This window comes from Acetobacterium sp. (assembly GCF_030652775.1).
In the GTDB taxonomy this organism is placed as follows: Bacteria; Bacillota; Clostridia; order Eubacteriales; family Eubacteriaceae; genus Acetobacterium.
Genome location: NZ_JAUSPS010000095.1, coordinates 1 through 57,671, shown reverse-complemented (window position 1 = coordinate 57,671; position 57,671 = coordinate 1). Strand labels below are relative to the sequence as shown.

The 57,671-nt window shown below is 43.7% G+C and carries 57 protein-coding genes, 1 pseudogene and 4 other annotated features (1 of these 62 running past the window's edge); of the genes and pseudogenes, 46 read left to right on the top strand and 12 right to left on the bottom strand.

The features are described from left to right. Positions 1–234: the final stretch of a V4R domain-containing protein gene (locus tag Q7J41_RS16735; protein ID WP_304889579.1), read on the top strand. It extends 285 nt beyond the left edge of the window; only the last 234 of its 519 coding nucleotides appear in the window; the start codon falls outside the window, past its left edge; the stop codon is at positions 232–234. 87 nt (positions 235–321) lie between these two features. Continuing rightward, positions 322–1,943 (top strand): annotated as a pseudogene (locus Q7J41_RS16730) (diguanylate cyclase). Positions 1,944–2,065: 122 nt separating this feature from the next. Here Q7J41_RS16730 and Q7J41_RS16720 read toward each other — a convergent pair. After that, positions 2,066–3,547: a carbon starvation protein A gene (locus tag Q7J41_RS16720; protein WP_304889576.1), complete on the bottom strand. Its 1,482-nt coding sequence runs from the start codon at positions 3,545–3,547 to the stop codon at positions 2,066–2,068. A gap of 294 nt (positions 3,548–3,841) precedes the next feature. Between Q7J41_RS16720 and yqeC the strand changes: the two genes are divergently transcribed. Both yqeC and budA read left to right on the top strand, forming a co-directional pair. Beyond that, the gene (gene yqeC, locus Q7J41_RS16715; RefSeq protein WP_304889575.1) at positions 3,842–4,600 is read left to right on the top strand and encodes a selenium cofactor biosynthesis protein YqeC; all 759 of its coding nucleotides are present in this window, start codon (positions 3,842–3,844) and stop codon (positions 4,598–4,600) included. A 94-nt stretch (positions 4,601–4,694) separates the two neighbouring features. Next, the gene (gene budA / locus Q7J41_RS16710) at positions 4,695–5,495 is read left to right on the top strand and encodes an acetolactate decarboxylase (protein ID WP_304889574.1); all 801 of its coding nucleotides are present in this window, start codon (positions 4,695–4,697) and stop codon (positions 5,493–5,495) included. A gap of 216 nt (positions 5,496–5,711) precedes the next feature. Here the strand turns inward: budA and Q7J41_RS16705 are convergent, their stop codons facing one another. Then, entirely contained in the window at positions 5,712–7,127 is a 1,416-nt protein-coding gene (locus Q7J41_RS16705; RefSeq protein ID WP_304889573.1) for a PLP-dependent aminotransferase family protein, read from the bottom strand. 112 nt (positions 7,128–7,239) lie between these two features. Between Q7J41_RS16705 and Q7J41_RS16700 the strand changes: the two genes are divergently transcribed. Further along, the gene (locus Q7J41_RS16700; RefSeq protein WP_304889572.1) at positions 7,240–8,193 is read left to right on the top strand and encodes a DMT family transporter; all 954 of its coding nucleotides are present in this window, start codon (positions 7,240–7,242) and stop codon (positions 8,191–8,193) included. Positions 8,194–8,221: 28 nt separating this feature from the next. Here the strand turns inward: Q7J41_RS16700 and Q7J41_RS16695 are convergent, their stop codons facing one another. Next, positions 8,222–8,689, bottom strand: coding sequence for a pyridoxamine 5'-phosphate oxidase family protein (locus tag Q7J41_RS16695; protein WP_304889571.1), 468 nt, complete (start codon positions 8,687–8,689; stop codon positions 8,222–8,224). 185 nt (positions 8,690–8,874) lie between these two features. Between Q7J41_RS16695 and Q7J41_RS16690 the strand changes: the two genes are divergently transcribed. From Q7J41_RS16690 to Q7J41_RS16670, 5 genes are all read left to right on the top strand, one after another. Then, a complete protein-coding gene (locus tag Q7J41_RS16690) occupies positions 8,875–9,945 on the top strand; it encodes a 4Fe-4S binding protein (protein WP_304889570.1) in 1,071 nt (356 codons plus the stop codon). Positions 9,946–10,120: 175 nt separating this feature from the next. Beyond that, the gene (locus Q7J41_RS16685; protein ID WP_304889569.1) at positions 10,121–10,342 is read left to right on the top strand and encodes a sulfurtransferase TusA family protein; all 222 of its coding nucleotides are present in this window, start codon (positions 10,121–10,123) and stop codon (positions 10,340–10,342) included. 13 nt (positions 10,343–10,355) lie between these two features. Continuing rightward, the gene (locus tag Q7J41_RS16680; protein WP_304889568.1) at positions 10,356–10,775 is read left to right on the top strand and encodes a DsrE/DsrF/DrsH-like family protein; all 420 of its coding nucleotides are present in this window, start codon (positions 10,356–10,358) and stop codon (positions 10,773–10,775) included. Between the two features lie 10 nt (positions 10,776–10,785). Further along, entirely contained in the window at positions 10,786–11,949 is a 1,164-nt protein-coding gene (locus Q7J41_RS16675; RefSeq protein WP_304889567.1) for a cysteine desulfurase family protein, read from the top strand. Between the two features lie 12 nt (positions 11,950–11,961). Further along, entirely contained in the window at positions 11,962–12,597 is a 636-nt protein-coding gene (locus tag Q7J41_RS16670; RefSeq protein ID WP_304889566.1) for an iron-sulfur cluster assembly scaffold protein, read from the top strand. A 205-nt stretch (positions 12,598–12,802) separates the two neighbouring features. On the opposite strand, the gene Q7J41_RS16665 is transcribed toward Q7J41_RS16670, so the two are convergent. Beyond that, positions 12,803–12,985, bottom strand: coding sequence for a hypothetical protein (locus Q7J41_RS16665; RefSeq protein WP_026393241.1), 183 nt, complete (start codon positions 12,983–12,985; stop codon positions 12,803–12,805). Between the two features lie 190 nt (positions 12,986–13,175). On the opposite strand from Q7J41_RS16665, the gene Q7J41_RS16660 reads away from it, so the two are divergent. Then, entirely contained in the window at positions 13,176–13,766 is a 591-nt protein-coding gene (locus Q7J41_RS16660; RefSeq protein ID WP_304889565.1) for a flavin reductase family protein, read from the top strand. 62 nt (positions 13,767–13,828) lie between these two features. On the opposite strand, the gene Q7J41_RS16655 is transcribed toward Q7J41_RS16660, so the two are convergent. Beyond that, positions 13,829–14,875 (bottom strand): branched-chain amino acid aminotransferase, encoded by a 1,047-nt coding sequence (locus tag Q7J41_RS16655; RefSeq protein ID WP_304889587.1) that lies wholly within the window; start codon positions 14,873–14,875, stop codon positions 13,829–13,831. Positions 14,876–14,885: 10 nt separating this feature from the next. Beyond that, positions 14,886–15,782 carry a DUF445 domain-containing protein gene (locus Q7J41_RS16650; RefSeq protein ID WP_304889564.1) on the bottom strand — a complete coding sequence of 299 codons (897 nt, stop codon included), beginning with the start codon at positions 15,780–15,782 and terminating at the stop codon, positions 14,886–14,888. A gap of 181 nt (positions 15,783–15,963) precedes the next feature. Between Q7J41_RS16650 and Q7J41_RS16645 the strand changes: the two genes are divergently transcribed. The 6 genes from Q7J41_RS16645 (at position 15,964) to Q7J41_RS16620 (ending at position 20,645) form a co-directional block, all read left to right on the top strand. Beyond that, positions 15,964–17,217, top strand: coding sequence for an MFS transporter (locus Q7J41_RS16645; RefSeq protein ID WP_304889563.1), 1,254 nt, complete (start codon positions 15,964–15,966; stop codon positions 17,215–17,217). 96 nt (positions 17,218–17,313) lie between these two features. Then, positions 17,314–17,496 (top strand): transcriptional regulator, encoded by a 183-nt coding sequence (locus tag Q7J41_RS16640; RefSeq protein ID WP_304889562.1) that lies wholly within the window; start codon positions 17,314–17,316, stop codon positions 17,494–17,496. Between the two features lie 379 nt (positions 17,497–17,875). Next, positions 17,876–18,580, top strand: coding sequence for an ABC transporter ATP-binding protein (locus tag Q7J41_RS16635; RefSeq protein WP_304889561.1), 705 nt, complete (start codon positions 17,876–17,878; stop codon positions 18,578–18,580). After that, the gene (locus Q7J41_RS16630) at positions 18,570–19,289 is read left to right on the top strand and encodes a protein kinase family protein (RefSeq protein WP_304889560.1); all 720 of its coding nucleotides are present in this window, start codon (positions 18,570–18,572) and stop codon (positions 19,287–19,289) included. The genes Q7J41_RS16635 and Q7J41_RS16630 overlap by 11 nt, the downstream gene beginning before the upstream one ends. An 86-nt stretch (positions 19,290–19,375) precedes the next feature. Then, entirely contained in the window at positions 19,376–19,807 is a 432-nt protein-coding gene (locus Q7J41_RS16625; RefSeq protein ID WP_304889559.1) for an EamA family transporter, read from the top strand. 34 nt (positions 19,808–19,841) lie between these two features. After that, positions 19,842–20,645 (top strand): class I SAM-dependent methyltransferase, encoded by an 804-nt coding sequence (locus Q7J41_RS16620; RefSeq protein WP_304889558.1) that lies wholly within the window; start codon positions 19,842–19,844, stop codon positions 20,643–20,645. A gap of 63 nt (positions 20,646–20,708) precedes the next feature. Here the strand turns inward: Q7J41_RS16620 and Q7J41_RS16615 are convergent, their stop codons facing one another. Next, positions 20,709–22,274 carry a Na+/H+ antiporter NhaC family protein gene (locus Q7J41_RS16615; RefSeq protein ID WP_304889557.1) on the bottom strand — a complete coding sequence of 522 codons (1,566 nt, stop codon included), beginning with the start codon at positions 22,272–22,274 and terminating at the stop codon, positions 20,709–20,711. Positions 22,275–22,558: 284 nt separating this feature from the next. Here Q7J41_RS16615 and Q7J41_RS16610 point away from each other — a divergent pair, with 284 nt between their 5' ends. From Q7J41_RS16610 to Q7J41_RS16595, 4 genes are all read left to right on the top strand, one after another. Beyond that, positions 22,559–24,406: a TIGR03960 family B12-binding radical SAM protein gene (locus tag Q7J41_RS16610; RefSeq protein ID WP_304889556.1), complete on the top strand. Its 1,848-nt coding sequence runs from the start codon at positions 22,559–22,561 to the stop codon at positions 24,404–24,406. After that, positions 24,399–25,082, top strand: a complete 684-nt coding sequence (locus tag Q7J41_RS16605) for a TIGR03936 family radical SAM-associated protein (RefSeq protein WP_304889555.1) — start codon at positions 24,399–24,401, stop codon at positions 25,080–25,082. Before Q7J41_RS16610 ends, Q7J41_RS16605 begins: the two co-directional genes overlap by 8 nt. 759 nt (positions 25,083–25,841) lie before the next feature. Next, a complete protein-coding gene (locus Q7J41_RS16600; protein WP_304889554.1) occupies positions 25,842–26,336 on the top strand; it encodes a nucleoside-diphosphate kinase in 495 nt (164 codons plus the stop codon). 207 nt (positions 26,337–26,543) lie between these two features. Then, positions 26,544–27,980: a sodium:alanine symporter family protein gene (locus Q7J41_RS16595; RefSeq protein WP_304889553.1), complete on the top strand. Its 1,437-nt coding sequence runs from the start codon at positions 26,544–26,546 to the stop codon at positions 27,978–27,980. An 85-nt stretch (positions 27,981–28,065) separates the two neighbouring features. Here Q7J41_RS16595 and srtB read toward each other — a convergent pair whose 3' ends face one another. Further along, entirely contained in the window at positions 28,066–28,782 is a 717-nt protein-coding gene (gene srtB, locus Q7J41_RS16590) for a class B sortase (protein ID WP_304889552.1), read from the bottom strand. 232 nt (positions 28,783–29,014) lie between these two features. On the opposite strand from srtB, the gene rplU reads away from it, so the two are divergent. The 24 genes from rplU to zapA all read left to right on the top strand — a co-directional run bounded on the left by rplU (position 29,015) and on the right by zapA (position 51,832). After that, positions 29,015–29,332 (top strand): 50S ribosomal protein L21, encoded by a 318-nt coding sequence (gene rplU, locus Q7J41_RS16585; protein WP_026393229.1) that lies wholly within the window; start codon positions 29,015–29,017, stop codon positions 29,330–29,332. Positions 29,333–29,340: 8 nt separating this feature from the next. Further along, the gene (locus Q7J41_RS16580; RefSeq protein ID WP_304889550.1) at positions 29,341–29,673 is read left to right on the top strand and encodes a ribosomal-processing cysteine protease Prp; all 333 of its coding nucleotides are present in this window, start codon (positions 29,341–29,343) and stop codon (positions 29,671–29,673) included. A gap of 12 nt (positions 29,674–29,685) precedes the next feature. Further along, positions 29,686–29,973: a 50S ribosomal protein L27 gene (gene rpmA, locus Q7J41_RS16575; protein ID WP_014356380.1), complete on the top strand. Its 288-nt coding sequence runs from the start codon at positions 29,686–29,688 to the stop codon at positions 29,971–29,973. A 112-nt stretch (positions 29,974–30,085) separates the two neighbouring features. Beyond that, positions 30,086–31,369, top strand: a complete 1,284-nt coding sequence (gene obgE / locus Q7J41_RS16570) for a GTPase ObgE (RefSeq protein WP_304889549.1) — start codon at positions 30,086–30,088, stop codon at positions 31,367–31,369. 51 nt (positions 31,370–31,420) lie between these two features. Continuing rightward, positions 31,421–31,783 carry a YhbY family RNA-binding protein gene (locus Q7J41_RS16565; RefSeq protein ID WP_304889548.1) on the top strand — a complete coding sequence of 121 codons (363 nt, stop codon included), beginning with the start codon at positions 31,421–31,423 and terminating at the stop codon, positions 31,781–31,783. 16 nt (positions 31,784–31,799) lie between these two features. Beyond that, positions 31,800–32,441 carry a nicotinate-nucleotide adenylyltransferase gene (gene nadD / locus Q7J41_RS16560; RefSeq protein ID WP_304889547.1) on the top strand — a complete coding sequence of 214 codons (642 nt, stop codon included), beginning with the start codon at positions 31,800–31,802 and terminating at the stop codon, positions 32,439–32,441. Beyond that, complete coding sequence (gene yqeK / locus Q7J41_RS16555) at positions 32,428–32,994, top strand: bis(5'-nucleosyl)-tetraphosphatase (symmetrical) YqeK (protein ID WP_304889546.1); 567 nt, start codon at positions 32,428–32,430, stop codon at positions 32,992–32,994. Before nadD ends, yqeK begins: the two co-directional genes overlap by 14 nt. A gap of 28 nt (positions 32,995–33,022) precedes the next feature. Next, on the top strand, positions 33,023–33,367 hold the full coding sequence (gene rsfS / locus Q7J41_RS16550; protein WP_304889545.1) for a ribosome silencing factor: 345 nt from the start codon (positions 33,023–33,025) through the stop codon (positions 33,365–33,367). Positions 33,368–33,624: 257 nt separating this feature from the next. After that, a complete protein-coding gene (ychF, locus tag Q7J41_RS16545; RefSeq protein ID WP_304889544.1) occupies positions 33,625–34,722 on the top strand; it encodes a redox-regulated ATPase YchF in 1,098 nt (365 codons plus the stop codon). A gap of 100 nt (positions 34,723–34,822) precedes the next feature. After that, positions 34,823–36,529 carry a B12-binding domain-containing radical SAM protein gene (locus tag Q7J41_RS16540; protein WP_304889543.1) on the top strand — a complete coding sequence of 569 codons (1,707 nt, stop codon included), beginning with the start codon at positions 34,823–34,825 and terminating at the stop codon, positions 36,527–36,529. A 70-nt stretch (positions 36,530–36,599) separates the two neighbouring features. Next, positions 36,600–36,854, top strand: a binding site (T-box leader). A 103-nt stretch (positions 36,855–36,957) separates the two neighbouring features. Next, entirely contained in the window at positions 36,958–38,874 is a 1,917-nt protein-coding gene (gene thrS / locus Q7J41_RS16535; protein ID WP_304889542.1) for a threonine--tRNA ligase, read from the top strand. A gap of 71 nt (positions 38,875–38,945) precedes the next feature. Beyond that, positions 38,946–39,188, top strand: a binding site (T-box leader). Positions 39,189–39,296: 108 nt separating this feature from the next. Further along, on the top strand, positions 39,297–40,289 hold the full coding sequence (locus tag Q7J41_RS16530; protein ID WP_304889541.1) for an ABC transporter substrate-binding protein: 993 nt from the start codon (positions 39,297–39,299) through the stop codon (positions 40,287–40,289). Positions 40,290–40,391: 102 nt separating this feature from the next. Then, a complete protein-coding gene (locus tag Q7J41_RS16525; RefSeq protein WP_304889540.1) occupies positions 40,392–41,288 on the top strand; it encodes an ABC transporter permease in 897 nt (298 codons plus the stop codon). Next, positions 41,289–42,083, top strand: a complete 795-nt coding sequence (locus tag Q7J41_RS16520; protein ID WP_304889539.1) for an ABC transporter ATP-binding protein — start codon at positions 41,289–41,291, stop codon at positions 42,081–42,083. It begins immediately after the preceding gene. Between the two features lie 44 nt (positions 42,084–42,127). After that, positions 42,128–42,259: a sequence feature (ribosomal protein L20 leader region), on the top strand. Positions 42,260–42,266: 7 nt separating this feature from the next. Beyond that, on the top strand, positions 42,267–42,791 hold the full coding sequence (gene infC / locus Q7J41_RS16515; protein WP_304889586.1) for a translation initiation factor IF-3: 525 nt from the start codon (positions 42,267–42,269) through the stop codon (positions 42,789–42,791). 114 nt (positions 42,792–42,905) lie between these two features. After that, entirely contained in the window at positions 42,906–43,109 is a 204-nt protein-coding gene (rpmI, locus tag Q7J41_RS16510; protein ID WP_026393216.1) for a 50S ribosomal protein L35, read from the top strand. A gap of 26 nt (positions 43,110–43,135) precedes the next feature. Then, a complete protein-coding gene (gene rplT, locus Q7J41_RS16505; protein ID WP_370651032.1) occupies positions 43,136–43,489 on the top strand; it encodes a 50S ribosomal protein L20 in 354 nt (117 codons plus the stop codon). A gap of 132 nt (positions 43,490–43,621) precedes the next feature. Beyond that, a complete protein-coding gene (locus Q7J41_RS16500) occupies positions 43,622–44,998 on the top strand; it encodes a TrkH family potassium uptake protein (protein ID WP_304889538.1) in 1,377 nt (458 codons plus the stop codon). 14 nt (positions 44,999–45,012) lie between these two features. Next, positions 45,013–45,681: a TrkA family potassium uptake protein gene (locus Q7J41_RS16495; protein WP_304889537.1), complete on the top strand. Its 669-nt coding sequence runs from the start codon at positions 45,013–45,015 to the stop codon at positions 45,679–45,681. Between the two features lie 2 nt (positions 45,682–45,683). Then, complete coding sequence (locus Q7J41_RS16490) at positions 45,684–46,475, top strand: RNA methyltransferase (RefSeq protein ID WP_304889536.1); 792 nt, start codon at positions 45,684–45,686, stop codon at positions 46,473–46,475. Between the two features lie 37 nt (positions 46,476–46,512). After that, positions 46,513–46,744: a binding site (T-box leader), on the top strand. A 95-nt stretch (positions 46,745–46,839) separates the two neighbouring features. After that, on the top strand, positions 46,840–47,862 hold the full coding sequence (gene pheS, locus Q7J41_RS16485; RefSeq protein WP_304889535.1) for a phenylalanine--tRNA ligase subunit alpha: 1,023 nt from the start codon (positions 46,840–46,842) through the stop codon (positions 47,860–47,862). Between the two features lie 13 nt (positions 47,863–47,875). After that, complete coding sequence (gene pheT, locus Q7J41_RS16480) at positions 47,876–50,254, top strand: phenylalanine--tRNA ligase subunit beta (RefSeq protein WP_304889534.1); 2,379 nt, start codon at positions 47,876–47,878, stop codon at positions 50,252–50,254. A 15-nt stretch (positions 50,255–50,269) separates the two neighbouring features. Next, positions 50,270–51,148 (top strand): DNA-processing protein DprA, encoded by an 879-nt coding sequence (locus Q7J41_RS16475; protein ID WP_304889533.1) that lies wholly within the window; start codon positions 50,270–50,272, stop codon positions 51,146–51,148. 123 nt (positions 51,149–51,271) lie between these two features. Then, positions 51,272–51,832, top strand: a complete 561-nt coding sequence (gene zapA, locus Q7J41_RS16470; RefSeq protein ID WP_304889532.1) for a cell division protein ZapA — start codon at positions 51,272–51,274, stop codon at positions 51,830–51,832. A 65-nt stretch (positions 51,833–51,897) separates the two neighbouring features. Here zapA and lexA read toward each other — a convergent pair whose 3' ends face one another. From lexA to istA, 4 genes are all read right to left on the bottom strand, one after another. Beyond that, positions 51,898–52,542 carry a transcriptional repressor LexA gene (gene lexA / locus Q7J41_RS16465; RefSeq protein ID WP_304889531.1) on the bottom strand — a complete coding sequence of 215 codons (645 nt, stop codon included), beginning with the start codon at positions 52,540–52,542 and terminating at the stop codon, positions 51,898–51,900. A 493-nt stretch (positions 52,543–53,035) separates the two neighbouring features. Then, positions 53,036–53,350, bottom strand: coding sequence for a potassium channel protein (locus Q7J41_RS16460; protein WP_304889530.1), 315 nt, complete (start codon positions 53,348–53,350; stop codon positions 53,036–53,038). Then, complete coding sequence (istB, locus tag Q7J41_RS16455; protein WP_304889529.1) at positions 53,343–54,125, bottom strand: IS21-like element helper ATPase IstB; 783 nt, start codon at positions 54,123–54,125, stop codon at positions 53,343–53,345. Before istB ends, Q7J41_RS16460 begins: the two co-directional genes overlap by 8 nt. Then, on the bottom strand, positions 54,118–55,659 hold the full coding sequence (gene istA / locus Q7J41_RS16450; protein ID WP_304889528.1) for an IS21 family transposase: 1,542 nt from the start codon (positions 55,657–55,659) through the stop codon (positions 54,118–54,120). Before istA ends, istB begins: the two co-directional genes overlap by 8 nt. 556 nt (positions 55,660–56,215) lie before the next feature. On the opposite strand from istA, the gene Q7J41_RS16445 reads away from it, so the two are divergent. Next, positions 56,216–56,692, top strand: coding sequence for a hypothetical protein (locus Q7J41_RS16445; protein ID WP_304889527.1), 477 nt, complete (start codon positions 56,216–56,218; stop codon positions 56,690–56,692). Positions 56,693–57,671 lie beyond the last annotated feature (979 nt).

The window sequence follows — 57,671 nt, the reverse complement described above, 5'->3', positions numbered from 1 at the left end:
CTTAGGGTCGAACAAGCAGACATGGAAAAAGGTGAATTAACTCTGACTGTCTCAGAAGATCTGGATTGTTCGGGATTGCCGGAGCAAGGCTATGAAATCTGTACCTATGATGAAGGTTTTATTTCGGCACTGCTAGAAAATTTTTCCGGAAAACCCTTTATTGTCAAAGAGATTGATTGCTGGTGTACCGGGGATCGAACCTGCCGTTTCAGTGCCAAAGCAGTCAATCCGTAGTGGGAAACAAGCCCTAATTAATAATAGAAGAAGATTAAAAATGAAATAACTAGACAGCCTTAATGGAAGGGAGCGGACAAAACGGATATGATCAATAAAGATGCACAGTCAATTTTAGAGTATTTTAAATCCTTACTTAATGACCTTCGAGTCAGAGCGGTTCCCCCTGAAAATATCAGTGATGATGACACCTTTTTAGAGGTTGAGCAAACCATTAAGACCATCAGAGCGGCATCGGCAGCATTGGGAAACGGTAATCTGTCTCATGATATAAAAGGTAAGGGCTATGTACTGGGAGCCATGAAAAGTCTGCAGGCTTCCCTTCGGAACCTGACTTGGATAACAAAAACCATTGCTTCTGGGGATTTTTCCCAGCGGGTTCATTTTCTCGGCGATTTTTCGGATGCCTTTAACAGTATGGCAGAAAAACTGGAATCTTCAATCCATGAATTAGAGGAAGCCCGCTCCCATTTTGAAATGGTATTTCAGACCATCCCGGACGCAACCGTGATTACAAAAATCGCCGACGGCACCTTGATGGCCTATAATCGAGCTTTTATGGAAGCCACCAAATTCTCCGATGACGATTTAACAGTCGGTTCATTTAATATCTGTGATCTTTATATTGAGCGCAGCCAACGGGAAACCTTTATTAAAAAACTTGAAACGGATGGTTTTGTCGAGAATCTGGAGTTTTCTTTTTATGGAAAAGAGAATGATAAGCATATTGGTCTGGTTTCATCAAAAATAATTATCATTGAAGGCATTCCCCATACCCTCAGCGTGATTCGGGATATCACCGAACTCAAAGTTATTGAAGCGAAACTTAAGCAGAGTGAAGAACGACATCGCCTGCTGGCCGACAATGCTGAGGATGTCATCTGGACCATGGATCTTGAAGGACGTTTCTCTTATATCAGCCCGTCAGTAGAAAAGCTCCGGGGGTATACGGTGGAAGAAGTCATGGTTCAGTCTCAGGAAGAGGTCTTGTGTCCGGAATCTCTGATTCATATGCAGGAGGGTCTGGCTCGAGCGATCCGGTCGGTTCAGAACGATCTGCCTTTTCAGGTTTTTCGGGGAGAGCTCGAACAACCCTGTAAAGATGGCACCACCGTCTGGACCGAAGCTACGGTTTCCGGCATTTACAGCGAAGATGGCCGTTTTATTGGGATGCTGGGAGTAAGTCGGGATATTAGCGAACGCAAGCTGATGGAGGAAGAAATCCGGCGACTGTCAATAACTGACAAACTGACCCAGAGCTTCAATCGCTTGAAACTGGACGAAACCCTGGAACAGCAATTTGAATGGTCAAAAACCAACTTATCGTCATTTTCCATTATCATTCTGGATATTGATCATTTCAAGCTGGTCAATGATACCTACGGTCATCAGGTGGGGGATAGGGTTCTGATTGAATTGGTCGCTGTCCTCAATGAAAATGTCCGCAGCCTGGATGTAGTGGGGCGTTGGGGGGGGAAGAGTTTCTGATTATTCTGCCCGATACCCGTTTGGAGGAAGCTACAGTGATGGCTGAGCGCTTGCGAAAGGCGGTTGAAATGAATCCTTTTACAAAGGCCGGTCAGGTGACCATCAGCCTCGGAGTTTCAGCGTTCAAAACCGACAGTTCTCCGGAAACCATTGTTTCCCGGGCTGATACAGCGCTATATCAGGCCAAGGAAAAGGGTCGTAATCGGGTTGCAGTGATGTAATTAGGGTTAGTGATTTGGCAGACCTTTGAAATTTGGATAACTCAGCTAAAAAAGTACTATAAAAACGCCGTCATCATTGGAATTGATGATGACGGCGTTTTTATAAATATGTTATTCTGAAATTACAGTTTAATCTTATCCAGACTGCGCCGGCTCTGCTTTATGACCAGCACTAGATAGAGAATGGCCGCAGCGGCACCTATCAGATAGGAGAGGATATAACTGTTGGGGTCGATGCCCACCAAGGGACCCAGACGGGGTTCGAGACCCAGACCAATCGGCGCATGGCAGATATAACTGATTACGATAAAGGTGTAAAACATCCCTGGGAGCAGCGCCAGCCAGATTGTTTTTTGCTCAGTTTTTAAATAAACCGCCGCCATCGCCAGGGCGAAGATCGCCACAAACTGGTTGGTAAAACCAAAATACTGCCACAGCAGGTTAAAACCATTGGGTGCGGTCTTAGCAAAAATAAGAATCACAATCGCCGGGATAAAGATCCCCAGAGTCGTCAGCAGCCGTTTTTGGATGACGGTCTGATCAATATTAAAGGCTTCGCCCACCATCAGCCGCAACGATCGAAAAGCGGTGTCGCCGGAAGTAATCGGTAGCACAATGACCCCGAGAATAGCAAAGAAGGCGCCAATCGGTCCCAGGAATTCCCGGGAGATCAGGCCCACCATGGCAGTGGCGCCAGTGCTTAAATCGACGCCGCGATTAAAGAGAACCATCGCTCCGGCAGCCCAACACATGGCAATAAAGCCTTCCAGGATCATCATGTTGTAAAAGGTCGCACGACCCTCTTTTTCTGAGGTAACAGTTCGGGAAATCAGGGTCGACTGACTGCCGTGGAAGCCGGAAAGAATCCCGCAGGCGACGGTAATAAAGAAGACCGGAATAAATTGCTGACCCAGGGGATGCTGGGGCAGGGTTGACCAGGACAGGTTCTGGAGATTGACTCCGCCATCCATCAAGATGCCGGCAAAAACTCCCAGCGCCGAGAGAATCAGAATGGCCCCGAAAATCGGATAGACCCGACCGATTATTTTATCGATAGGGAAAAAGGTGGCGATTAAATAATAACCAAATATAACCGCATAGACGATCCAGATGGTGGCGTTCTGGGCGCCGGCATCCTTATTCAGGATATCCTTGGTGATCAGATCGCCGGGAGTATAGATAAAAACAACCCCCACCAGAAAAAGCAGCAACCACAACACCAGGGTATAAAAACGTTTGACCTTTGGCCCCAGATACTTGCCAACCATCCGGGGCATCTGGGCGCCGCCGTTTCGGATCGAGATCATACCGTTGAGGTAATCATGAACGGCCCCGGCCAGAACACAGCCAATCGGGATCGTGATAAACGCCAGCGGGCCGAACAGAATCCCCTGGATTGGTCCCAGCACCGGTCCGGTCCCGGCAATGTTAAGCAACTCTATTAACTGGTTTTTCCATTTGGGCATGGCCACAAAATCAACCCCGTCGGCCTGGCTGATGGCCGGCGTTTGGCGGTCATCCGGGGCAAATACCTTTTCCACCAGCTTGCCGTAGATAAAACCGCCCAAAATTAAAATAAATAGTCCGACAATAAATGTAATCATAATGCCTCCTCTGTGGCAGCAAGGCTTTTACCGTAGAAAAAAAGCCTTAAGCTCAACCACAGCTTCATTTTATCATTGCTTAAAACCGCCGTCAATGCCGCTGAACCATTGGCGTGGTTGATTTATTAGCGGCAGTAAAAAAACAGCATCATTATAATCAAAACAACTGATAATTACCATTGTATCCGGGCGAATTGCGGTGTAAAATTTAATCGAGTGGGATACGTCGGGAGGCGGATTGTTAAGCTCATGAACTTTCCAATGACTAATTAAATAATGAGATGGAGTATTGCGATGAAACTTATAGATAATCTGAACATCACCGAAAATGATGTTATTACTATCACTGGCGGCGGCGGGAAAACCTCGCTGATGTTTGCGCTCAGCAAGGAACTAGCAACCCGAAAGCTTAACCATGTGATGACGACAACCGCAAAAATCTGCATCGCCGATGTGCCAGAACAGCAGTGCCTGATCTGCGACAATATGACGGAAGTGATCGAAGCGATTGCCAAAGACCCCCAACGAGAATGGCTGATTGGCAAAGAAAGAGTAAATGGACAGAAAATATCCGGGTTTTCCGAAGCCGAGCTGATCACTTTAAAAGGGTCGATCGTGCCCTTGGTCATCATTAACGAAGGCGACGGGTCAAAACGAAAACCGTATAAATTTTATCTCGACTATGAGCCATCCATTCCGCCAATCACCACCAAACTGATTCACGTCATGGGAGCCGAGATCCTGTTTCGGATAATTGACGAGGAAACCTTTCATCGCTCTGAACTATATAACAATGAACTATCTAACTCCGAATTATCGGACAATGATCAAGCGATTTTTGATGAAGATGTTTTACTACAGACCCTTAAGGCTTTTATTGACAATAAATTAAACAATGCCCTGGCTAAAACCGCTACCCGGATTCTTTTTATCAATAAAGCCGATGGCGACAACCTGACAAACGCTCGGATCATGGCAAAAATCGGGGCCCCCTTGTTCGACCATTGTCTGCTGGGATCCCTGCAAGAGGGTTGGCTTGAGCAGATTAAATAAACATTAAACAAAAGAGATTTGCTGTCGCACCTGCAAACCGATGGCGAAGCTCAGGGCAGTTTGTGAATTATTATCAATGAAAGAAGGAACTTATATGAAAATAAAAATTACTGCAATTGTTTTATCGGTCTTGTCTGTGGTTACGATGGGGGGGTGTGCCACTGCAACCACAAACACCAGCAGCGACGTCGCCGCAGCAAAAGAAGACACCCTCTTCCAGGCGTCGACCATTAATTCCCTGCTGGCCGGGAATTACGATGGCTTTATGAGTTTTGGCGAATTAAAGCAGCACGGCGATGTGGGAATTGGCACCTTCAACGCTTTGGACGGCGAGCTGGTGATGATCGACAATACGGTCTACAAGGTCAAAGCCAGCGGGGAAGTGGTGGAAGTCCCGGATGCCGACACCACCCCCTTTGCCGCCGTCACCTATTTTAATGAGGATGCGACCAAGACATTAGGCCCAACCACCAGTCTGGCGGCCCTGGAGCAGGAACTGGATAAACTGATGACCGATCCGAATGCCTTTTATGTGTTCCGGATTGATGGCACCTTTAACACCATCAAAGCCCGTTCGGTCCCCAGTCAGGTAAAACCTTATCCGGTTCTTTCCGAAGCCGTGAAAAACCAGTCCATCTTTGACTACGAAAAGATCAGTGGAACCCTGGTCGGCTTGTGGTGCCCGGAAGATATCGGCGGCTTGAATGTCAAAGGCTACCACTTCCATTTCATCTCCGATAACCGCAGCAAGGGCGGCCATCTCCTCGATGTCAGCTTCGATAGCGCTGCGGCTTTTATGGATCAAACCGATGGTTTTTTCATGACCTTGTCCCCAAACACCCCCACGGAAACCGTTGACGATGCCGAATCGGCCATCGATGCCGTCGAAAAATAGCCAGTTTCGAATCTATCACAAAAAGACACTCGCAAGAGTGTCTTTCAGACTGCCAAAAAAGCTAACCCAGTACCGACAATTGTTACATCATGTTGTACGCATCGGAGCGGACACGGCAGAGCCTGTCCGATTCCGCGGCGAACAACAGATTAACAATTGGTCGGTACGGTAGTTTAGCGACAACCTCGGACACTCGCGTGAGTGTCTTTTTTGTGTTCAAGATTCCGGTTGTCGAAGGGCCGTACAGAGCCGGGTGATGCCGGTGGTGATTTCGGCAAAGGTTAGATGGGCGTAGCCGAGGAGGATGTCGCTGCAGTAGGGCGTCTTGTTGCCAAAAACGTAGTTGTTGATGGGGTAGACTCGGACCTGTCGGGAGTTGATGCGATTGATCTGCGGGGCGTCAAAAACAATGCCGTTAAAATGGACAACCATGTGAAGCCCGGCGGCGTGGCCTTTAATTTCAAATTTATCCGGATAGCAGCGGGATAACTCATCGATCAGGTGCTGGCGTTTTTTAGCATAGATTTTTTTCATCTTCCAGATATGCTTTTCCAGCCCGCCGCTGTCAATAAATTCAGCCAGAGCGTATTGGGTAAGGGCTTCGGTATGGACATCGGAGTATTTTTTAAGCTCCAGATAGGGTGCAATGAGTGGCTTCGGGAGAATCAGATACCCCAGACGAATGGCCGGGGTGAGGATTTTGCTGAAGGTCCCCAGGTAAATGACCCGGTCAGGACTTAGCTCATACAGTGATGATACCGGCTGGCCTTCAAAGCGGAATTCGCTGTCATAGTCATCCTCCAGCAGATAAGCATCGTTGGCAATGGCATATTGAATCAGTTTCTGACGGCGTTGGATCGGCAGGATACCGCCCAGCGGGTATTGATGGGAAGGGGTCGTATAGATAAAGGCCGGGGCCGGCTGCGGGGCGAGTAAATCCGTCACCAGACCCTGATCATCCACCGCAATCCCGATTAAATTGAGTTTTGAACGCTCAATAATCTTACGCAATCCGGGATGGGTGGGGTCTTCAATCAGTACCGCTTGCTGCTGATCATGAAATAAAGCTGAGATCAGCGCCAGACCTTGGGTTGAACCAGAGACGATCATAATCTGGTCAGGATCACAAGCGAGTCCCCTAGTGCGCCGCAAATAGTCGGCAATCGTCTGGCGCAAGCTCAGTACCCCAGCACTGGGATGATAACGAAAAGCCGCTTCGGGAACCTGATCCAGGCTGCGCTGATAGGCTTTTTTCCACTCTGACAGCGGAAACTGGGACGAATCAATGACGCCGGACTGGAAATCAATAACTGCAGTTGCGGGTTGGTTTTTTGCTGCTACAGTGGCCTGGCGTTTTTTTACAGAGATTTCCGGGGGGATGGAAAAAACATCAATCCCGCTGGCGACCACCGTACCGGAACCATGATTTCCTTGCAGGTAGCCCTCGGCAATCAATTGATTGTAGGCATTAAGAATGGTGCTTCGGGATATCCCCAGATCAGCCGCCAGCTGTCTGGTTGAAGGCAGCTTCTCGGTCGGGGCAAGTCGGCCATCTAAAATCAGGTGTTTGATCTGATCATAAAGTTGTCGCATTAAGGGGCGGTCACTCTTTTTATCGATATTAATCCACATTGAGTTCCTCCTAAAGTGGTTTGCTGAAAAAACCGTATAAGTGGTTCTTTACAAACCACATCGATCAGGTAAGATTTTATCATAACCATATCGAGGAGAAAAGAGGATTTTCATGGGAGAAAAATTAAACGCCTATCTGGATTTGACACTGGCGATGGCAATCGCCGGCAGTGCGGTAGTGGTCAGTAAAATGATGGTGGCTAGGATCCCAGTATTTTTGGCCACCGAATTGGGGATCATGATCGGGCTAGTCTTTTTGCTGCTGGTCACCTTTGTCATCAAAAAAGAGCACCACCGGTTGGATAAAAAAACCGTTACGGTGCTGCTGGGTCAGGCTCTGGCCGGGATTGTTCTCTACCGGGTCTTTATTTTCTGGGGTTTGCAGCTGACCTCAGCTGCAAACAGCGGTTTGATTTCCAGCTCGGGGCCGGCGATTGTAGTGATCCTGGCGTTTTTGATATTAAAAGAGAAGATTGCGAAAAACAACGCCATCGGTCTGCTTTTCGTGATCATCGGATTGCTCTGTATTAATCTCTACACCTATTTTTCAGAAGGAACCCTTGACAGCTCAGTGCTGGGGAACTTTCTGATTCTGATTGCCGTTACTGGTGAGGGATTGTTTTCGGTGCTCAGTAAAATAACAGTGATCCCGATGTCCCCGGTGTACCGGACAACCCTGGTGGCGGGGATGGCCTTTATTTGTTTATTGCCCTTTGCCATCAATGATGCCTGGGGCTATCCGTTTGCGGAAATGTCGCTCCAGACGATTTTGTGTATTGGCTATTACGGGGTCTTTGTCTCATTTATTTCTTATGTCCTGTGGTTTCGGGGGATTGAGAAGGTCGCAGCCAGCAATGCGGCGATTTTCACCAGCGTGGTGCCGGTCAGCAGCATTATCCTGGCCGCCATCCTGCTTAATGAAAAAATCCAGCTCAGTCATTTGCTGGGGATGAGCCTGATTATCTGCGGCATTCTCATCGCCACTAAAAATCCGCAGGCAAGCCCCAGTGAAATGGCCGGCCCAGAGATTAAAATCATCACAGCTGAAAATATCGAAAGCGACTGATCCAGGCCGATACCAGACGGCGAAGCGATTAGTGTCGTTTTCCCGAATAACGGATAAGTTCAACCGCAATCACGGTGGTCTGATTGAGGACATGCTGTTCAAAGCTGAAATCGTCCCGGCCGGTCTGTTGTTTCATTATCGCCTTTAAGGCCTGAGCCTTAGCTGCGGCATCGTCAAGAAAAACCGCCTGACCGGTGCCGATAAAACTTTCAAAATAACAGCTGTAATCACAACCCTTTTCGCCGCAGAGCAGTTCTTTCATCTGATCCATCTCAATACAGACCTGGTTGTTTTGTTTCAGGATGTCGATTTTTCGGCCTTCCTTAGCACAGTGCAGAAAGATAGTAATGACTGAATCGTTCAGGCGATAGCCAAAATTCAGGGGCACCACATAGGGCTGGTCATTGTCAACCATGGCCAGCCGGCACACCTTACAGCCGTTTATAATTTCAATAAGCTCCGTTGGTTCTGTTACTTCCCGATTTGCTCGTCGCATTTGCTGCCTCCACTTGTTTTTATTTTATCACTAAATTATAATTATAACTTATCGTACCGATTTTCACCTCAGTAGTCAAGCAGCTTTTATGTCAACACAGAATAGCATTATGACCATTCTTGTGTTTATCGTGAAAGAAGTTTATAATTAAGGAAAAATTGCAGTTTATGAGGGAGAAAAGGGCCATGGCGAATCACAAAAATTCCAGAGAGATAAAAGCACTAAAAACAATCCTGTGGGTGTATATCATCCTCTGCCTGATCATTGCCGGGCTGAATTTTGGCTATGTCAGTCGGGCTACCCCGGAAGTGGCCGCCTTTATCACCTGGCTGTGGGGTTTTTATGAAAACTGGGTCAAGACCAGTTTTATTGTTCTGGGCAGCTTTCTGACCCTGCGGATTATCCGCTCATCCCGACGGACCGTGATGCGCAAGCGCAATCTGATCGGTTTTATCGTGATGGCTTTGGTCGTTCATATCTTCGGGCCGATATTTTTAAATAATCAGGAACTCTACTTTTTTGCGATGCCGCTGCCCTGGACCACCATCCCCTTGCAACTGATGGACCCCAACACCGCCTTTTATCTCAAATACCTGCCGATCTTTGGCTTTACCGGCATCTCGTTGGCGCTGCTCTTTTATCTGCTTGTCACAATTGTTGTCCTGGTCGGAACCCTGCTGCTGGGCCGGCGCTGGCAGTGCTCGACGCTGTGCCTGTTTAATGGTTTTGCCAGCGAGGTTTTTGATCCGGTGATGCCCTTACTGGGTTCCCGAAAAAAGGTCAAGGCCCGCAGTTTAAAACTGTTTGCCATTCTGCGCTGGCTGTTTCTGGCAATCGCCCTGGGTTTTACCGCCTACTGGGTGTTATACCTGCTGGGCCTGCCACTGATCAACAGCGATGCGGTGGCAAAAATCGAAACCTATAAATATCTCTCGGCCGAGTTGTTGATGGCGATGTTTTTCTGGGTCGCCTTTAGCGGTCGCGGCTACTGTCACTATTGTCCCCTGGGAACGGTGGTGGGCCTGCTCGGCAAACTGGTTGGTCAGCAAATAACAACCAATCAGAGCAACTGCATCCAATGCGGCCGCTGCAATGCCTCCTGTCCGATGTTCATCGATTTAAAAACCAGTGCCGCCACCGGCCGCCCGGTTTCCGAGTTGCGCTGCGTCGGCTGCGGTCACTGTGTCGACAGCTGTCCCACCGAGACCCTGGCATATTCAACCCAGTTTATCGAGTATATAAAAAATAAAAATTAATATCAGACAACCTCAGCAGGCCGCCGGACGATCCCTAGGCCTGCTTTTTTATGCTTATTATTATGATTGCTATTAAATACACAAGTAAGTTGATAATAAAAGGGTATGAAAAAAGAAACAACGACGGAAAAAGAGTAGCAGACAGTTAATCAAAATTTGAGTAGGAGGCAAGATAATGGCAGAAATTTATGTTGATGTGAGAGGCGAGACCTGTCCGGTTCCTTTGGTAGAAATGCGTAAAGCCGTCAGAAAGGCGCAACCTGGGGATGTCATTGAGATTACCGGGAACAATGCCGCCTCGAAAAAAGAAATCCCGATGGCCGCCGACGCATTGTCTCTGGCAGTCATCAGCATTGAAGAACTGGACGATATCTGGAAAATAAAAATACAAAAGTAAAGGAGGCTCTTTCATGGCGGACAAAACAACAATTATTGTTCAGAGCGGTGATATGGATAAACTGTATAGTGCTCTGATTGTGTCCAATGGCTCGCTGGCGATGGGGATGGAGGTGTCCCTGTATTTCACCTTCTGGGGATTGCTGCGGCTGAAAAAAGGCGGCCTGGAAAAAGGTCCTTTATCGAAAATGCATTTTCTGGGCCTGGGAAAAAAGATGATGCTGGGACGGATGAAGAAAAACAATGTCGCCTCCCTGGAACGGCTGATGGCAGATTTCAAGGAGCTGGGAGGCAAAATCATCGCCTGTGAAATGACCATGGACATCATGGGTTTAAAACGATCCGATCTGATCGAAGATATCATTGACGACTACGGGGCCGTCGGAACCTATATTCAGGAAGCCCGACATTCTGCCATTACCTTGTTTATCTAAGGGGGGAATCATGGAAAAAGTGTATTATTTGGATAACGCCGCCGCCACCCGGCTGGATGAGCAGGTGCTGGAAGTTATGACACCGCTTTATTTTGATCGTTACTCGGTGGCGACCTCGGAATTTGGTTATTCGCTGGGCGTTGAGGCGAAAGAAGCTTTGGATGATGCCAGAACCCGACTGGCTCAGACCCTGGGCGCCAACAGCCAGGAGTTCATTTTTACCTCGGGCAGTGCCGAGTCCAGCAATTTGGCATTAAAAGGGGTTGCTAAAGCCTTGGGCACAAAAAAAGGCAAACACCTGATCGTTTCCAAAATTGAAGACTTTCCGGTGCTGTACAGCGCCAGAACCCTGGAAAAAGAAGGCTTCACCGTCGATTATCTGGATGTCGATGGCGATGGTCTGGTGGATCTGGAAAAACTCCAGGCGCTGATCAGCCCGGAAACCATTCTGGTCTCAATTCAGCATGGTAATCAGGAAATCGGTACCCTCCAGGATATCAATGCGATCGGCAAAATCTGCCATCAACAGGGGGTGCTCTTTCATACCGATGCCACCCACACCTTTATGCGGGTGCCCCTGGATGTGACCGCCGTCGCCGTTGATCTGATCACCGTATCGGCTCATACGCTGCATGGTCCCAAGGGGATCGGCGGACTTTATGTGCGAAAAGGCACCGCCCTGGCTAAAATAATGGATGGCGGTTTCCAGGAGTTTGACCTCCGCGGTGGGATGGATAATATTCCCGGGGCGGTGGGATTTGCCAAAGCGGCGGAACTGGTGACGGCGGATGAAAACATCCGGCTGGCGGCGATGCGGGATAAAATCACCGAACTGGTGGGTGAGCAAATCCCCGATGTTATCCTAAACGGTCATCCCCGGCAGCGGACGCCCCAGAATGTCAATATCACCTTCCATTATGTGGAGGGGGAATCGATAACCCTGCATCTGGACATGTATGGCATCGCCGTCAGCACCGGCTCGGCCTGTTTCAGCCGCTCCCTGGAAGCCAGTCACGTGATTGCTGCCATCGGCGGTGATCATGAACGAGCCCACGGCTCGATCCGGATGACGGTGGGACGCTTCAATACTATGGAAGAGGTCATTTTTGTGGTGGGAACGCTGAAAAAGGTGGTTGAGAACCTGAGAAAAATCAGCCCCCTGGGAAAGGAATAGGAGGAAATAGCAATGGCAAGTCCTTATAATGATCTGGTCCTGGAACATTTTAAGAATCCCCGAAATACCGGGCGGATTGATGATCCGGATGGCAAAGCAACCGAAGGCAGTCCGGCCTGCGGCGACATGGTGTCGCTCTATTTAAAGGTTGATCCCGAAACCAAGGTGATCAATGATATCAAATTTGAATCCTACGGCTGTGCCTCAAACATTGCCACCGGTTCGATTATTACCGAACTGGCCAAAGGCAAAACCATTGACGAAGCCAAAAATATTACCTGGCAGGAAGCTTCAGAAGCCCTGGGCGGGCTGCCCAAAATCAAGGCTCATTGCTCGGTGTTGGCAGTGGAGGTATTGCGCTCGGCAATTCAGAATTATGAAGAAAAACACGGCCTGGTAACCGAAAAGGTCGTCACTACCGAAGAAATTGTCCGAAAACGCTTAAAGAAGGTCATGAATCCGATCAAAGGTCTGGATATGGTAGCAACCCATCTGGTCAAGGAAATTGATATCACGGGCGGCGTGGTTCGGATCGTCATCGATTTGCCGGCAACCCATCAGTTTGCCAACGCCATCAAAGAAGATGCGGTCGAAAAAATTGAATCACTCTGGGATATCGATCAGGTCATCGTCGAGTTTACTGACTGATAATTGGTCGGTACGATAGTTAATGAGTAACCCAAAAAGAGCAACTCTGTTGAAGAGTTGCTCTTTTGCCGCTAACGGGCAGTTTTTGAAACGGCAATAATGCTTAAGGTCAGAGCTGCGGCGCCCATTACCAGGGCAACCATACTGGATACAAAAGCGGCTACTTTCATCGAACTACCTCCTTATTTGATGTTTTCAGTTTGCTTTAATCTTCGTCATAAAAACCGCTCATGGAATAATCTTCAAGCGCTTCCAATAAAAAGACCAGACTCCCGGTCATGCTTTCGGCGGTGGTTACGACAATTTCTTTTTCTTCTTCAGTCAGCTCCATGAATTCTTCTTCAAGATCACATAGGCGCTTAATTAGAAATAATAATTCTGTTTTCATAGTTCTCCTGTCCACTGTCTGTTCTAATTATAATACTATCGGCTTAGCAAAGAAATTGCAAGAAAAATTGTACTTAAATGGTTTAATCGATTCTTTTCAGCGGTCCCGGGGCTTGGTTGACGACGATTTTCTGCCATAATTATGGCAAAACTGCTATAATAGTACTATCGCAGACAAAGGAGAAAACGCAATGAGTAAAACAAAATGGCCGGGATCGGTATTGCTGGCACCGGTGCCCCCGGTACTGGTAACCTGTGGCGAGGCCGCATCAGAAAATATCTTAACGGTGGGATGGACCGGGGTTCTCAATACCAAACCGCCGATGACCTATATTTCGCTGCGGCCCAGCCGTCTATCCTACGAAATCATCACCGCCACCCGGGAGTTCACCATCAATCTGTCCACCGTGGCGCTGGTCAAAGCCGTTGATTTCTGTGGGGTGCGCTCCGGCCGGGACATGAATAAATTTGAGCTAATGGGTTTAACCACAATTCCCGGCGATACGGTAAAGAGCCCGATGCTGGCCGCTAGTCCCTTAAGTATGGAATGCCGGGTCAAAGAAATCATTCCGCTGGGTACCCATGATCTGTTTATGGCTGAGATTCTGGCCGTTCATGTTGAGGAAGCCCTGATTGATGAAGGTGGCAAACTCCATCTGGATCAGGCCGATCTACTAGCCTACGTCCATGGCGAATACTTTGGGTTGGGCAAAAAAGTCGGCAGCTTCGGTTATTCGGTCCGTAAAAAGAAAAAGAAGAAACGACCAGCTCAGCAAAAATAAAACAAAAACGATGGGGAATAAATCCATCGTTTTTGTTTGAAATATTTAGTGACAAAACCGCTTTATAGCTTAGTAATCCAACCTTCCGGACCGGCCAGATCGCCTAGTTGGATGGCGGTGAGGGTATCGTAGAGCTTTTTGGTCACCGGGCCCACTTCGGTTTGGCTGTAAAAAACGTGTAGCCGGTTGTGATGGAAAATACCGCCGATGGGGGTGATCACGGCGGCGGTGCCGCAGGCGCCGGCTTCGCTAAACTGATCCAGCTCGTCAAGGAAAACATCCTCTTCGGATACAACCATCCCCAAAACATGTTCGGCCAGATAAAGCAGCGAGTATTTGGTGATGCTGGGTAAGATTGAGGGGGAATCCGGGGTGACAAAGCGGTTGTCTTTGGTGATGCCAAAGAAATTGGCAGCCCCGACCTCTTCGATTTTGGTGTGGCTGGTGGGATCCAGATAAATGCAATCCGCATAGCCTTTTTTAACAGCAATTTCATGAGCCAGCATTGAGGCCGCATAGTTACCGCCAACCTTCTGTTGACCGGTGCCGTTACAGGCCGCCCGATCATAGTCCGACACCATAAAGTTAACTGGCGTCAGGCCGCCCTTGAAATAGGCGCCCACCGGCATACAGAAAACCGTGAAGATATATTCCTTGGCCGGTTTGACGGCCATGCTGTTGCCGACCCCAATCATCATCGGGCGGATATACAGCGAGCCGCCGGTACCATAGGGCGGAATGTAGGCTTCGTTGGCCTTAATCACATCGATACAGGCTTTGATAAAGGTTTCATCAGGAATAACCGGCATTAATAGCCGCTGGCAGGAATCCTGGAAGCGTTTGGCATTCTGGTCCACCCGGAACAACTGAATCTCGCCAGCTTTGGTCCGATAGGCCTTCAGTCCTTCAAAGCACTGCTGCCCATAGTGCAGACAGGGAGCCGCTTCGCCCAGATGTAAGACATTGTCTTCAGTCATAACTCCATCATCCCACTGCCCCTCTTTCCAGAACGACAGATACCGATAATCCGTTTTTATATAATCAAAGCCCAATTGGTTCCAATTAATTTCTGCTTTTTTAGTCATTTTTAGCTCCTTTTTAAATTCCAGTTCTGCTGCCCTATACAAAGGACATCACCAGGCCCATAATGCAGCCCAATAATCCGCCCAGCCAGACAATCGCATTGAGTTCTTTGCGCATGATTTCCAGAATCATTTTTTCAAAAGTCAGGACATCGTAACCGTTGATCTGATCTTCAACCAGTTTTGATAAGTCCAGGGCGTGAATTAAGACGCCGATGTTTTTGTCAATCAGCTGATGATAGGTCGAAATAACCCAGGCGACAAATTCCGGAATGCGGTCTTGATACTCAATATAAAGATTACAAAGACGTTTATCGAGCAGATTAGTGCTTTCTTTTTCAAAGATGTTATCGAGAATAGCCTCGCCTTTTTCAACCACCATCCGTTCGATGATTTCAGACATTTTAACCTTGGCGGAACTGATCAGGTTTTCATTGATCAGCATCGCAAACATTGAACCCTGCAGATTGCTGACAATTTCGGTGACGGCGATTTCCGATAAGAGCGGACCCAATTCCATTTTGACCATCCGCTCGTAAGAAAAACCGACCACTTTGGTCGTCACATCAGTGATGATCTGCTCACCCCGTTCTGCGCCGGAAAACGAGTAAAACAGCTCCCGCAGGGTTTCATCGCTGGTACTTTTTTTAGCGATCAGGCCATTGACGGCGACAGTGATCTTATCGTCCATTTCCGGGGACAGCAGACCTTTTTTGATGACATCCTGATTGAGCAGATTGTTGGCCACCACGTCGCCCAGTGATTTGGCGATGCGCGGTTTTTCTTTGGGAATTAAGCCCGGGGTGAAGGGTAAGGTCAATCCCAATACTTTGATGGCTTTTAAGGGGCGAAAGAGCATCCGAATAGCGATGCCGTTGGTGATCAGTCCGATAATGCCCCCTAGTATCGGTCCAATAAAAAATGATAAATCCATGGTTTCCTCCTGTTGTTACTTCTAGTTAGTAGCATTTGCTATATTTTAATCTTTTTAAAACAAGCTGTCCAGTAGAATGATAAAAACTAGTAAGAGACATAACAATTACTGGTAATTGTTATTGTGTTTACTTTAGCAAGCTGATACAATAAAGCAAGAAAATTTTTGGAAGCAGAGGGAAATGATGAAGAATGAGAATTTGAAACGATGGGCCTACCTGGCGGTAGCGACCATTATGCTGTTGTTTCTGGGATTATTGTATGCCTGGTCAATTTTTCGGGCACCACTGAACAAGCTCTTTGAAACATGGACAGTCACGGACTTATCACTTAATTTTACAATTTCAATTATCTTTTTTTGTATTGGCGGTTTTGTCAGCGGGCAATTAACCCGCTTCATTAAAAATCAATACATTGTTTTAATGGCGGCAGCGATGCTGTTTATCGGTTTCTTTGGCGTCTCAAAAATCGATCCAACTCAGCCGGGACAAAGTTTAATCCTGTTGTATGTTTTTTATGGGGTGCTCTGCGGAACTGGAGTTGGGATGGGTTACAATTCCATTATCAGTGCCATCGTGCCCTGGTTTTCCGAAAAAGCCGGTTTAGCTTCAGGGATTTTACTAATGGGTTTTGGTCTGGGGGGACTGATCCTCGGGACCATGATCAGCTCTTTTATTGGTAGTGTCGGAGTATTGGAAACCTTCTTCTATCTAGCCATTATGGGCGCAGTAGTGATGGCGTTAGGTTCCTTCTTTATTAAGAAACCGGAAATTGCACCTAAAAAAGCGGTGGCTGTTGCCGGTCAAAGCAGTCAGAAAAAAGAGTATTCCGCTGGGGAAATGCTAAAAACCGGAGTTTTCTGGATCTATTTCTTCTGGGGGATTATGATTACCGCATCAGGATTACTGATTATCGGCAGTGCCGCAACCATCGCCGTGGCCTTTGGGGCGCCAGCCCAATTAGGGCTGCTGGTTTCAGTATTTAATGGCGGCGGTCGGGTGGTCATTGGTACCTTGTTTGATAAAGTCGGCAGAGGGAAAGCAATGGCAACCAATACCATTCTCCTGCTGGTTGCAGGCGTTTTCTTATTTATGGGTGCAACCATGAATAATGTCATCTTCATATTCATCGGTCTGTTATCGGTTGGGGTTACCTATGGTGGGGTACCGGCCTTATCCTCCGTTGTTATCAATTCAAGCTTTGGTTCTAAGAATTATCCGCTGAATTTCAGCTTATCCAACTTCTTGCTGGTACCGGCGGCCATCATTGGACCAATGATTTCAAGTTATTTACTACAAAGTTCAGGCGGCAGTTATGGCTCAACTTTTATTGTGATCATTGTTTTCGCAGCCATCGCTTTAGTACTGAATCACATTTTAGGGATTCAAAGTAATAAATTGAACCAGTCGGCAATTGTTGCAGTTGTCGAAAATTAAGCCATTTTAATAGAAATTATGGTATCAAATAAAACTCAAATTAAGACTATTTTGCTATAATTGTCCGATAATAATGAGTAAATTTGGAGGGTGATTATGGAACTTAAGGAAAAAATTTTAGCTTGTATGGAACAGCATGGATCACCGATGACTGCTGGTGAAGTCGAAAAAGCCTTGAAGGTTGATCGCAAAGAAGTGGACAAAGCCTTTAAGCAGCTAAAAAAAGAAGAAGCCATTGTTTCCCCGGTGCGTTGCAAATGGGAACCAGCCCAAAAATAACCGAAAAGAAAAGGTGGCCTTTCTTAAAACCATCAAAAAGATAACCCAGTACCGACAATTGTTACATCATGTTGTACGCATCGGAGCGAACAGGTTGATAAACCTGCGTGAAGGCAACGAGCCAATCACAAGCTTGCTTGTAGTTAGTGACTGCCCACGACTAATAAGAAATTTATTTCTTATTAGTGTCCGATTCCGCAGCGAACAACAGATTAACAATTGGTCGGTACGGTAGTTTATCGACAACCTCAAGAAAGGGAAACCTTTCTTTTTTTTCGAGCTAAACTGGCTTTTCTGGGTTTTATTCGCTATACTGATAGCAGTATAAATAACCTGTGTGAGGAGCGATTCCTCTATTAACTTAAAAAGGACTAAAAAGATGAAACATTTTATTGAATTTAAAGATGTCCACAAGCGTTACCATATGGGTGAAGTGACGATCAATGCCGCCAATGGGATCAATTTTTTTATTGATGAAGGCGAATTTGCGGTGGTGGTTGGACCCAGTGGGGCTGGAAAAACAACGGTTCTTAATATTCTGGGGGGGATGGATAACTGCGATGAGGGTCAGGTGATTGTCGGTGAGAAAGATGTGGCGGCTCTGAGTCGGCGCGAGCTGGCGGAATATCGGCGTTATGATACCGGGTTTGTCTTTCAGTTTTATAATCTGATTCAAAATCTGACCGCTGTTGAAAATGTCGAGTTGGCGACCCAAATCTGTCGTGATCCGATGGATGCCGAAACGGTCTTAAAAAGCGTTGGATTGGAAGAACGGCTGGGAAACTTTCCCTCCCAACTTTCCGGGGGCGAGCAGCAGCGGGTGGCCATAGCTAGAGCCTTGGCCAAACGGCCGAAGCTGTTGCTTTGTGACGAGCCCACTGGAGCCCTTGATTATAATACCGGAAAAAATATTTTAAAACTGCTCCAGGAAACCAGCCATAAAGAAAATATGACCGTGATTCTGATCACTCATAATCAGGCCATAACGCCCATGGCTGACAAGGTCATTATCATGAAAAATGGTCAGGTTCAGAAAAGCTATCTCAATGAGAAACCCTTATCGGTTGATGAGATTGAGTGGTAGCCGTGTCGGAACCCTCCGAGGAACACTTGCTCGTGATGGCTTTCGGCTGATTAAGACCTTAGGGCAGGGACGTTTTGGAACTGCTTATCTGGTATCCCGAGATACTGCTCACTATGTCTTAAAAGTTTTTTATCCCAATGATGTCAAGCGCCGCAAAGAAAAACTGGCTCTGGAAAGCAAATATCTAAAAAAAATTGACCATCCGGCCATTCCCCAATTGATCCAAGTGCTTGATCGGGACGGTTTTTATGGACTGGTAATGGAACAAATGCCGGGGCAGTCACTGGAAAATTTATTGGAATGGGATCATGCCTTTAATAAAACCGAAATCACGGCCATCATGGAGCAATTAATTGCGGTACAGGATTATCTATCGGGGCTGCAAATCAGTCATCGCGATATTAAAACCGACAATATTTTATGGACGGGTGAGCAATTGTCGCTCATTGATTTTGGTTCGGCTAGAAATGTTCCGCGATTTCACAGTCGCTTTGACCCGGACTTTTGGGGAAGTGGCGATGTGTTTTTGCGCCTGGCATCAAACTGTGAGGAAATGACAACCGAACCCAAAAGCTTTTGCATTTCCCAGTTGGCTTTAACAAAAGAAGAACGCAACGTTATCGAACGCCTGCTTTATATTGAAAATCCCTATCGGGATTTTCAGACATTAAAAAAGGATTTCAAGCGTGCCTGGATAAAAAAGGGATGATGCTAAGCAGCATGGCAGGCAAACGGAAGCCTGCCATGCTTGTGATCTAAAAACCGTAGAAATCGAAAGGGGAGTGCTTTTCAGCTGTGAATGAAACAACCTACTATCTGCCGATTATCTTGATTGTCACCGCTAATGTGTTTTATAATATCTGCACCAAATCGACCCCGGAAATAGCCAATCCGTTTTTATCTCTGCTGGTCACCTATCTGGTGGCGGCGCTATTGACACTGATTTTGATGCTGACCAATGGTTTAGACGAAGGAATCGTCCAATCATTTAAACGGCTCAACTGGACCAGTTATGCCTTGGGAATATCAGTTGTAGCCTTGGAATTTGGTTATATTACGGCCTACCGAGCCGGCTGGAATATCAGTCTGGGATCACTGGTAGCCAACATTTCCTTGGCAATTCTACTAATCCCGATTGGTATTCTGTTTTACAAAGAGGTGTTGACCACCAATCATCTGGTGGGAATCGCCCTTTGTCTGGCTGGATTGTTTTTTATTAATCGATGATTGAATTTATAATATAAAGGAGTATGTTTATAGAATGGACTTGAATTCACAATATTTTGAGGAACTTTGGTTAAGTGATAACCAGAAAAAAGAGCCAACGGTGGAGTTATGGGACTTTCGGGCAGAAGAATACAACCTTTCATTATCAACCGAAAGCGCCCAGTTAAATCGCAAAGAAAAGGTGCAGACCTTAATCGATAAAGGGATCATCAACAATGAGTCAACCGTATTGGATATCGGTTGTGGTTCTGGACAATTTGCGGTTGAACTGGGGAAAAAAACAAAAAAAGTAGTGGGTCTGGATTTTTCCGAAAACATGCTGAGCCATGCCATCGAAAATGCCGCCGCTGCAGGTCTGAAAAACACGGAGTTTATTCACTCGGATTGGGATAGCTTTCACTGTAATCAATCATTTGATCTGGTCATTGCCAGTATGTCACCAGCCATTAATGGGCCGGATCATCTCTATAAAATGATTGACTGCTCCCGGGGCTTTTGCTATTTGTCTGCCTTTGTAGAACGACATAGCAGCCTCAAAGAAAAGCTGTACAGCCTAACTGACCAAGACTATATCCGTCAGTTTAACAAGCTGAACTATATTTTCAACATTTTATGGACAAAGGGTGTTTTCCCGGAACTGACTTATGAAACGGGTATCCATCACCGGGTGTTTTCACTAGTAAAAGCCAAGGGAATTTACATCCGGGAGCTTCTGGTATCGGAAAGCCCGGATCTGGTCAATCGGATCCATCAATATCTGGAAGAAATAGCCGAAAATGATATGATTAATGAATCATTTCAGCAACGAAAAGGTGAACTGATTTGGAAGCAGTCCTGAAGCAAAAATAAAAATGTCCGCCATTCTGATTCGTAGAATGGCGGACATTTGGAATTAAAGGTATTAATCTAAGTTGGGAAAATTCAGTTGATCGAGTTTGGATTTGGAAATCCGATGGAATACGATCAGGGAGATAATCAGCAGTCCCACCGAGGTAACCCAGGTCAACACAAGATTTCCATAGCTCAAACCAGCCACTAGATAACCGATAAAGCTGCAGGTGGCGACCAGTACAGCATAAAGCATCTGGGTTGAGACGTGCTGAATATGATCGCAGCCGGCTCCCGTGGAGGATAAGATGGTGGTATCCGAAATGGGTGAACAATGATCGCCAAAGACCGAGCCAGCCAGAGTCGCAGATAAGGTTACAACCATCAGTTCCGGTGCGGTATATTGGGAAATCATCACGACAATTGGAATAAAAATCCCAAAGGTACCCCAGGCGGTGCCAATGGAAAAGGATAACAGCGCCGAGACCAGAAAAATCATCGCTGGAATCAGACCCACCGGGATACTGCTGGTTTTGACCAGTTCGCCAATAAAGAGGCCGGTACCGAGCAGATCCTGACACAGCGCCCCGATGGTCCAGGCCAGGGTCAGGATGATGTAAGCAGGGACCATCGTTTTAATTCCTTCCCCGATGCCACCCATAAAGGTTTTGAAGTCAATCAGTTTCCGGGGAACAAAGAGCAGGAAGGTCACTACCAGCGCCCAAAAGGCCCCCATCACTAAAGCCGCAGAGGCATCGCAATTACCAAAAGCTTCCGACAAGGACAAGCCTTCGCCGGACCAGTAGCCACCGTTCTGGAGCATCGATAGAATTGAGAAGGCAATCAGCGAACAGATCGGAATAATCAGATCCCAGATTGTGCCCTTGCCATCCAGCAGAATTTTTTCTTCCAGTTCGGTATCCAGAGCCCCCAGTTCGCTGGTTTCGATGGCCCGCTTTTCAACCCGGGCCATCGGTCCGAAATCGAGGTTGGTTACCGAAAGAATAATGACCATCAAAATACTTAACAACGCATAGAGATTATAGGGGATCGTTGCGATAAAGGCACTCAGTTCGTTTTGAAACGCCCCGGTTTCATAAAGTGTCGAGCCGACCGCCGCCGCCCAGCTGGAAATTGGCGCGATAATGCAAATTGGCGCTGCGGTGGAATCGATGATATAGGCCAGCTTGGCCCGGGATATCTGATATTTGTCGGTAACTGGCTTCATGACCGTGCCCACGGTGAGGCAGTTGAAATAATCATCGACAAAAATTATCATACCCAGAACACTGGTGGCCAGCTGGGCACTGCGTCGGGATTTAAGCTTGGTCGCAGCCCAGTTGCCATAGGCCCGTGAACCGCCGGCAATGGTCACAACATAAACAAGGGCCCCCAGCAGACCCAAAAATAGGATGATATTGAATTTACCCGGTTGACCCACGGTTTCGGCGATTAAACCAAAAGCCACCGTACCCATTTCAATCAGGCCTCCGCCGCCACTGCTAACAACATAAATCAGCGTTCCGGAGAGGATTCCGATCAGCAAAGCAGAAATAACTTCTTTAGTAATCAAAGCCAAAACAATGGCAATAATGGGTGGAATGATGGACAAAAAGCCCACATCTACTGTTTCAAACAATTCTTTCTCCTTTCATGAACATAAAATTTCAGATAAATGCGAAAATTTAAACACAGAACTCGTGGCACCTTCGCAAAACCTGACTCAAAATTTTCAAACAGGGTGTAGTCTATCACAATTGATATCGTTTATCAAATGCGCCTTTTCGAATAATGACCGGAGCTTAGCTGAAACGGTGAATATTTATTCTGGTGCGGGGACTGTACAAGCCGATAAGAATCATGTAAGATAAGGTGTGCCAAAATTAGGCAGACTTTTAAAAAATTATAAATATGAGGAAATGAATGAATAATTATATCGAAAAAAATATTTTACCCCTGGTCACAAAACCAATCACCTATCTTGGCAATGAGGTGAATGCGGTCCATAAGATCCCGAATCTGGAGATGATTCGCTTTGCCTTTGCCTTCCCGGATACCTATGAGGTGGGCATGTCCCATTTGGGCATGAAAATCCTGTATGGATTACTTAACGAAGAAAAAGATATCTGGTGTGAGCGGGTTTTTGCTCCTTGGGTAGATATGGAAGAACAATTGCGGTTACATGATCTGCCCCTGTATGGACTGGAATCGATGATGCCCTTAAACGACTACGATTTTGTAGGATTTACGCTGCAATATGAAATGAGCTTCAGCAATATTTTAAATATGCTGGAACTGGGAAAGATCAGCTTGCGCAGTACCCGGCGAAAAGAAGCTGAGCCCTTTGTGATCGCCGGGGGTCCCTGTGCCTATAATCCCGAACCGCTATCCGACTTTATTGACATTTTTGTCATCGGTGAAGCGGAAGAGGTGATCCTGAAAATCATGGCCGCCCACCGTGAGTGGAAAAAAACCAGTGGTAACCGTCAGGACTTTCTGAAAATGGCGGCCACTATTGAAGGGGTTTATGTCCCAGCTTTTTATGAGGTCAGCTATGATCAAAAGTCCGGGGTGATTACCGCATTCTCACCGATTATCGAAGCAGCACCGGCCACGATCCGCAAACAATTTATTGAAGATCTGGATCAGGCGTACTTCCCGGATAAAATCGTCGTATCTTATACCGAAACCGTCCATGACCGGATCAGCTACGAAATTTTCAGAGGTTGCGGCCGGGGTTGCCGCTTTTGCCAGGCCGGGATGATCTATCGTCCCACCCGGGAAAAAACCGTGCCAACGATTCAGACAAAAATTAAAGCCCTGATCGAATCCACTGGCTATGATGAGGTTTCATTGTCATCCCTGAGCACTGGAGATTACAGTGAAATTGAAGCCCTGATTAAAAACCTGGTCTGTGATGCTGAAGTTGGCAAAGTCAGTATCTCGCTGCCATCGCTGCGGATCGACTCCTTAAGCATTGAGATGCTGGAAGAAATTCAAAAAGTCCGGAAAGCCGGGTTAACTCTAGCGCCAGAAGCCGGAACGCAGCGGATGCGGGACGTCATCAATAAGGGCGTAACCGAGGAAAACCTGATGGATACCGTTAAAACCGCATTTGAAAAGGGTTGGGGACACGTCAAACTCTATTTTATGATTGGTCTGCCGGGCGAAACCCTGGCAGACATCGAAGGGATTGCTGATCTGGGTCAAAAAGTCGTTGATGAGTACTATAAAATTGATCGAGAGTCCCGAAACAAAAGTCTGAAGGTCGTTTTAAGTGCCTCTTCTTTTGTACCGAAACCCTTCACTCCTTTCCAGTGGATGGGACAGAACACTCCGGAAGAATTTAAAAACAAACAGCGCCACTTAAAAGCCAGCATTAAAGATCGCAAGATTTCCTACAGCTGGCACGATAGCGGGGTCAGCTTTCTGGAAGCTGTTTTCGCCCGGGGTGACCGCCGCTTGGGTTTGGTGCTGGAAAAAGCCCATCAAAAGGGTTGCCGCTTTGATGGTTGGGGTGAATATTTTGATCTCCAGAAATGGACCGAAGCTTTTGCCGAAGCGGGGATTGATCCGGAGTTCTATGCCTTGCGAAACCGGGACTACGACGAAATCCTACCCTGGGATTTTATTGATACTGGGGTCACTAAGAAATTTTTAAAAACCGAGGCCGAAAAAGCCGAGGCTGCGGTAACAACGCCCTTCTGCCCGGAAAACTGCTCAAATTGCGGAATTATGGAATTCAAGAAAGGCTGGAAATGCAATGGTTAAAATTCAATATCAGTTTAAGCGCTCGACACCGCTGCGTTTTTTATCCCATTTGGATCAGCAGCGCCTGTTTCAACGGGCTTTTCGCCGGGCTAATATGCCGGTTGAATATTCCCAGGGTTTTAATCCCCATCCGCGAATGTCATTCGCCCTGGCAATGTCCGTGGGCTTGACCAGTGATGGAGAATACGGCGAAGTGATCGTGTCAGAGGACGTCGATGTGGAAACATTTATCAGCCGGATGAATAAGGTGCTGCCCAATGGTCTGGAAATCATCTCTGCCAAAATTTGTGGCGAAGTGGTCGGATCGTTGTCGGCAGCGCTGAGCAAAAGCATCTATCGAATTCGCATCAAAATCGTCCAGGGAACAGATTTAAACGAATTGGCCGAATCCCTCCATTCATATCTGGCACTGCCCCAGATTCTGATGCAGAAAAGAAATAAAAAAGGGAAATATGTGGAAAAAGATATTCGGCCCTTTATCGAATCGATTTCGGTGTTTGCTGACCCGGAAAAAGACAAGGTTAATGTCAAGATGACCCTGGTTTATATTGAGCAACAATGTGTTAAGCCGGAACATGTTTTAGAGAGTATCAATAATCAAAATAGTGCGGTATTTCTAATTGACCCCACCATTGAGATCCACCGGGAGAAACTGCTGATTAATGCCGATGCTTAAGGTTTACATAAGGAATAAAAACGTTTACAAAAAAAGCCTTTACATTTAAAAAAAACGTGCTATAATTTAGCTAAATCAAAGATCAAATCAATCCTTTTCCAGATTGACTGACACGGTCATTGAAAAGTAAATAAACCTTAACTGCTGATAAAGATTAACGGAAGACGGTGATCTGTTAGAAATGAAAATTTGACACGATACCGGATGATTAATTAAGTTTTATCACTTGTCACCTCCTGAGATGCAACAGCTACCAGAGTCAATTGGCTAAATGGTTAGACTGCAGAAAATCATTGTGTGATTGATCAGAGATCGGTATTTTCATTATGGGAAAAGAGCATCAAATATTTAACAGTACAAAATGATGTGGCCATAAATACGAATAATGGATCAAAGATAATAATCCACCTGACAGGAGATTTCAATTAACAAATAAATAGGAAATAGAATGGAAAACAACCCGTAGAAATGGATAAGATTCCAGGCTGTAAAACAGATTTAAATTTCTGAATATAAAGTTTCCCAGGTTAAGTGTTTATTACTTGTGAAAAGTGAAAAGAAGATTTTTGATAAATTGAGAGGGGTGAGTCCAAAAGGAATGATATCAGAAGTTAAAAGCTGAAGCCGGTTCTGCATAGTGATGCGGGATCGGCTTCAGCGTTTTTTGTAATTTTATTTACCTGTGCTTATCTCTTGATAGTTGTTTTATTCACCCGATCGCTGTAAAATAGTTCTAATAAAACCCTGAAAGTGAGGATTATGATGAGAACATACGCTTTAATTATTATGAAACCGGACGCCCTGGAAGCAGAGTTAGTGGAACCGACCATCCGCCGATTTATTGAGAAGGGGTTCCAGATTGAGATGATGGGATTTAAGAGCAGTGATGAAAATTTAATCTTAACCCATTATGCCCACGTGGTTGAGAAACTGGGTGAGTCCTTTAAAAAAATGGCCATTGCCGCTTTTGTCGGTAAAGCGATGATTCCGATTATTCTCAGTCAGGTTGGCGAAAATGCCATTGCTAATGCCCGGGAATTGACCGGCGCCACCGATCCGTCCAAGGCCGAGCCGGGAACAATCAGAGGTGATTTGGGAACAGATTCCTTTGAGAATGCTGACCGGGAAGAACGGTGCTGCTACAACCTGATCCATTGCAGCGATTCAAACGAATCATTATTAGTTGAATTAAAACTGTGGTTTGAACCACAAACCTATGAAGTGTTTGCTTCCCTGATCAGCCCGGTTGTCTAGATCCATCTCAATACAGCTATTAAAGTAAGCTTCATTTTTCCTGGGTTGGTAAAAACATCTTCAAATAATGAGAATATTTACCTCTTGACCCGGAACATGATCTGTTGACGGTAAATACTTGTCATTAATCAGTTTAGGTCAATTTAGTATTGTGAAGTGAGAAAAATAGTGATAAAATGATCCCACTATATTTTTAAGGGGGTTAAGATGAATTTTTCTGAAATTATTGCAGCTGTCAACAATTTTGTTTGGGGACCTGTAATGCTGGCTTTACTAATGGGAACCGGGATCTTTTTGACAATTCGGTTGAAGTTTTTGCCATGGCGAAACTTGGGCTATGCGTTGAAATCGGTTTTTGCCAAACCGGATCCATCAAAAAAAGAATCGAGTGGTGATATTTCACCCTTCCAGTCTTTGATGACGGCGCTGGCGGCAACCATTGGAACAGGCAACATTGTGGGGGTAGCCACAGCCATGGTACTGGGGGGACCCGGGGCGTTAGTGTGGATGTGGATAAGTGCCTTATTTGGTCTTTCGACAAAATACGGTGAAAGTGTTCTGGCGGTTAAGTACCGGGAAACAAACGCCGAAGGCGAAATGGCCGGCGGACCGATGTATGCTATGAAAAATGGCTTCAAGAACAAGACCATCGGATCAGTTCTGGCGGTGCTGTTCTCTGCCTTTGCGGTGGTTGCATCGTTTGGAATCGGTAACATGACCCAGGCAAATTCCATTTCCGGGGCGGTGTTAGGAACCTTTGGGATCCCAACCTGGATTACCGGAGCAGTGATTACGATTCTGGCTATTGTTGTACTGTTAGGCGGGATCAAAAGCATCGGTCGGGTTTGTGGCGTAATTGTGCCATTTATGGCGATATTTTATTTTGTTGCTGGGATATTAGTTATTATTATTAATTTTGAAAATCTACCAGCAGGGATTGCCCAGATCTTTACGATGGCCTTTTCACCGATGGCTGTCGCCGGCGGTGTCGGCGGTACCGTGATTGCCAGCATGCTCAGCGCCATGCGTTGGGGCGTTGCTCGGGGTGTTTTCTCAAATGAAGCGGGTTTAGGTTCGGCACCAATTGCTGCGGCTGCGGCCAAAACCGATCATCCATCACGACAGGGTTATATCAATATGACTGGAACTTTCTTTGACACTCTGGTCGTTTGTACGATTACGGGTTTGGTTATTGCCTCATCTGGAGTGCTGGGTACGATGACTGAAGCAGGAAAACTACTCAGCGGTGCATCTTTGACCATTGCCGCCTTTGAATCAGCGCTTGGACCCATCGGTGGATACATTGTCACCATTGGGATTATGCTGTTTGCCTTCTCGACGATTTTAGGCTGGGAATATTATGGCGAAAAATCACTGGAATATTTAATCAAAGCACCGATCGCAGTAAAAGTGTATCGGTTGTTTTATAGTTTGGTTGCCTTTGTTGGAGCCACCACTGCGTTGCAGATTGTCTGGGATTTCTCAGATACAATGAATGGTTTGATGGCGATTCCAAATCTAATTTCGCTGCTTGTTTTAAGCAATGTCATTGCTAAAGAATGTTTTGATTATGAAGAGAAAGTAATCAAGCCAGAGCGGGAATTAAGAAAACTGGGAAAGAAAGCTGTTGTTGACAACAAATAGTCGATGATAGAGTGAAATCATTAAAAAAAGTGTCCGCAGATAAGCATCACGATAAATGATGTCTAAGTTGCGGACACTTTTACGTTTATTTTATTTTTCGGGCATGAACGGCAAAGCGGGCATCATCAAAGGTGTAAATACAAGTGGAGAGGGTCAGTACTTCATCAGTTGGTGAAACGACCACACCAGTGTCATACAGAGACCGGGCTTTCAGCCGATTCATATAGTTCATAAAATCGGTATCATTGGCGAAGCTGGGCTGGCGATAATCGTATTCGGCTTCGGTGATATAAACCGAGAAGATTTCCCAATCACCGGGATTCCCGGGCTGGTCAAACTGAATCACCGGATGGAGCTTGAAATAGGCCTGATCCTGATAATTCCACAAACTCCCAAACATCGATTCATCGGACATATAATGACCATAGAGGACGTGATTCCGGGTCGTGACGGGATCGCTTAAGTAGTCCTGGAAAATTGCCCCCTCAAAGGATGCTTCCTTTAAAAAATTATGGGACAGATAGAAATCATTGTTATCGGTTTGAGTAACCGGGTACTCTAACGAGGTTCCTTTGATTTGAACCCAGCCGATGGTATCGGGATTGATCGTCAGTAAGGCATTAAAATCGATACGATCGGCAACTTCGGTATGATTTTCTTTGGCAACGGCAATAATTCTATCCTTTTGCATTGTTTGATTAATCTTTGGATAAAAATTATAGATAATAAATCCCATCGCCAGAATAATTAGTAAAACGACGGCCACAATCTTTATTCTAGGCATGCTTTTTTGCAATTTCATTTTCCTCCTAAAGCTCATTTGGTACTATTATACCCAATTATCCTGAAAAACCACCTAAAAATGAAAAGATTTAAGAAATTTAAAAAATCATCGATAGTCTTTGATTATTATTATTTTGGTTGACTTTAAGAGCTGAGCATGTTAATATTTATAAAGTTATGTAGCCGCACACACAAGGTTTTAAGTCGAAAGCACCTTTTGTGGCGAGTCTGGTATGAGGAGGTGTAGAATCATGTATGCAATTATTAAAACAGGTGGTAAACAATACCGCGTTCAAGAAAATGATGTTATTCAAATTGAAAAAATCAATTTCACAGAAGAAGATGTAAAAGAAATTACTTTTACTGAAGTTTTAGCAGTCAACAAAGATGGCGAAATGATCATTGGTACTCCAGTGGTTGAAAATGCTGTTGTTAAAGCTGAAATTTTAGAAGTTGCAAAAGGACCTAAGGTTATTATTTACAAGTATAAATCTAAAAAAGATTATCGTAAAAAACAAGGTCATCGACAACCATTCATGAAAGTTAAAATTACTGGCATCCAAGCCTAGGACATTTTATGATTTCAGTAAAGATTCAAGGAAAGAATAATAAAGCAAATGAAATAATTGTATCTGGTCATGCCGGTTTTGCTGATCATGGCGAGGATATCGTTTGTGCTGCTGTATCGGTTTTAACCATCAGCATCTTAAACGGACTCACTGAAATTCTTGGTCGGAAAGATCTAGGCGAAGTGGTTGAAGAAGGCTATGTCCGCTTTACCATTCCCGAAATCACAGATGATCCAATGAAGATGAAAACAGATACCCTCATTTCAACCTATCTCCTGGGAATCCGGGGGATCAAGGAAGCTTATGGAGACTATATCCAGTTTGAAGAAGTATATAAATAGGAGGTGAACAACATGTTAAAAATGAACCTTCAACTATTCGCCCATAAAAAAGGGGTTGGTAGTTCAAGAAATGGTCGTGACAGTGAAGCCAAACGTCTTGGAGTTAAAAGAGGAGACGGTCAATTCGTACTAGCAGGAAATATTCTTGTTCGTCAAAGAGGAACAAAAATTCACCCAGGTACTAACGTTGGAAAAGGCGGAGATGATACATTATTCGCATTAGAAGATGGTATCGTACGTTTTGAACGAAAAGGCAGAGATAAAAAACAAGTAAGTATTTATCCTCGGGAAGCCATCTAGTTTTCCAGTGACAAAATAATACATCCATAAAACCTCTTATGCTCGTTTTTACAAGATAAGAGGTTTTATTTTTTGTTGTTTGGGTAGATACCATAAAAAAAGCGAGGTAGCAATGTTTGTAGATAAAGCAGAGATTATTCTGAAGGCTGGCAACGGCGGACACGGCGGGATGAGTTTCCGTCGCGAAAAATACGTTCCCAATGGCGGTCCTGACGGCGGTAACGGAGGGCATGGCGGCAATATTGTGTTTATGGCCGACAACGGCTTTCGGACCCTGATGGAATTTAAATATAAAAGAAAACACAAAGCGGAAAATGGCGAAAACGGTACTGGCGGCCGATCGACGGGTAAAACCGGCGAAGATCTGATCATCAAAGTACCTGTGGGAACCATTATTAAGGATAAAGAGACCGGACGGATCATCTGCGATCTTTCTGAACACGGTCAAAAATACCGGGTGGCCGAAGGTGGCCGGGGTGGTCGTGGGAATATGAATTTTGCAACCGCCACCAGACAGGCGCCTCGTTTTGCCCAGGGCGGGGTTAAGGGTCAGGAACGCACCGTTATTCTTGAACTGAAACTGCTGGCCGATGTGGGTCTGATTGGTTTTCCAAATGTTGGCAAATCAACTCTTTTATCGGTTATCACCAAAGCTAAACCCAAGATTGCCAATTACCATTTTACCACCATCGTGCCCAATCTGGGTGTGGTCGAATGGCGAAATTTCGATCCTTTTGTAATCGCCGATATTCCCGGTTTGATCGAAGGTGCCCATGAGGGAACCGGACTGGGGGATCAGTTCCTCCGACACGTGGAACGAACCAAACTTCTGATTCACCTTCTCGATGCCTCAGGCAGTGAAGGTCGGGAGCCTTTGGATGATTTTAAAAAGATCAATTATGAATTGGAAAAATACAACGAAAAGTTGGCAAAACGGGTTCAGATCGTCGCCTTGAACAAAGTTGACCTGCTTTCTGAACTTGCGGAAACGGATGAGTTAAAAGCTGAATTGGAAAAGTTAGGCTATGAAGTCTTTGTCATTTCCGCTGTCACCGGTCAGGGGCTCAACGAACTGTTAAGCCGGACGATTCAATTGCTGGATGAAATTGGCGAAGTTGAACCGATCTTTGACTTTGAACCCGAAGCAGAAACGATCTTCACTCCAGACTTTAAAGAAAAACAATTCACCGTTGAAAAATTCGATCACTTATTTGTCGTTAAGGGTGCCTTCCTGGAGCGTCTGATTACTTCGGTTAACTTTGAAGATTTGGATTCCATTGGCTTCTTCCAACGGGTTCTAAAAGATAAAGGCGTATTTGAAGAATTGGAAAGAATGGGCATTCAGGATGAAGATGTGGTTCAACTGGAAGAGATCGAATTTGAGTATTTTAAATAGATTTCCCGCTTTATTATATGTTATAATAGCGTCGTAGAAAGTAGAGAAAAAATGTTAACAAGTAAACAAAGAAGTTATTTAAGAAAGCTTGCCATGGATATTCCCGATATCATTTTCATCGGCAAAGAAGGCATCACCCCACAAGTCATCGTGCAGACCAGGGATGCCATCATTGCCCGGGAACTGATCAAGGGAAAAGTTCAGAATAATTCTCTGGAAGATGTCAATAATGTGGCTCGGGAATTAGCTACAGCCACAAAATCTGATATTGTTTGTACCATCGGTAGTAAATTCATCCTTTATAAAAAGAATTTATTAAAAACCAAAATCGAGGTGCCGACAAAAAATCAAAAGACCATTAAACGGGTCAAGAAAAAAGCATTAAGTCCATCACGAAAATTCACTAATTCATAATAAGTAAGGGTTTGAGATGAAGAAAAAAATCGGTCTTCTGGGAGGAAGTTTTAATCCCATCCATACGGGTCATCTGCTGCTGGCGGAGTCGGCCCGGGATCAATATGAATTGGATAAGGTATTGTTTATTCCCACCGGGAATAACCCATTTAAATTATCTCAGGACGAAATTGCCAGAAAACACCGGCTTAAAATGGTTGAACTGGCCATCGCTGGCAATGACAGTTTTGAAATCTTAACCCATGAAATTGATCAAAATGGCATCACCTATACCATTGATACTATCAATAGCATTAAAGAGATTTATCCGGACTGCGATTTTTATTTCATCGCCGGGGCTGATTTAATGTTTGAAATCACCTTATGGAAGGGTGCCCCGGAGTTGTTGAAGTCGGTGAAGTTTATCACCACCTTCCGGCCGGGTTATAGTCATGATCGGTTGGATATGCGGATCAAAGAGCTCCAGGAAATTTATGGGGCTTCTATTTTTAAGCTGTACGCCACTGAAATGGACATCGCCTCTTCTGATATTCGAGCCCGCATTAAAAATGGTTATTCAATCCGTTACTTACTACCCGATGCGGTGGAAACCTACATTCATGAACATCGCCTTTATTTGCCGCATACGTCAATAGAGGATAACCATGAATTGGACTGATATCGAAGCTGATTTAAAAAAGAACCTAACCCCTAAACGGTTCAGACACACGATGAATGTGGTTGCGGCAGCTGATAAAATGGCTAGAGACTTCGGATGTAATCTGGATCAGGCCAGACTGGCAGCGTTGCTGCATGACTGTGCCAAGAATCTAACCGACCAACAGCAGCTAGACTATGCCCAAAAGCATCAGATCAAGATCGATCGGATCAGTCATAATGATCCCCAATTGCTTCATGGCCCGGTGGGGGCGGTTCTTGCTAAAGAACGTTACGGCATTGATGACGCTGCGATTCAAAACGCCATTGATTGTCATACCACCGGATGTAAAAACATGAATACCCTGGATAAGATTATTTATCTGGCTGACTATATTGAAAAAGATCGTTCTTTTCCGGAGGTTGAGACCATTCGTCAAATGGCCGAAACCGATTTGGATGGGGCAACCATTATGGCATTAACCAACTGCATCTGTCATGTGGCGCAAACCGGAGCCCTGATTCACAAGCGAACCATTGATGCGCGAAATGATTTGATTATTAAACAAAAATAGAAGAGATTAAAATTATAAAAGAAAGTGAGTGATTTTTATTAATCCAGAAGAATTTGCACAAAAAATAAAAGGGTGGATTGAAGACAAAAATGGAATCGATATTGAGGTCATTAATGTAACAGAAATGACATCGATTGCCAACTATTTTGTTATTGCCAGCGGGAGTTCTGAACGTCAGGTCAAAGCCATTGCTGACAATATTGAATATGAAGCCAAAGAATTAGAAATATTCCCCAAAAACATCGAGGGTCAACGAGAAGGCCGTTGGATTTTATTGGATTATTACGATGTGATCATCCATGTTTTCCATGCTGAAGAACGTGAGTTTTACAGTCTCGAAAAACTTTGGAAAAGTAGTCCAGTTAGTCGATAGCCTGAGTCTCAAACAAGCGGCTTGATCGACACTTTTTCTTAGGATAATCTCCTGGTGATAAATCGTTTATGGTTAAGCAAGACCTTTAGGTTTCAACCGAATCGCTGAACAAATCGAAATGGTGGCACTTCTTGATCCTTCGGGACGGGAAAATCCACCTTTTTAAATGTCAGGATTAATGTATCCGGGACAGAATATCAGTACCAAATAAAATAAAAAAATAATTTCATTGCTAAGAAAATTAGAAAGAGGTAACTATGAAGATAGGAATCGTTGGCTTACCCAACGTCGGGAAAAGCACCATATTCAATGCGTTAACCAAGGCTGGGGCAGAGGCTGCTAATTACCCTTTTTGCACCATTGATCCCAATATTGGGATTGTGACGGTACCAGATCCCCGCCTGGCTGTTTTAGAAAAAATGTACAATTCTAAAAAAGTTATTCCCACCACCATCGAATTTGTCGATATCGCTGGTCTCGTGCGCGGTGCCAGTAAAGGGGAAGGACTTGGCAACAAGTTTCTTTCACATATCCGCGAGGTTGATGCCATTGTTCATGTTGTCCGTTGTTTTGAAGATGACAACGTCGTCCATGTCGAGGGAAAAATCGATCCCATTGACGATCTGGAAACCATCAATCTGGAATTGATTTTTGCTGATATTGAAATGCTTGATCGCCGGATTGAAAAAAATAAAAAACTGGCCAAAACTAATCCGCAGGAAAAAGCCAACATCGAAGTAGCCATGCGTCTGCGTGAAATTCTGGAAGTGGGTAAAATGCCTAATGACGATGATTTTTCAACCGATGAATGGGAATTCATTCAAACCATTCAGTTGATTTCCATTAAACCAGTTCTTTATATCGCCAATGTTTCTGAAGATGATCTCCATGAGGATAATGAAATGGTAACCCGATTAAAAGCAACCGTTTTAGAAAACCACTCTGGTAATCATAAGGATATTATAAAAATATCAGCCAAAATAGAAGAAGAAATCGCCCAATTTGACGATACCGAAAAAGCCGAGTTTTTATCCGATATGGGTTTGGCCGAATCAGGACTGGATCAGGTCATTCGAACTGGTTATAAACTGTTGGGTCTGATTACCTTTTTAACCGCCGGACCCCAGGAAATACGAGCTTGGACGGTCACCGAAGGTACCAAAGCACCCCAGGCAGCCGGCAAAATCCATAGTGATATCGAACGCGGATTTATTCGAGCAGAAATTACCAGCTACGAACAATTGATTGAAGCCGGTTCTGAAGTGAAAGCCAAGGAAAGCGGTGTTACACGAGTGGAAGGAAAAGAGTATGTCATGAAAGATGGCGATGTTACTTTTTTCCGGTTTAATGTATAGACTTTCATATCGGAAGTTCAGCTCAATGAAAGCAAAATAAAAGCATAATACCCCTAAACGGGTATTATACTTGCACCATCCGATAAACTGGAGGTTACTAGTGAAAGATCTTGTTTTAGTCGCCATCAATGCTAAATATATTCATACCAATCTGGCCGTTCGCTCATTAAAGGCGCAGCTGCCGGATTTTGAGGTCGATTTTCTGGAAATGTCGATCAATGACCCGATTCATCGCATCATCAAGCTGCTACTGGATCAGGAAGCCAGACGGATTGGTTTTTCCTGCTATATCTGGAATATGGAGATTGTGCTTAAGTTGGCCGAAGTCATTAAAAAAGCCAGGCCGCAGGTGCAGATTATTTTTGGCGGCCCGGAGGTCAGTTTTGATGGCTTGTCCCTACTGGAAGAGCACCTTTTTTGCGATTTCATTATTCAGGGCGAAGGGGAAGACAAGTTAAAAGCACTACTGACAAATGATAATCTGAATGACCTTAGTAAAATTCCCGGTCTCTGCTATCGCAACCGATCCGGTGAACTGATCGAAAATCCGGATGCTAAACCGGTTCCGTTAAACCAATTAATTTTTCCGTATTTAAATTTGGATATGGACAATCTCAATCATAAGATTATCTATTATGAAACCATGCGCGGTTGCCCATTTTCCTGTTCTTATTGTCTTTCTTCGGCTAAACAGGGGTTGAATCTGTTATGTCTGGACAGGGTTTTTGCGGAACTGGATTTCTTTATTCTGGCAGGCGTCAAGCAGGTCAAACTGGTAGACCGGACATTTAACTGCGACTTGGGTCGGGCAAAAGAAATATTTAGACATCTAATTGATCAAGGCGGCAATACTAATTTTCACTTTGAAATGACCGGTGACCTGATCGATGATGAGATGATTGCGCTGCTGAACACGGCACCGCCGGGATTGATACAGCTTGAAATCGGGGTTCAAAGTACGGCCCCCGCTACGCTTTCGGCGATTGGCCGAAAAATCAGTGTGACGAGAACCGAAGAACATGTAACAAAATTGTTGGATCAACATAATATTCATATTCACCTGGATCTGATTGCGGGCTTACCCCATGAAACCTATGGGGTTTTCAAGTCATCCTTTAATCGGGTGATAGCCCTTGATCCCGATATGCTGCAACTGGGCTTTCTGAAATGTCTGAAAGGCACCCGTATTCGCAAAGAGTCGGAAATCCATGACTATCAGTATGCCAGTTTTCCACCTTATGAGATAATTTCAAATAAATATATCAGCGCTGCAGAACTGTATCAATTGCGTCAAATTGAAGTGTTGGTGGATCGCTACTTCAATAGTGGTGCATTCAAATATAGCTTGGCTTTCGTTTTTGCTGCCCGGATTTACAGCACCCCCTTTGACTTTTTTGAAGCGTTTTCCAGCTATTGGGACAGTCAGGGATATTATGATGTGGGCAAATCAAAGGAACAGCTCTTTGGGATACTCTTGGGATTTTTCAAGGATCATCAAAAAAGCGAACAGATCGGGGAATGGCTTAAATTCGACTTTCTCGCTCGGGAACTCAGACTGCCAGCCGGTATGAGTGATACCAGTCCGGATAAAGAATGGATCTTCGAGTTTTTAAAAGATCCCCAGAATATCGAGACTTATCTGGGTAGCTTCATAAACCTGGCACCAAAAAAAATCTATACCCAGGTCAAATTTCAGTATTTTTCGGCTGCTTTTCTCAGCCGGCTTACTGGAGCTGCTTTGTCATCAGAAGAAAAACCGGGATTAATGGTATTTTCTGAGGCCGGCTCTAGCATTATCATTCAATGAAATATTAAATTTGCTGAAAAGTATTGATTCTTTTTTAGATAAAGGTTATACTAATAAGCAATAAAAATAAAAAAAGATGCTGATAAGGACGAGTAAGTTATCCAAAAGTTTCAGAGAGTAGGCAACCTGGCTGTAATTGCCTGTACCAAAGATAATTGAAAACCACCTTGGAGTCGAAACCTGAAATCGATTGGAAAGTTGTGTTATTTACATTTTTTCACTTTCTTTTATAGTAGGGTTTTTCGGAGCTGACCGTTATTCAGAACTTAAGTGGATTCATGAAAGTGAATCAAATTGGGTGGAACCGCGTTGATACGTCCCTTTGGTTAACAAAGGGGCTTTTTTGTTTTTAAAATAAATGTTTTAAAGAACCAAGTCGCTTGAAAATACGCTGGTTTCACAATTAGCGCAAAAATAAAGGAGAAAATATGATTACTATTACGTTAAAAGACGGATCCATAAAGACTTATGAACCCGGAATTACTGTTCTTGAAGTTGCCAATGATATCAGTCCTGGTTTAGCTAAAAATACCATGGCCGGCGAGCTCAATGGCGAGGTTGTCGATGTCCGTCAACCGATTAATGAAGACGCCACCCTTAATCTTTTGAAATTCGAAGATGAAGGCGGCAAACATGCTTTCTGGCATACCGGTTCCCATCTGCTGGCTCAGGCGGTCAAACGACTTTATCCGCAGGCAAAACTGGCGATTGGCCCGGCGATCGACAGTGGCTTTTACTATGATATTGATGTGGATGTAATTATCACCCCGGAAATCATGGAAAAAATTGAAAAGGAAATGGCTAAAATTGTCAAAGAAGGTTTGGTAATCAATCGCTATGAACTAAGCCGAAACGAAGCCCTAGCTAAAGTAAATGCCGAAGGCGAAATTTATAAAGCGGAACTGATCGAAAATCTGCCGGAAGACGCCATCATCAGCTTTTATTCCCAGGGTGAGTTCTCCGATCTTTGCGCCGGCCCTCATATTCAAAATCTCAGCGGGATTAAAGCGGTAAAACTGTTAAGCCTGGCCGGAGCCTACTGGCGCGGTGATGAAAAAAACAAAATGCTGCAGCGGATCTACGGAATTACCTTCCCGAAAAAAAGCGAATTAGAAGCTTATCTGACCCGACTGGAAGAAGCAAAAAAACGGGATCACCGCAAATTAGGAAAAGAACTTGATCTTTTCTCACTCCAGGAAGAAGGTCCAGGTTTCCCATTTTTCCATCCCAAAGGAATGATTATTCGCAACGAATTGGAAAATTTCTGGCGACAGATCCATCAACTGCGGGGATACCAGGAAATCAAAACGCCAATTATTCTCAATGCTGAACTGTGGAAACGATCCGGTCATTGGGATCATTACAAAGAAAATATGTATTTCACCGAAATTGATGATGCCTCCTATGCGGTTAAACCGATGAACTGCCCGGGCGGAATGCTGGTTTATAAAAGAAAAGGACACTCCTATCGGGATTTGCCTTTAAAGATGGCTGAGTTGGGTCTGGTTCATCGTCATGAACTGCATGGCGCCCTCCATGGTCTGATGCGGGTTCGTAACTTTACACAGGATGATGCCCATATTTTTATGACCCCGGATCAAATTGAAGCCGAAGTCATTAAGGTCATTGATTTGGCTGATGACGTCTATAAAATTTTCGGATTTAATTATCGGGTTGAGCTCTCCACCAAACCAGAAAAAGCCATTGGCTCGGATGAAGTTTGGGAAATAGCGACCGACGCCTTAAGAAATGCGCTGGAGAAAAAAGCCATCGACTATCGTTTAAACCCGGGTGACGGGGCGTTTTATGGTCCCAAAATTGACTTCCATCTGGAGGACAGCCTGGGTCGTACCTGGCAGTGCGGCACTATCCAGCTGGATTTCCAGATGCCGGAACGCTTTGACCTAAATTATATTGGATCAGACGGCGAAAAACACCGTCCAGTTATTGTTCACCGCACCATTTTAGGAAGTATCGAACGGTTTTTCGGGATTCTGATTGAGCACTTTGCCGGAAAATTCCCGGTGTGGCTGGCACCGGTTCAGGTGATGGTTATTCCGGTTGCTGATGCCCACCATGATTTTGCCAAGGGCATTGCTGAAGAACTAACTGCCATTGGCGTTCGCACCTCGGTGGATGTTCGCGATGAAAAACTGGGTTACCGGATCAGGGATGCACAAATGCAAAAAGTTCCTTATATGTTGGTGGTCGGCGATAAAGAAGCCGAAGGCGGTGACCTGGCGCTGCGAATCCGCGACACTGGCGATGCGGGCCTGATCAGTCTTGCCGATCTCAAAGAAAAACTGATTCAAAAAATTAGCACAAAGTCATTGACCTTGGACTAAATCAGGAATAATACGGGTCGAATTTGCAATAAAGGTTGACAAATTCGACTCGTATAAATATAATAAAAAACAATAAAGTGATGACCAGGAACAAGTAATAATTAGGATGATCTTTTCAGAGAGCTTTCGGTTGGTGCGAGAAAGCGGGACACCGTTATGAATACATCCTGAGAGCTGCTCACCGAAAGGCTATGCCCGGTAGGCTGGGTCGGATACCAACCGTTATCATGGTTAAGTGACTAAGGTTGCTTGCAGAGTGTGATGTGTAAGCATCAAAGGCAAGGTGGTACCGCGAATTTGTATTCGTCCCTGTTATACAGAGACGAATTTTTTTTGCGTGAATGTAAAAATGAAGAAGCCAACACGAACAATTCAGCCTGAAAAGGTTTTATTGAATAAAAAATGAAAATGGAGGAAAAGAAATGAAAAAACACGGAAAAAAATTAATGACCGTTCTGCTCGTTGCAGCTGTAGTTGCCTTAGGTGCCGGATGCACAAGCTCGGCCACCAAAGAAGAAAGTAAAGAAGCGACCATCGGGATTGTTCAATACGTTGATCACGTTGCTCTTGATGCCGCCCGGGAAGGCTTTGTCACCGCACTGGCCGACAATGGTTATAAAGATGGCGATAATATTACCATCGATGTCCAAAATGCCCAGGGTGATCAAAGTAATTTATCAACCATCAGTGACCGTTTTGTCAGTAACAAGGTCGATATGGTGCTCGCCATTGCGACCCCGGCGGCCCAAGCCATCGCTGGTAAAACCACCGAAATCCCAATTTTGGGAACAGCTATTACCGATTATGAAGCAGCTCGTCTGGTCACTTCAAACGAAGCACCGGGCGGAAATGTCAGCGGAACAACCGACATGAACCCAATCAAGGAACAAATTGACCTGCTGGTAAAATTAGTACCGACTGCTAAAACAGTTGGGGTTCTTTATACTTCCAGCGAAGATAATTCAGTAATTCAGGCTAAAATTGCTAAAGAAGCGATTGAAAAACTGGGACTGAAATATGTCGAAGTAACGGTTACCAATTCAAATGATGTTCAACAGGCGACTCAATCGATTGTCAGCCAATGTGATGCCATCTACATTCCTACCGATAATGTCTTTGCATCAGCAATGCCTCAGGTTCAAAGCATTACCGCGCAATCAAAAACACCGGTCATCTGCGGCGAATCCGGGATGGTGGAATCAGGTGGCTTAGCCACCTTAGGAATCAGCTACTCAGACTTGGGTTACCAGACTGGTTTAATGGCCGTGAAAATCCTTAAAGGCGAAGCAGAACCGGCAACCATGCCAATTGAATCAGCTTCTAAATTTGAGTATGCCATCAATGGTGCGGTCGCTCAGGAAATTGGCTTAACAATTCCCGCTGATCTTCAGCAATATGTTATTACCGCAAAATAAAAGATTTGAATAGAAACGATTTAGCAAGCAGTAATGGATCCCATTACTGCTTGCTAAAATTATTAATCAAGATAATCAATAGATAAGAAGTGAGGCAGAATAATGTTTGAGATTATATTAGGTGCAATATCGCTGGGTCTGCTATGGGCCATCATGACGATCGGCGTTTATATCACCTACCGAATACTCGATATTGCTGATTTAACAGTAGAAGGAAGTATTGCAATGGGAGCTGCCATCGCAGCTTTTTCAATTTTTAATGGGATGAATCCTTTCATCGCTACATGTTTAGCCTTTGTTGGTGGGATGCTGGCGGGACTGGTCACCGGAATTCTTCATACAAAACTAAAAATACCCGCTTTGCTGGCAGGTATATTAACAATGATCGCACTTTATTCGGTCAATCTGCGGATCATGGGCAAGGCCAACCTGTCACTATTACGGATTGATACTGTATTTACCCCCATGGAAAACCTGGGATTAAGCCCAACATATTCGGTCATGCTCTTTGGCTTTATCAGTGTGATGGCAATTGTTGGTCTTTTATACTGGTTTTTCGGAACCGAAATCGGCTGTGCCATCCGGGCTACTGGTGACAATCCACAAATGGCTCGAGCCCAAGGGATCAACACCAATAATATGATCATCCTAGGTCTGGTCATCAGCAATGGTCTGGTTGCACTTTCTGGATCATTAATCGCTCAAAGCCAGAGCTTTGCTGATATTCAGATGGGAATCGGGTCAATCGTTATTGGTTTGGCATCAGTTATTATTGGTGAAGTTATTTTTGGCACCCGAAATTTTTTCAATTGCCTAATTTCACTAGCGCTTGGTGCCATCACCTATCGAATTATCATTGCCCTCGTATTAAAGTTGGGTATGCCAGCCAATGATTTAAAATTGTTTACTGCGATCACAGTGGCAATTGCGCTGTCATTACCGGTCTTTAAAACCTATCTTCGCCCCCTTAAAAAATCGATGAACGGAGGCGATCTATAAATGTTAATTATTAATGATATCGAAAAAAAATTTAATGCCGGAACGGTTAATGAGAAAGTTGCTTTGAGTAAGTTCAGTCTGTCACTGGCAGAAGGTGATTTTGTCACGGTGATCGGCGGCAACGGAGCCGGTAAGTCAACATTTCTCAATTGTGTGGCCGGGGTCTTTGGCGTTGATAAGGGTTCCATTCTGATTGATGGATTGGATGTTACTAAGCTTCCCGAACATAAACGTTCGGCGGTCATCGGCCGGGTATTTCAGGATCCAATGATGGGTACGGCCGGCAATATGGGGATTGAAGAAAACCTCGCCCTGGCCTATCGTCGTGGCAAAACCCGGTCATTGAGCTGGGGAATCAGTCATAAGGAACGAGAGATTTACAAAGAGTACCTCAGCCATCTGGATTTAGGGCTGGAAAATCGGCTCCATGCCAAGGTGGGTCTGCTTTCGGGGGGACAACGACAGGCATTGACCTTATTGATGGCAACACTGAAAAAGCCCAAATTACTATTGCTGGATGAACACACAGCGGCTTTAGATCCCAAAACAGCCGACAAGGTGCTGCAGCTCAGTGACCGTTTTGTTAAAGAAGGCAATCTGACGACCCTGATGGTCACTCATAATATGCGCCATGCCATTGAACATGGTAATCGATTGATCATGATGCATGAGGGACGGGTTATTCTGGACATCAGAGGCGAAGAAAAACAGAAGCTGACCGTTGAAGATTTACTGAAACGCTTTGGTCAGGTCAGTGGCGAAGAATTCGCTAATGACCGGGCGTTACTTTCATAAAAAAAACAGTTGACATTGATGATGAATAAGCATATAATAGCGTAGTAACAAAGTAGAGGAATCACACTTCTCACCTCATTTCTTAGGGAAATAGGTAAATATGAATGAACGTATTATAATTGTTCGTTAGTATTTTTTTGCAGGTGGAGTGACTCTACCTGCAATTTTTATATATGGAGGTATATTACTATTAGCAAAGATGTTCAACACGAAATTAATAACGAGATCCGTGATCGCGAAATCCGTGTAATTGACGAAGCAGGTGAGATGTTGGGAGTCATGAATACAAAAGACGCTCAAGCATTAGCCGATGAGAAAAATTTGGATCTAGTGAAAGTTTCACCAAACGCAAAACCGCCGGTTTGTAAGATTCTTGACTACGGAAAATTTAGATACGAAGAAATTCAACGATTAAAAGAAGCTAAAAAAAATCAAAAAGCTGTGGTTATTAAAGAAATTCGTATGTCGGTTCGAGTTGAAGAGCATGATATTAATGTTAAAATTAAAAATTGCATTAAATTCTTGGAACAAGGTAGTCGGGTCAAAGTGGCTATTCGTTTCAGAGGCCGTGAAATGGCTTATACGGAACAGGGAAAAGAAGTATTACTTGATTTTGCAGAACGTGTTTCTGATCTTTCCGTGGTTGAAAAGGCACCGAAGATTGAAGGCCGAAATATGGTTATGTATTTAGCACCCAAGCAAAAATAAATAACTCAATGTGTTAATTGACTATCTGTTAGCTAAACTTAGCTGTTTTTTAATTAAGTTTCTCAGATATAGTTTTTTATAAAAGATACCTTGTACAGGGAGGAGGAAATAGTTATGCCAAAAATGAAAACACACCGTGGTGCTGCAAAGCGTTTTAAAATAAAAAAATCAGGTTTTATCAAGCGGACAAAAGCTGGTAAACGCCATATTCTAAACAAAAAAAGCAGTAAGAGAAAAAGAAACCTCAGAAAAGCTACTGGTTTAGCTCCTGGAGATGCTAAAGTAGTTATGAAAATGATCAAAATGGTTAAAAGATAATATTTGAAGATAGGAGGAAATAAATAATGCGAATTAAAAAGGGCGTTAATGCCAAAAAGAAACATAAAAAAGTACTTAAACTTGCAAAGGGCTATTATGGCGCTAAAAGTAAGTTATATAGATCAGCAAATGAAGCCGTTATGCGGGCACTCAGATCTTCATATGTTGGCCGTAAAGAAAAGAAACGAAATTTCAGAAGATTATGGATCACTCGAATCAATGCCGGTGCCAGAATGTATGACTTAAGCTATAGCAAATTCATGTTTGGTTTAAAACAGGCAGGTGTTGAAATTGACCGTAAAATCTTAGCTGATTTGGCCATGAATGACATCAATGCTTTTAAAGACTTAGTTGAAGTATCAAAGAAAAACATGAACTAATCGTACTGAAAAAACTTCTCAACGGATTATCCATGATTGGGAAGTTTTTTTTATTGGATATTATTGTTGCTTTTTTATGACAGCATGTTAAAATATGTATGATTGTCAAATATTATATGTGGAGACAGAATCGTGGCAGAAAAAATACGTTGGAATTTCAAAAAATTTGTTGGACAGCGCTCCCCTGCGGAAATGCTGATTTACGGATTTGCTCTGGTTATACTTCTGGGAGCAATTCTTCTTACCCTGCCCATTGCCAGTACTTCTGGGGAGAGCGGCGGTTTTGTTAACGCTTTATTTACAGCAACTTCGGCTGTCTGTGTGACCGGATTAGTGGTTGTCGATACAGGGACATTTTGGTCAGTGTTCGGGAAAGTCGTCATTATTTTTCTAATTCAGATTGGTGGGTTGGGTTTCATGTCACTAACTACCATGTTTTTTGTACTGGCGGGGAAACGCATTACCATCAAAGACCGGCTGTTAATTCAATCCTCGGTGAATATGGATTCCATCTCAGGGATTGTTAAGTTTACCAAATATATTTTCTTCTCATCGCTGGTGATCGAAGGAATCGGGGCATTATTGCTGGCACTTGTTTTTATCCCGGAATACGGTTTCTTGCGGGGCACTGCATATAGCTTGTTTCATGCTATTTCAGCTTTTTGTAATGCCGGTTTTGATCTGTTTGGAAATTATTCCAGTTTAACAAAATACGTCGGTAATTTTATTGTCAATTTTGTTATTGGTGGTTTAATTATCCTCGGTGGATTGGGATTTGCCGTTACCAGTGATTTGATTAATGTCCGCAAGTTCAATAAAATGAGTATGCATACCAAATTGGTATTAACTGTATCGGGTGCTTTATTGGTCGTCGGTTTTGTGTTCTTTTTTATTTTTGAGTATAATAATCCCAATACCATGGGCAACTTATCGCTTCCAGTAAAATTTATGGCCGCCGCTTTTCAGTCGATCACACCGCGAACCGCCGGGTATAATACCATCGATATTGCTGCTTTGACGACTCCGTCATTGTTTTTAACGATGCTTTTAATGTTTATCGGTGCATCGCCAGGTTCCACCGGTGGAGGTGTTAAAACAACCACATTTGCCATTATCATAATGACAGTTGTCTCGGTACTGCATGGCCGCAAGGATGTCGTTGCGTTTAAACGCAGTATTTTAGGTCCGGCTATCCGCCGGGCAATTTCAGTTCTGGTTATTGCGTTCGCTATTGTCATCTCTATGATTTTTGTGTTATTATGTACAGAGCCCGATGCTTCTTTTGAAACTGTAGTTTTTGAAGTGATTTCGGCATTTGGCACGGTTGGTTTAACAACCGGATTAACCCCTCATTTATCAATTGGGGGAAAAATAGCCATAAGTATTACCATGTTTGTCGGTCGGCTGGGTCCATTAACGGTAGCCTATGCTATTTCACGCAGTGAAAAACGAGCCCGGGAAAACGTTGGTAATTTTAAATTGCCGGAAGGCAATATTATGATTGGCTAGAGGAGGAGTATTAATTGAAAGAAAAGCAGTTTGCAGTCCTTGGTTTAGGGCGTTTTGGTGAAGCACTTGCCATCACGCTCAGTGAGTTGGGCTGTAATGTTGTTGTTGTCGATAAAGACGAAGAAAAAATTCAAAATATTGCTAATTTAGTAACCTATGCGGTTCAGGCAGATGTTACAGATATCAACGCCCTGAAGTCGATTGGGTTAAAAAATGTGGACGCCGTGGTTGTTTCGATTACTTCCGATATTAACAGCAGTATCATGGGAATTGTCAATGCTCAGGAGCTGGGAATCAGCGAAATTTATGGGAAAGCAAATAATGCTCAGCATGAAAAGGTGCTGCTTAAATTAGGCGTTAAGAAAGTATTTTCTCCTGAACGTGATATGGGTGAGCGCGTTGCACATAATCTTTTCTCTGGCGATTTTATCGATATTTTAGAGCTGGATACCAATCATTCCATTGTTGAAGTGGAGTCTCTTCATATCTGGGAAGGAAAATCACTGGATCAGTTGAACTTGAGAGAAAAGCATGGCTTAAATGTGATCGCCATTCGAACCCTTGATGTTTTAAATGCTTCACCTGTTGCAAATGATATTATTCATTCGGGTGACAAGCTGATTGTCATGGGCGAAAATCGATCTATTAATGAGATTAATAAGCTATCCCGAAAAGATCATTAGCGATGTTTCAGGAAATCACTTCTAAAAATAATGATCAACTTAAATATCTGCGAAAACTTAGTAGTAAATCCTTTAGAGATTCGGAGGGAACCTTTGCAATCGAAGGAACCAAGCTTTTTCTAGAGGCCGTCAAAAACGAATTGCGGATTAAACAAATTTTTATTACAAAAGATTGGCTGGAAATTAATGCTGGCTCGAACAGCGATTATTTAATCGCATTAAGCGAAAATGATGTAACGGTAACGATTGTAAACTCTTCAATTTTGTCATCAATTTCAAGTTTGCAAAAACCTGAAGGAATTATCTGTGTGTTGTCTAAAATAAGCGTCCCGTCTGGTACATTCAAACGTTATGTTTTATTAGAAGATGTTCAGGATCCTTACAATGTTGGCACCATCATCCGAACTGCTGATGCGGCTGGCTTTGACTGTATTGTGACTTCCACCAAAACAGCCGATGTTTATAATGAGAAAGTGTTAAGGGGTTCTATGGGTTCAGTTTTTCACTTGCCGATTTATCAAGTAGAGTCATTGCTCGACTATGTGAAGCAATTAAAGAGCCAGCCGATAACCCTCATTGGTACCTCCTTAACGGGCGGTTCATTATGGGAGCGCAAACCCCTTAACGGCTCGTTTGCAATTGTGATGGGGAACGAGTCCCAGGGCATGTCACATGAGATGAGTGAATGCTGTGATCTGTTACTCAAAATTCCTATTTTGGGTCGGGCCGAGTCGCTTAATGTGGCAACCGCAGCAGGGATTATTATGTATGACCTGGTCAGAGATTTTAAATAATATTGTTAGTGCAAAATCGAAACAAAAATTAAATAGCTTATCAACAATGATAGAGCGAGTAGATAAATATTAAATTTTACAGAGAAAAAATCCCAGGCTGAGAGATTTTTGTTTTTAATTTTATTGAAGTTCCCTCTGGAGTTTTAGACGTGAACGTCATCATCCGTTTTTGATGGCCTTTAGCCTCTAACGTTAATTGCGTTAAAATTTTGAGTGAATGCAATCAGTATTAATTTAAGGTGGTACCGCGGAGTAATTTCGTCCTTTTCAGAAGGACGATTTTTTTATTTATTTAAAAGAAAATGATTTAACAACAAATGATTTAAAAAAGCATTTAATAAGATAATTAAAAAAGGAGAAAGAAATGGAGTTAGAACTTAAACAATTAAGAGATCGCTGTTTGACCGATCTTAATGATGTTGAAGAATTAAAAACACTGGACAATGTGAGAATAAAGTATCTCGGTAAAAAAGGGGAGTTGACCATTGCCCTGAAGGGCATGGGCAAGCTTTCCAGCGAGGAACGACCAATAATTGGGAAATTGGCCAATGAAATACGGGAAGAAATTGAGAATAACATTTCAGCCCAGAAACAGTTGCTTGAACATAAGGAAATCGAAGCGCAGATCAGAGAAGAAAGCATTGATGTATCCCTACCGGGGAAAAAGCATCTGGCTGGGAATCTTCATCCATTGACCACAACCGTCAACGAATTGAAAGAAATCTTTCTGGGGATGGGCTTTTCGATTGCCGAAGGTCCAGAAATCGAATGGGCTAAATATAATTTTGACTACCTGAACGTTCCTCAGGATCACTCTGCCAGAGACTTGCAGGATACGTTTTATTATCAGGACGACATTGTTCTGAGAACCCAGACCTCACCAGTCCAGGTGCGGGTTATGCAGGAACAGAAACCGCCATTGCGGATTATCTCACCGGGTCGGGTATATCGCTGCGATGAAATAGATGCTACCCATTCGCCGGTTTTCCATCAAATGGAAGGTCTGGTCATCGACAAGGGCATTACCATGAGCGATCTTAAAGGAACCCTGGATCTATTTGCTAAAAAACTCTTTGGTGAACAGACCAAAACGAAATTCCGACCGCACCAGTTTTATTTTACCGAACCAAGTGCGGAAATGGACGTCACCTGTTTCAAATGCGGGGGCGTCGGCTGCAAGGTTTGCAGCAACACCGGTTGGATCGAGATTCTGGGCTGCGGCATGGTTCACCCCAATGTCTTACGGTTATGTGGTATCGATCCCGATGAATACAGTGGCTTTGCTTTTGGAATGGGACTGGATCGGATTACCTTAACCAAGTATGGGATCACTGATCTGCGTTTATTATTTGAAAACGACTTGCGCTTTTTAGCGCAATTTAAATAGGAGGAACCATAATATGTTCGTTTCACTGAATTGGTTAAAAGAATTTGTTGATATAAAAATACCCCCTTATGATTTTGGCGAGGCTCTGACCATGTCAGGTACAAAAGTCGAAACATTGACGGTTGTTTCTGAAAATGTGGTCAATATATTTACTGGAAAAATCACTAAAATTGAACCCCATCCCAATGCCGATAAGCTGATTGTCTGTACCGTGGACATGGGAACCGATGAGCGGGTGATTGTCACCGCCGCCAAAAACGTCTTTGAAGGCGCTATCGTTCCAGTTGCCGTTGATGGGGCAGTGATTGCTGATGGCACCAAAATCGGTACCAATGATTTTAGAGGAGTGCTTTCCTATGGGATGTTCTGCTCGATTGAAGAACTGGGCATGAATACCGATTTGTTTTCCAAAGAAATCATGGAAGGGATTCTGATTCTACCAGCAGGCACTCCGCTGGGAATGGATGCGCGAGAACTGTTTTGGCTTAATGATGTGATCATCGATGTCGAATTGACGGCTAACCGGTCAGACTGCCAATCGATCATCGGCATCGCCCGGGAAGCGTCAGCAACCCTGGATCTTCCGATGGCCGGTTTTACAATTTATGCTGCTACAGAAAGTTCGAATCAGATCGCCGATTACTTATCAGTAAAAATTGAAGATCAAGCCTGTCCCCGCTATGTAGCCAAAATGCTGAAAGTCAAGAAAATTGAAGCATCACCACTATGGATGCAGGTCAAACTCCTGAACAGTGGGGTTCGTCCGATTAATAACATTGTCGATGTCACCAATTACGTAATGTTGGAACTGGGACAACCGCTTCATGCCTTTGATTATGATAGCCTCCAGTCCCAGGAGATTGTTGTCAAAACCACCACTGATAAAAAGATTGTTACCCTCGATGATAAAGAGCGGAACATTGATGAAACGATGCTGATGATTACCAATGGTCAGGCACCGGTGGCGGTTGCCGGTGTAATGGGTGGCGAAAATTCAGAGATAACCGAAAAAACCAGTCTAATCGTGCTGGAGGCGGCTAATTTTAACAAAGGCAGTGTCCGTTTAACGGCAAAACAGCTTGGTCTGAGAACCGAGGCATCCTCCCGTTTTGAAAAGGGTGTCGATCCCGAATTGGCTGGCATTGCAGCCCTGCGGGCAACCCATCTATTGCTGGAAATCGGTGCTTGTGAAGTCATTGAGGGCTTGATCGATGTGTATCCCTGCGTGGAAGCCTTGAAAAAAGTCAACCTGGATGTTAATTGGTTCAATGCTTTTGTGGGTATTTCGCTGACAATCGCTGAGATCTCAAAAATGCTGACCCGGTTATTTTTCACGGTTGAGAAAATTAGTGATCATGTTCTGGAAGTTGAAGTCCCCAGTTATCGGCTGGATATTGAACTAAAGGAAGATCTGGCTGAAGAAGTCGTGCGGATTTTTGGCTATGATATGATCCCTGGTACCATCATGGGGGGCGAAACCATGGTCGGTGGTAAAACCCCGGTTCAAAAATTTCAAGACGCTCTCAAAAACATCCTGGTGGGTCAGGGGTATTATGAAACGCTGACATCCTCTTTCACCAGCGAAAAACGTCTTCAAGGGCTGAATTCACAGCGTGAGGATAACCTCATCCCTTTGATTAACCCATTAGGTGAAGAAAACAGTATTATGCGCCATACCCTTGTCGGACATCAATTGGAAGTGATTTCACTAAACTATAGTCGGAAAAATCCATTTGGTCAGTTCTTCGAATTGTCCAATACCTATCGTAAAAATGAAAAGCCCGGGGAGTTACCCATCGAAGAACAGAAACTGGCCATCAGTAGTTATGGCAGTGAGGATTATTTTGATTTAAAAGGGGCAGTTGAGCTGTTACTAGCGCAGTCAGGAATTAAATATCCGGAGTTTATCGCTGGTGGATCAGACTTCCTTCATCCCGGACGAAAAGCTGAAATTTTTGTGAATGGCATAAAATTAGGTGAAATCGGTGAGATTCATCCGGTGGTCGTCAAGAATTATGAACTACCTAAGCGTTGTTATGTGTGCCAATTGTCTTTTGATGCGCTTTTTGAGTGCTCATCACTCGATAACAAATTTACCGATCTGCCCAAATTCCCGGCTTCAAACAGGGATCTAGCGATTTTATTAAAATCTGATATTCCGGCGGCTGCGGTTGAGGCTATTATCCGTAAAAACAGCGGCGAAATTCTTGAAAGTATCGACTTATTTGATGTTTACACCGGGGCTCAAATTCCTGATGGCTATAAGAGTCTGGCTTATGCCTTGAACTTCAGACATCACGAACGCACCCTAAATGACAATGATATAAATCCGGTGATCGATCAAATCCTCAGCGAGTTAAAACGATCATTTGACGCCCAGCTGCGCGAATAACAACTACGTACGGGTATGAATCATTCTCATGAGATTATTATCGGGCTCTTGCAATTAAAAGGGGTCGGGCGCCAGAAAGTTAAACTGCTACTGGCGATGATCACCGCACCCCGGGGTTTATCATTCCAGGAGATTGTGGAAATCGGCCAAACCTTTCATATTATTTCAAGACAAATCAGTCAAACAGAAATTGAAGCAGCCATGGACTATAGCAAACGGCTAATCGATGATTGTGATGAGCTGGGAATCCAATGTAAATCCTATTTAGATGATGGTTTTCCGGAGAGTCTGAATTTCATTGATTCCCCAGTATTACTATTTTGTAAAGGTGATTTTGATGTCTTAAATCACCCTAAAAGGGCGGCAGTCATCGGCAGCCGCACGCCGACCCAGCTGGGATCCGATTTTGCCTATCAGGCAGCTAAGATTCTGGCCGAAAACAATTTTGTGGTGATCAGCGGCCTGGCGATTGGTTCAGATTTTTATGGACATTTAGGCTGTCTGGATGCTGGTGGAAAGTCAGTGGCATTTTTACCATCGGGTTTGAACCAGGTTTATCCGGTCATAAATCAAGGCTTGGCGGAAAAAATTTGCGATCAGGGTGGCTGTCTGATCTCAGAATACAGTCATCATGAAACAGTTCAGCCCTATAAATTCATCGAACGGGATCGTCTACAAAGCGGTGCGAGTCAGTTTTTGATCGTATCCAATTTCTCGCCGGGCAGCGGAACCATCCATACATTGGATTACGCCAATAAAAATAATAAGCCGATTTACTCAATCCCGGTCATTTATGAAGAATCGTGGGAGGGATTTAATCACCTCAGCCAAAAGCATATAAACTTTCAGATTATCGAAAATACTGAGCTTACTCGAGTCATCAAAAATTATTAATTGATAAATCATTTGTAATTTTTTCGTTTATTACATATAATAGAAGGAACAGATAATAAAAGTACCGTAGTAGAACATGACTATTACTATTAAAGAATTTAATTTATTTCACAGGAGGAAAAAATGCCTGAACAAACAATAATGGAATTACGCATATTAGATACCGAATTTAATTTAAAGGCAAAGGGAAACGAAGAGCATATCCAACATGTTTCTGATTACGTCAATGCCGAATTGGAACGCGTCAAGGCTGCTAATCCTTTTACCAATCACATTCGGATTGCGATACTAGGCTGTATGAATATTACTGAGCGGCTGTTCATTGCGGAAGAAGAAGTTCGTACTAGTGAAGAATTCAAAGCTAAAGAAAGCGGCGAGATTAAACTGGTCAAAGAAGAACTTGAGAAAACTAACAGTGTATTAAATGAAGAAAAAGCGAAATATGAAACCCTGGTTGAAGAAACAGAATTGCTGCAAAAAGAATTGGATGAAAAAAGTGATTTGCTGGCTCAATATCGTGAGCATTTACGGCAAAGTAAGATTGAAAGCGAAACCAGCCGTAAAACAATTCTGGATTTGCAGAATCAACTATTTGAAAGCCAGATTGAATTAGTAAAAGCTAATAAGAATCATATTGAAAAAGATATCTTTAAAAATATTGAAGACAAAATGAAATTGGATTAGCTAAAATGAATTAGACAAAATAAATATTAAAAACAAAAAAAGATGTTTGCACATCTTTTTTTTGTTTAAAATTTACGGATTAATCCAGTAACCTTGCCGAGAATTTTGACATCTTCGGCATTACAGATAATCGGATCCATCGTTTTATTATCGGGTTGGAGACGAATTTTATCGGGGTCTTCATAAAAGATTCGTTTTACTGTGGCTTCATTATCTTCAAGCAGGAGCGCCACAACGATTTCACTATTTCTTGCGGTTTCCTGTTTTCTGACGATAATCTTATCGCCATCCAGAATACCGGCATCAATCATGCTTGTTCCCTTAACTTCAAGGATAAATGCGGCGTCTGTCCCAGTAAAATCTAACGGCAGTGGAAAAATATCGGTGATATTTTCAATCGCCAGAATCGGTGCGCCGGCTGTTACGCAACCTAAAATTGGCAGTGAAACAATCGTCTTTTCGTCAAAGTAACTTGAAAGCGTTTCATTGGGATCGTGACGAAGGACTTCAATGGCGCGGGTTTTCGTAGAGTCCCGCTTGATATATCCCAGTTCCTCCAACTTTTTTAAGTAAGTGTGAGCAGTGGAAGTCGATTTTAAATTTACAGCGGCACATATTTCCCGCACCGATGGGGGATAACGCTTATCTCGCATTTGGGTTTCAATAAATTTTAATATTGCAAACTGTTTGCTGTTTAAATCCTCGTACATTAGCATTCCTCCAAATATTTATAGCTTATTATAACATATCCGCAGAAAAAAAACAAACGTAAGTTCTCTTTGCGGCTATTCCTATTTAATGGATGATAACTAGAAATTTATGGACTTTTGAGGCAATACCCTCTAACACTGATAAACACTTACAAATTTCAATAAAGTCCATTTTAAAAATTATGGACTTTATTTTGTTTTGGACTTTTGAAATTCTAAAAATAAAGTTCATATTTTAATGTATTTTTATTATCAAACGTTTTGTTTCAAAAGTCTATTATAGGGGTAGACTTTATTTTTGAATATTCCAATTGAATAGTGCACCTATTCCGATGATTCAGAGCACGCTGTCCGTAAAACGAGTGCAATGTTTCCGGACAGAGTGCAGAAGATTCTAACCGATAAAATTCCTTTGCGTACTTATTTAACCCGCTTCAAGGAGAATGTGAGCCATCCTCACAGAAGCTAATCCACTAGTCGTTGTAACTAACTGCTAATACTCAGAATCATCGTGACCGTGAGCAAGGCGACAGATATGTTCGCACCACTCATCGGAGTCCATGGGATCCTGATTATTATAAAACATCTGTATATATTGCTGATAAGCTTCGCTCCAGTAATAACGGTCTGCCAGATTTGACAGAATATCACTGCGGAGATTTTCTTTTTCATGATCAGGCAGATAACGACTCAATGCATAGCGATAACGAACTGTTTCTGATTCCAGATGTTTGATGTCGTTGATCATCACATCGATCAGTTTACAAAATTCATAGATATTATCGGAGTTGTTGTACTCGTTACTCATGGCGAACACCGGCTTCACTTGGCGATGTATTTAAACCATGACGTTCACGCATGGAAATCTTGCCATTGATCATGATTTCATAGGCATTATGGATGATACGGTCAATGATTGCTTCGGAAACCGTGGCATCCGATTCGGTACCGATCCGTTCATACCAGCCCTGTGGTTCAAACTGTGTGCAGAAGATAACCGAACCTTTGACGGTTCGTGCTTCAATGATTTCAAGCAGTTCTCTGGCCTGGTCACTGCCTAAGGGACACAGCAGAAATTCATCCAGGATCAGAAGATCGATTTTCTGATAACTTTTAATGATTTTCTGGTAGGTGCCTTCACCGTGGGCGATAGCAAGTTCATTAAGTAAGTCGGGAAGCCTGACGTATTTGACTTTTATAAAGTTACGGCAGGCAGCAATCCCAAGTGCACAAGCGATATAAGTTTTACCATTTCCAGAAGCACCTTTTAAGATGATATGGTGGTTGTCGATGATATAGCCGCAAGTGGACAGTTCCAGCATTTGTGATTTATCCAGTTTTCGATCCGGATGATATTCAATCGCCTCCATACAAGCGTTCGGATGCCGAAACTCGGCCATACGGATCAGTTTGGCCAGTTTCGTGTTTCGCCGTTGATCCCATTCCTTATCGACCAGCATTGAAAAACGATCCTCAAAGGAAAGTGCATCAAAGGCATGACTACGACACTGAGATTCAAAGGCATCCGCCATGCAGGAAAGACGGATATCATGGAGTTTATCGATGGTGGACTGTTTAATCATTATCGCTGCCTCCTTTGAAATAAGAAGCGCCACGGGTAATGCCATACTGTCCGCTTGTTTTAACAACAGACGACTGAGGGTGAACCTTATCCTGGCCATTCTTTAGAATGGTCGAGATGTTTTTCAGACTTGGATTCGGCGTATAGGACAAAGCCCGGTTACAGGCAGCTTCCAGACGCTCGGTTGAATAACGGTCGGCCAGTTTCATCAGTGAGGCACAGGATTTATAACCTTGCTGTTCAACTTTATAGGCATAGAGAAAGGTCTTTACCACACCCACTGTTGCGATACCAATACTTTCACCCCATTCCAGGAAGGATTCGGTATTATAACTCAGATATCTTCGGTGGTTTTCCGGCATGTGTTCCGGCAGATAAATGGGATCTTTCGCATAGGCAACTTTCACATGAGAAGCGATACGATTATTATGGTAGAAAACTTCGATACATTTTTCAGTCGTACGTATGTCTACCTGTTTGCCAATAAATTCATAAGGTACCGAATACTTGCAATTCCCGGCAGCTATGAGATAATCAGGTTGGATGGTGGCAGTTGACCAGACAGCCGTTTCATATGGGGCAGCAGGTAAAGGCATGAGGAAGGATTGCTCTTCTTCTTCGAATGCCGAGAGCCGGCTGCCCTTCTTTTTCTGGAAGGATTTCGCATTGAATTCCGCCAGCTTTTCCAAAATGGCATGATTGAGTTCGATAAAGGAAAAGAACTTCCGATTACGGAGAGCTGCAATAATCCATGTTGAAATCACACCGACCGTTCCTTCGGCACCTGGCTTATCTTTGGGTGAGTATGGTCTGGCTGGAATAATCGCTGTTCCATAATATTCAGCCATCTCATAGTAGGAACGGTTTAAAATCAAGTCTGTTCGGGTATTCTTAATGATCCCGGTTTTCAGATTGTCGGGCACAACAATACGGGTTACCCCGTTAAAATAACGGTAGGCATGAACATGTGCTTCAATCCAGTGGGGTGATTTCATATCCGGAAAAGCTTCGGCATAGCTGTAAAGGCTACAAGGCAGACAGGCCACAAAAACATAGGCCGTCACAGGCGCCCCAATGGCTTCGTCAATGACTGTGAGTGTTTTTCCCGCCCAGTCGACTTCCATGAGTTCACCCGGCTTACGTTTAATGCGCAGCGTCGCTTTCTTGGATGCGGCATAAGCATGATACTTCTCGTTAAACTGGGAATGCTGGTAAGGTATCACCTGCTCATTTCGACACTGCTCGCAATACTCAGCCCAAAGCAGGGAAAGCGTCACCCCGGGTCTGGCCAGTTCATTGTGCATGGTTTCGAAGTCAGGAAGTTTCCTGCCATTGATGCCGGCACGGCCGGGATACAGAATCGTCTGAAGATCCGGATTGGTCAGTTCATCCGGAATCGGCCATGAAATGTCTTTATCCTGTGTCAACTGCCAAACCTCGGCAACCGTGTTACGTGAGCTCCTAGTGCTGGTAGCAACACTTGTATTAGTGTAACCCTGACTTTTCAGCCGGATTATTTCTCGATAATTTACCATAATTATCGACCTCCATAATTGTATTTACACAATTGCTTGTGCATAAAACAATTATAACGCTACTGCACTAGCTCCGGAAAAGGGTGCTTTGAAATATCGGAAATACTGCTCTGAATCACCGGAAAGGGTGCACTATCAGATTGGAATATTCAATTTTGTTTGGACTTTTGAATTTTTAAAAATAGATTTCATAATATAATGTATTTTTATTATCAAACATTTTGTTTCAAAAAGCTATTATAATTTATAATCTTAAAATCATAACTGAATAAAATGAAATGTTAATATCGATATTGTGGTGGGAATTTTCAGGAAGGAACAACAACCCATAACGGGAAAACAATCGACTACGTGATTGTGATCAAAAGTATTAAGTGCAAAAAGTGTTATCAATGCCCTATGTGGAGCTCTCTTTTTCAGGAGGATTCTGATGATTTTTAATTCTGTAAAAAGCATAACTACTAATGCGAAATAGTGGTTGTTGTTTTTAGGAAATCATGATACAATCTGTTAAAGTCATTAAATTTAATGAAATAAACAGAAAGGTTGATGAATTATGTATAGGTATCAGATAAGACTGTATCCTGAATTGTTAAAAAATAGGGAGGGATTAAAATTAGATCCAACGTTGGATCTAGTAAAGGAAATTGCAAAAGATTACACAATAGCAGGAATGAAAGCTGCTAATAAAAAAGGAATTGAGGAAGACACTATAGAAATAAAAAATGGTAATACGCTACAATTTATTTTAGTAAGTGAGGCGTGGCTTAAATTTCCGACTAAAGCAATCCGAAACTTTATTTCTAAATTAAGTAAAATTGAACCATATAATGGATTAATCACTCCTAACGGAAGGCTCTTTAAGGGCGAATCAGAATTCCTAGGAGAAGATATTCTAGATATAGTTGATGAAAAATTGAAACTTACCGATGAACGGGCATTAATAGAAATAATACGCTTGTTTTTCAGAGAGACAGAAGGCAACCGAAAAACAATTAATATGTTAAAAGAAATCGTGGGAGGGGTAAATTAATGTTCTATTACAAGTTTAAAGCTTATTTTCTATCAAACTTATTTAATCCAGCCATTCTAATTCCTGCGATTAATAATACAGAAATTTCGTTTAATAGATTACATAGAAAGAATTTTAAGCATATATCAGCTACAGTTGATAATGTTAATAAGTGTCTTGATGTCACGCTGTACTCGACTATTGATATAGACCGAGTCAATTGGTTAAGGGCGGCACAGTATTTTTCGAAAGAACTGTCCAAAGAACCTGGTCTTAATAGCTACATATACAAACGAAGATTGCTAGAGAGATTATAGAAATTTAATCCAGAAAACATAAAGCATCCAGCAGAAATGTTAGGTGTTTTATTACGCATTAAAACGTAAGAAAGGCGCTATATAATCAAGGGCATTACCATTGAAAAAAGTAGGCGATATTGCAAAATTACAGACTGCCCTAAAATGAGTTAACAGCGAAATGGAGTGTTATCATAAAAGTGCAGTCCCAAACTACAAGGAAATGAGGTAAAATAGAAAGAAAAAGGACTGGTTAATTATGAAGAAAGCATATAGCTCAGAGGAACATTTTGAAGCGTTAAAACTGGCAAATGAAATCGGTAACCGGGCAGCAGCAGAGCGGTTGGGAATTTAGCTTGATACATTATATACCTGGGTTAGCAAAGCAAAGAGCGGAAAGATCGGATTTTCTGAAGACCCTGGTAATGTTCCAAGAACAGATCCAAAACGTTTAAAACAGCTCGAAAAAGAATTGCAGGAAGCCAGAGATGAAATTGAGATCTTACAGGATGCCCTTGTTTTTTTTGTAAAACGCCGAAAGAAATAGCAAATAAATACCGGATGGTCTACATTTCCAACCATTGGAGACAATGGCCTGTCGCCATGCTCTGTCGCGTTCTTGGTGTCAGTGAACCGGGTTATTATAAACATTTACGGTTTCAGAATAAACCGGATAAGCATGCAAATCTTTTGGCGCAAATCTA

Coding starts and splice junctions, on each gene's coding strand:
- Q7J41_RS16720 (WP_304889576.1), bottom strand. CDS start 3,547: ATGATTACATTTATTGTCGGACTATTTATTTTAATTTTGGGCGGTTTT.
- yqeC (WP_304889575.1), top strand. CDS start 3,842: ATGAAACTTATAGATAATCTGAACATCACCGAAAATGATGTTATTACT.
- budA (WP_304889574.1), top strand. CDS start 4,695: ATGAAAATAAAAATTACTGCAATTGTTTTATCGGTCTTGTCTGTGGTT.
- Q7J41_RS16705 (WP_304889573.1), bottom strand. CDS start 7,127: ATGTGGATTAATATCGATAAAAAGAGTGACCGCCCCTTAATGCGACAA.
- Q7J41_RS16700 (WP_304889572.1), top strand. CDS start 7,240: ATGGGAGAAAAATTAAACGCCTATCTGGATTTGACACTGGCGATGGCA.
- Q7J41_RS16695 (WP_304889571.1), bottom strand. CDS start 8,689: ATGCGACGAGCAAATCGGGAAGTAACAGAACCAACGGAGCTTATTGAA.
- Q7J41_RS16690 (WP_304889570.1), top strand. CDS start 8,875: ATGGCGAATCACAAAAATTCCAGAGAGATAAAAGCACTAAAAACAATC.
- Q7J41_RS16685 (WP_304889569.1), top strand. CDS start 10,121: ATGGCAGAAATTTATGTTGATGTGAGAGGCGAGACCTGTCCGGTTCCT.
- Q7J41_RS16680 (WP_304889568.1), top strand. CDS start 10,356: ATGGCGGACAAAACAACAATTATTGTTCAGAGCGGTGATATGGATAAA.
- Q7J41_RS16675 (WP_304889567.1), top strand. CDS start 10,786: ATGGAAAAAGTGTATTATTTGGATAACGCCGCCGCCACCCGGCTGGAT.
- Q7J41_RS16670 (WP_304889566.1), top strand. CDS start 11,962: ATGGCAAGTCCTTATAATGATCTGGTCCTGGAACATTTTAAGAATCCC.
- Q7J41_RS16665 (WP_026393241.1), bottom strand. CDS start 12,985: ATGAAAACAGAATTATTATTTCTAATTAAGCGCCTATGTGATCTTGAA.
- Q7J41_RS16660 (WP_304889565.1), top strand. CDS start 13,176: ATGAGTAAAACAAAATGGCCGGGATCGGTATTGCTGGCACCGGTGCCC.
- Q7J41_RS16650 (WP_304889564.1), bottom strand. CDS start 15,782: ATGGATTTATCATTTTTTATTGGACCGATACTAGGGGGCATTATCGGA.
- Q7J41_RS16645 (WP_304889563.1), top strand. CDS start 15,964: ATGATGAAGAATGAGAATTTGAAACGATGGGCCTACCTGGCGGTAGCG.
- Q7J41_RS16640 (WP_304889562.1), top strand. CDS start 17,314: ATGGAACTTAAGGAAAAAATTTTAGCTTGTATGGAACAGCATGGATCA.
- Q7J41_RS16635 (WP_304889561.1), top strand. CDS start 17,876: ATGAAACATTTTATTGAATTTAAAGATGTCCACAAGCGTTACCATATG.
- Q7J41_RS16620 (WP_304889558.1), top strand. CDS start 19,842: ATGGACTTGAATTCACAATATTTTGAGGAACTTTGGTTAAGTGATAAC.
- Q7J41_RS16610 (WP_304889556.1), top strand. CDS start 22,559: ATGAATAATTATATCGAAAAAAATATTTTACCCCTGGTCACAAAACCA.
- Q7J41_RS16605 (WP_304889555.1), top strand. CDS start 24,399: ATGGTTAAAATTCAATATCAGTTTAAGCGCTCGACACCGCTGCGTTTT.
- Q7J41_RS16600 (WP_304889554.1), top strand. CDS start 25,842: ATGATGAGAACATACGCTTTAATTATTATGAAACCGGACGCCCTGGAA.
- Q7J41_RS16595 (WP_304889553.1), top strand. CDS start 26,544: ATGAATTTTTCTGAAATTATTGCAGCTGTCAACAATTTTGTTTGGGGA.
- srtB (WP_304889552.1), bottom strand. CDS start 28,782: ATGAAATTGCAAAAAAGCATGCCTAGAATAAAGATTGTGGCCGTCGTT.
- rplU (WP_026393229.1), top strand. CDS start 29,015: ATGTATGCAATTATTAAAACAGGTGGTAAACAATACCGCGTTCAAGAA.
- Q7J41_RS16580 (WP_304889550.1), top strand. CDS start 29,341: ATGATTTCAGTAAAGATTCAAGGAAAGAATAATAAAGCAAATGAAATA.
- rpmA (WP_014356380.1), top strand. CDS start 29,686: ATGTTAAAAATGAACCTTCAACTATTCGCCCATAAAAAAGGGGTTGGT.
- obgE (WP_304889549.1), top strand. CDS start 30,086: ATGTTTGTAGATAAAGCAGAGATTATTCTGAAGGCTGGCAACGGCGGA.
- Q7J41_RS16565 (WP_304889548.1), top strand. CDS start 31,421: ATGTTAACAAGTAAACAAAGAAGTTATTTAAGAAAGCTTGCCATGGAT.
- nadD (WP_304889547.1), top strand. CDS start 31,800: ATGAAGAAAAAAATCGGTCTTCTGGGAGGAAGTTTTAATCCCATCCAT.
- yqeK (WP_304889546.1), top strand. CDS start 32,428: ATGAATTGGACTGATATCGAAGCTGATTTAAAAAAGAACCTAACCCCT.
- ychF (WP_304889544.1), top strand. CDS start 33,625: ATGAAGATAGGAATCGTTGGCTTACCCAACGTCGGGAAAAGCACCATA.
- thrS (WP_304889542.1), top strand. CDS start 36,958: ATGATTACTATTACGTTAAAAGACGGATCCATAAAGACTTATGAACCC.
- Q7J41_RS16530 (WP_304889541.1), top strand. CDS start 39,297: ATGAAAAAACACGGAAAAAAATTAATGACCGTTCTGCTCGTTGCAGCT.
- Q7J41_RS16525 (WP_304889540.1), top strand. CDS start 40,392: ATGTTTGAGATTATATTAGGTGCAATATCGCTGGGTCTGCTATGGGCC.
- Q7J41_RS16520 (WP_304889539.1), top strand. CDS start 41,289: ATGTTAATTATTAATGATATCGAAAAAAAATTTAATGCCGGAACGGTT.
- rpmI (WP_026393216.1), top strand. CDS start 42,906: ATGCCAAAAATGAAAACACACCGTGGTGCTGCAAAGCGTTTTAAAATA.
- rplT (WP_370651032.1), top strand. CDS start 43,136: ATGCGAATTAAAAAGGGCGTTAATGCCAAAAAGAAACATAAAAAAGTA.
- Q7J41_RS16490 (WP_304889536.1), top strand. CDS start 45,684: ATGTTTCAGGAAATCACTTCTAAAAATAATGATCAACTTAAATATCTG.
- pheS (WP_304889535.1), top strand. CDS start 46,840: ATGGAGTTAGAACTTAAACAATTAAGAGATCGCTGTTTGACCGATCTT.
- pheT (WP_304889534.1), top strand. CDS start 47,876: ATGTTCGTTTCACTGAATTGGTTAAAAGAATTTGTTGATATAAAAATA.
- Q7J41_RS16475 (WP_304889533.1), top strand. CDS start 50,270: ATGAATCATTCTCATGAGATTATTATCGGGCTCTTGCAATTAAAAGGG.
- zapA (WP_304889532.1), top strand. CDS start 51,272: ATGCCTGAACAAACAATAATGGAATTACGCATATTAGATACCGAATTT.
- lexA (WP_304889531.1), bottom strand. CDS start 52,542: ATGTACGAGGATTTAAACAGCAAACAGTTTGCAATATTAAAATTTATT.
- Q7J41_RS16460 (WP_304889530.1), bottom strand. CDS start 53,350: ATGAGTAACGAGTACAACAACTCCGATAATATCTATGAATTTTGTAAA.
- istB (WP_304889529.1), bottom strand. CDS start 54,125: ATGATTAAACAGTCCACCATCGATAAACTCCATGATATCCGTCTTTCC.
- istA (WP_304889528.1), bottom strand. CDS start 55,659: ATGGTAAATTATCGAGAAATAATCCGGCTGAAAAGTCAGGGTTACACT.
- Q7J41_RS16445 (WP_304889527.1), top strand. CDS start 56,216: ATGTATAGGTATCAGATAAGACTGTATCCTGAATTGTTAAAAAATAGG.